Annotated in this window: 47 protein-coding genes (1 of these 47 running past the window's edge); 12 read left to right on the forward strand and 35 right to left on the reverse strand. The window is 38.4% G+C overall.

The features are described from left to right. On the forward strand, positions 1-592 hold a 592-nt coding region (locus BW142_RS09100; RefSeq protein WP_216351712.1), incomplete at its 5' end, for a hypothetical protein. Between the two features lie 85 nt (positions 593-677). On the opposite strand, the gene BW142_RS09105 is transcribed toward BW142_RS09100, so the two are convergent. The 4 genes from BW142_RS09105 to BW142_RS09120 form a co-directional block, all read right to left on the reverse strand. Further along, positions 678-1,706 carry a patatin-like phospholipase family protein gene (locus BW142_RS09105; protein ID WP_076924660.1) on the reverse strand — a complete coding sequence of 343 codons (1,029 nt, stop codon included), beginning with the start codon at positions 1,704-1,706 and terminating at the stop codon, positions 678-680. A gap of 139 nt (positions 1,707-1,845) precedes the next feature. Next, complete coding sequence (locus tag BW142_RS09110) at positions 1,846-3,252, reverse strand: alanine/glycine:cation symporter family protein (RefSeq protein WP_076924661.1); 1,407 nt, start codon at positions 3,250-3,252, stop codon at positions 1,846-1,848. 126 nt (positions 3,253-3,378) lie between these two features. Further along, the gene (gene ctlX / locus BW142_RS09115; protein ID WP_024605142.1) at positions 3,379-4,290 is read right to left on the reverse strand and encodes a citrulline utilization hydrolase CtlX; all 912 of its coding nucleotides are present in this window, start codon (positions 4,288-4,290) and stop codon (positions 3,379-3,381) included. Further along, positions 4,287-5,360 (reverse strand): ornithine cyclodeaminase, encoded by a 1,074-nt coding sequence (locus BW142_RS09120; protein WP_076924662.1) that lies wholly within the window; start codon positions 5,358-5,360, stop codon positions 4,287-4,289. Before BW142_RS09120 ends, ctlX begins: the two co-directional genes overlap by 4 nt. A gap of 171 nt (positions 5,361-5,531) precedes the next feature. Between BW142_RS09120 and BW142_RS09125 the strand changes: the two genes are divergently transcribed. Further along, a complete protein-coding gene (locus BW142_RS09125; protein ID WP_004334897.1) occupies positions 5,532-5,963 on the forward strand; it encodes an Lrp/AsnC family transcriptional regulator in 432 nt (143 codons plus the stop codon). Positions 5,964-6,192: 229 nt separating this feature from the next. On the opposite strand, the gene BW142_RS09130 is transcribed toward BW142_RS09125, so the two are convergent. From BW142_RS09130 to BW142_RS09140, 3 genes are all read right to left on the reverse strand, one after another. Then, positions 6,193-7,206: a patatin family protein gene (locus tag BW142_RS09130; protein ID WP_076924663.1), complete on the reverse strand. Its 1,014-nt coding sequence runs from the start codon at positions 7,204-7,206 to the stop codon at positions 6,193-6,195. A gap of 284 nt (positions 7,207-7,490) precedes the next feature. Further along, the gene (locus BW142_RS09135) at positions 7,491-8,480 is read right to left on the reverse strand and encodes an LLM class flavin-dependent oxidoreductase (RefSeq protein WP_076924664.1); all 990 of its coding nucleotides are present in this window, start codon (positions 8,478-8,480) and stop codon (positions 7,491-7,493) included. A 141-nt stretch (positions 8,481-8,621) separates the two neighbouring features. Then, positions 8,622-9,365, reverse strand: a complete 744-nt coding sequence (locus tag BW142_RS09140) for a siderophore-interacting protein (RefSeq protein ID WP_076924665.1) — start codon at positions 9,363-9,365, stop codon at positions 8,622-8,624. 122 nt (positions 9,366-9,487) lie between these two features. Here BW142_RS09140 and BW142_RS09145 point away from each other — a divergent pair, with 122 nt between their 5' ends. The 3 genes from BW142_RS09145 (at position 9,488) to BW142_RS09155 (ending at position 11,649) form a co-directional block, all read left to right on the forward strand. Further along, positions 9,488-9,907, forward strand: coding sequence for a MarR family winged helix-turn-helix transcriptional regulator (locus tag BW142_RS09145; RefSeq protein WP_076924666.1), 420 nt, complete (start codon positions 9,488-9,490; stop codon positions 9,905-9,907). 81 nt (positions 9,908-9,988) lie between these two features. Further along, on the forward strand, positions 9,989-10,402 hold the full coding sequence (locus BW142_RS09150) for a S24 family peptidase (protein ID WP_076924667.1): 414 nt from the start codon (positions 9,989-9,991) through the stop codon (positions 10,400-10,402). Beyond that, positions 10,390-11,649, forward strand: a complete 1,260-nt coding sequence (locus tag BW142_RS09155) for a Y-family DNA polymerase (protein ID WP_076924668.1) — start codon at positions 10,390-10,392, stop codon at positions 11,647-11,649. Before BW142_RS09150 ends, BW142_RS09155 begins: the two co-directional genes overlap by 13 nt. A 20-nt stretch (positions 11,650-11,669) precedes the next feature. Here BW142_RS09155 and BW142_RS09160 read toward each other — a convergent pair whose 3' ends face one another. The 6 genes from BW142_RS09160 to BW142_RS09185 all read right to left on the reverse strand — a co-directional run bounded on the left by BW142_RS09160 (position 11,670) and on the right by BW142_RS09185 (position 20,068). Continuing rightward, positions 11,670-12,143: a hypothetical protein gene (locus tag BW142_RS09160; RefSeq protein ID WP_076924669.1), complete on the reverse strand. Its 474-nt coding sequence runs from the start codon at positions 12,141-12,143 to the stop codon at positions 11,670-11,672. A gap of 145 nt (positions 12,144-12,288) precedes the next feature. Next, complete coding sequence (locus tag BW142_RS20910; RefSeq protein WP_076924670.1) at positions 12,289-18,591, reverse strand: M4 family metallopeptidase; 6,303 nt, start codon at positions 18,589-18,591, stop codon at positions 12,289-12,291. 190 nt (positions 18,592-18,781) lie between these two features. Further along, positions 18,782-19,300, reverse strand: coding sequence for a DUF4240 domain-containing protein (locus tag BW142_RS09170; RefSeq protein WP_076924671.1), 519 nt, complete (start codon positions 19,298-19,300; stop codon positions 18,782-18,784). Next, positions 19,300-19,491, reverse strand: a complete 192-nt coding sequence (locus tag BW142_RS09175; protein WP_007583223.1) for a YwbE family protein — start codon at positions 19,489-19,491, stop codon at positions 19,300-19,302. Before BW142_RS09175 ends, BW142_RS09170 begins: the two co-directional genes overlap by 1 nt. A gap of 68 nt (positions 19,492-19,559) precedes the next feature. Next, on the reverse strand, positions 19,560-19,841 hold the full coding sequence (locus tag BW142_RS09180; protein ID WP_076924672.1) for a hypothetical protein: 282 nt from the start codon (positions 19,839-19,841) through the stop codon (positions 19,560-19,562). A gap of 14 nt (positions 19,842-19,855) precedes the next feature. Further along, positions 19,856-20,068, reverse strand: coding sequence for a hypothetical protein (locus BW142_RS09185; RefSeq protein ID WP_007583226.1), 213 nt, complete (start codon positions 20,066-20,068; stop codon positions 19,856-19,858). Between the two features lie 100 nt (positions 20,069-20,168). Here BW142_RS09185 and BW142_RS09190 point away from each other — a divergent pair, with 100 nt between their 5' ends. Then, positions 20,169-20,978 carry an ion transporter gene (locus tag BW142_RS09190; protein ID WP_007583228.1) on the forward strand — a complete coding sequence of 270 codons (810 nt, stop codon included), beginning with the start codon at positions 20,169-20,171 and terminating at the stop codon, positions 20,976-20,978. 88 nt (positions 20,979-21,066) lie between these two features. Here the strand turns inward: BW142_RS09190 and BW142_RS09195 are convergent, their stop codons facing one another. Then, entirely contained in the window at positions 21,067-22,191 is a 1,125-nt protein-coding gene (locus BW142_RS09195; RefSeq protein ID WP_076924673.1) for a DUF748 domain-containing protein, read from the reverse strand. Positions 22,192-22,668: 477 nt separating this feature from the next. On the opposite strand from BW142_RS09195, the gene BW142_RS09200 reads away from it, so the two are divergent. Next, positions 22,669-23,829 (forward strand): GGDEF domain-containing protein, encoded by a 1,161-nt coding sequence (locus BW142_RS09200; protein WP_076924674.1) that lies wholly within the window; start codon positions 22,669-22,671, stop codon positions 23,827-23,829. A gap of 152 nt (positions 23,830-23,981) precedes the next feature. Here BW142_RS09200 and BW142_RS09205 read toward each other — a convergent pair whose 3' ends face one another. The 18 genes from BW142_RS09205 to BW142_RS09290 form a co-directional block, all read right to left on the reverse strand. Next, on the reverse strand, positions 23,982-25,871 hold the full coding sequence (locus BW142_RS09205; RefSeq protein ID WP_253188813.1) for a bifunctional diguanylate cyclase/phosphodiesterase: 1,890 nt from the start codon (positions 25,869-25,871) through the stop codon (positions 23,982-23,984). Positions 25,872-26,047: 176 nt separating this feature from the next. Then, on the reverse strand, positions 26,048-27,187 hold the full coding sequence (asd, locus tag BW142_RS09210; RefSeq protein WP_076924676.1) for an aspartate-semialdehyde dehydrogenase: 1,140 nt from the start codon (positions 27,185-27,187) through the stop codon (positions 26,048-26,050). Positions 27,188-27,407: 220 nt separating this feature from the next. Further along, positions 27,408-30,110 (reverse strand): TonB-dependent receptor, encoded by a 2,703-nt coding sequence (locus BW142_RS09215; RefSeq protein ID WP_076924677.1) that lies wholly within the window; start codon positions 30,108-30,110, stop codon positions 27,408-27,410. 64 nt (positions 30,111-30,174) lie between these two features. After that, a complete protein-coding gene (locus tag BW142_RS09220) occupies positions 30,175-34,266 on the reverse strand; it encodes a hypothetical protein (RefSeq protein WP_076924678.1) in 4,092 nt (1,363 codons plus the stop codon). Between the two features lie 284 nt (positions 34,267-34,550). Next, entirely contained in the window at positions 34,551-35,879 is a 1,329-nt protein-coding gene (locus BW142_RS09225) for a tetratricopeptide repeat protein (protein WP_076924679.1), read from the reverse strand. Positions 35,880-35,924: 45 nt separating this feature from the next. Further along, the gene (locus BW142_RS09230; RefSeq protein WP_076924680.1) at positions 35,925-36,530 is read right to left on the reverse strand and encodes an energy transducer TonB; all 606 of its coding nucleotides are present in this window, start codon (positions 36,528-36,530) and stop codon (positions 35,925-35,927) included. 9 nt (positions 36,531-36,539) lie between these two features. Then, positions 36,540-36,950, reverse strand: a complete 411-nt coding sequence (locus BW142_RS09235) for a biopolymer transporter ExbD (RefSeq protein ID WP_024591042.1) — start codon at positions 36,948-36,950, stop codon at positions 36,540-36,542. Between the two features lie 54 nt (positions 36,951-37,004). Next, the gene (locus BW142_RS09240) at positions 37,005-37,532 is read right to left on the reverse strand and encodes a MotA/TolQ/ExbB proton channel family protein (RefSeq protein WP_024591043.1); all 528 of its coding nucleotides are present in this window, start codon (positions 37,530-37,532) and stop codon (positions 37,005-37,007) included. A 3-nt stretch (positions 37,533-37,535) separates the two neighbouring features. Beyond that, a complete protein-coding gene (locus BW142_RS09245) occupies positions 37,536-38,915 on the reverse strand; it encodes a MotA/TolQ/ExbB proton channel family protein (RefSeq protein ID WP_076924681.1) in 1,380 nt (459 codons plus the stop codon). 10 nt (positions 38,916-38,925) lie between these two features. Continuing rightward, positions 38,926-39,678, reverse strand: a complete 753-nt coding sequence (locus tag BW142_RS09250; RefSeq protein ID WP_076924682.1) for a DUF3450 domain-containing protein — start codon at positions 39,676-39,678, stop codon at positions 38,926-38,928. Positions 39,679-39,919: 241 nt separating this feature from the next. After that, on the reverse strand, positions 39,920-40,534 hold the full coding sequence (locus BW142_RS09255) for a DsbA family protein (RefSeq protein WP_076924683.1): 615 nt from the start codon (positions 40,532-40,534) through the stop codon (positions 39,920-39,922). Positions 40,535-40,547: 13 nt separating this feature from the next. Next, a complete protein-coding gene (locus tag BW142_RS09260; protein WP_076924684.1) occupies positions 40,548-41,630 on the reverse strand; it encodes a GGDEF domain-containing protein in 1,083 nt (360 codons plus the stop codon). Positions 41,631-41,635: 5 nt separating this feature from the next. Beyond that, a complete protein-coding gene (locus BW142_RS09265) occupies positions 41,636-43,525 on the reverse strand; it encodes a methyl-accepting chemotaxis protein (protein WP_076924685.1) in 1,890 nt (629 codons plus the stop codon). Positions 43,526-43,782: 257 nt separating this feature from the next. After that, complete coding sequence (locus tag BW142_RS09270) at positions 43,783-45,039, reverse strand: sugar MFS transporter (protein WP_076924686.1); 1,257 nt, start codon at positions 45,037-45,039, stop codon at positions 43,783-43,785. A gap of 85 nt (positions 45,040-45,124) precedes the next feature. Next, entirely contained in the window at positions 45,125-46,018 is an 894-nt protein-coding gene (locus BW142_RS09275; protein ID WP_076924687.1) for a transporter substrate-binding domain-containing protein, read from the reverse strand. 70 nt (positions 46,019-46,088) lie between these two features. After that, on the reverse strand, positions 46,089-46,607 hold the full coding sequence (locus tag BW142_RS09280) for an RNA methyltransferase (RefSeq protein WP_024598161.1): 519 nt from the start codon (positions 46,605-46,607) through the stop codon (positions 46,089-46,091). Further along, a complete protein-coding gene (locus BW142_RS09285; RefSeq protein ID WP_024598160.1) occupies positions 46,607-47,119 on the reverse strand; it encodes a YcgN family cysteine cluster protein in 513 nt (170 codons plus the stop codon). The genes BW142_RS09280 and BW142_RS09285 overlap by 1 nt, the downstream gene beginning before the upstream one ends. A 97-nt stretch (positions 47,120-47,216) precedes the next feature. Next, positions 47,217-49,058 (reverse strand): DUF885 domain-containing protein, encoded by a 1,842-nt coding sequence (locus tag BW142_RS09290; RefSeq protein WP_076924688.1) that lies wholly within the window; start codon positions 49,056-49,058, stop codon positions 47,217-47,219. Positions 49,059-49,212: 154 nt separating this feature from the next. Here BW142_RS09290 and BW142_RS09295 point away from each other — a divergent pair, with 154 nt between their 5' ends. Together BW142_RS09295 and BW142_RS09300 are read left to right on the forward strand one after the other, a co-directional pair. Next, positions 49,213-50,484, forward strand: coding sequence for an amidohydrolase family protein (locus tag BW142_RS09295; protein WP_076924689.1), 1,272 nt, complete (start codon positions 49,213-49,215; stop codon positions 50,482-50,484). Positions 50,485-50,731: 247 nt separating this feature from the next. After that, positions 50,732-53,152 carry a TonB-dependent receptor gene (locus tag BW142_RS09300; protein ID WP_076924690.1) on the forward strand — a complete coding sequence of 807 codons (2,421 nt, stop codon included), beginning with the start codon at positions 50,732-50,734 and terminating at the stop codon, positions 53,150-53,152. 68 nt (positions 53,153-53,220) lie between these two features. Here BW142_RS09300 and adhP read toward each other — a convergent pair whose 3' ends face one another. Then, positions 53,221-54,231 carry an alcohol dehydrogenase AdhP gene (gene adhP, locus BW142_RS09305; RefSeq protein WP_076924691.1) on the reverse strand — a complete coding sequence of 337 codons (1,011 nt, stop codon included), beginning with the start codon at positions 54,229-54,231 and terminating at the stop codon, positions 53,221-53,223. A 202-nt stretch (positions 54,232-54,433) separates the two neighbouring features. Between adhP and BW142_RS09310 the strand changes: the two genes are divergently transcribed. Further along, positions 54,434-54,979 carry a MarR family transcriptional regulator gene (locus BW142_RS09310; RefSeq protein WP_024598155.1) on the forward strand — a complete coding sequence of 182 codons (546 nt, stop codon included), beginning with the start codon at positions 54,434-54,436 and terminating at the stop codon, positions 54,977-54,979. A 40-nt stretch (positions 54,980-55,019) separates the two neighbouring features. Here the strand turns inward: BW142_RS09310 and BW142_RS09315 are convergent, their stop codons facing one another. Both BW142_RS09315 and BW142_RS09320 read right to left on the reverse strand, forming a co-directional pair. After that, complete coding sequence (locus tag BW142_RS09315; protein WP_024598154.1) at positions 55,020-56,036, reverse strand: lytic murein transglycosylase; 1,017 nt, start codon at positions 56,034-56,036, stop codon at positions 55,020-55,022. Next, positions 56,029-56,316, reverse strand: coding sequence for a YcgL domain-containing protein (locus BW142_RS09320; RefSeq protein WP_076924692.1), 288 nt, complete (start codon positions 56,314-56,316; stop codon positions 56,029-56,031). The genes BW142_RS09315 and BW142_RS09320 overlap by 8 nt, the downstream gene beginning before the upstream one ends. A 155-nt stretch (positions 56,317-56,471) precedes the next feature. Between BW142_RS09320 and minC the strand changes: the two genes are divergently transcribed. After that, a complete protein-coding gene (gene minC, locus BW142_RS09325; protein WP_024598152.1) occupies positions 56,472-57,176 on the forward strand; it encodes a septum site-determining protein MinC in 705 nt (234 codons plus the stop codon). Between the two features lie 5 nt (positions 57,177-57,181). Beyond that, positions 57,182-57,671, forward strand: partial view of a septum site-determining protein MinD gene (minD, locus tag BW142_RS09330; RefSeq protein WP_007583272.1) — the 5' portion only. It continues 320 nt past the right edge of the window; the window shows 490 of its 810 coding nt (coding positions 1-490); the start codon lies at positions 57,182-57,184; its stop codon lies beyond the right edge, outside the window.

Consider the following 57,671-nt stretch of genomic DNA (forward strand, 5'->3'; position numbering starts at 1 on the left):
ATATGAGGATTTACATTTCAATTTATCTGTTTCATTTATTTCCAGTTATATATTCTATTTCATTGTTGTTCATTTAAAAGAAAGGAAAGATTTTCAATATACTTTGCCATATATATCGGGTCTAACAAATAAAGTATTGTCTGAACATAAGAGCCTAATGATTTCTTTAGATCAAAGGTTAACTGGTAATAAAAACTATAATACGGCCATTACCCCTCAACTAAGAGAAGAAGACTTATATAAAATACTTTCTAATTTAGCACTAGCTGATGAAGCGCCTTTATTACTCGCTACAGAAAATAGAAATACAAATTGGAGAGAATATATTATTTTTAGATGCGAGGAAACTCGAGCTTCAATTGAAAAAATAATTTCTTTAACACTTTTTTTGCAAAGTGAATATGCACATATCATCTTAAAATTAGAATCCTGTTCGCTATTGAAAACTTCCGATAACCTAAAGAGTCCTGCTTTCGTACAAATGGTCAATAATTCAGGTATGAATTTTCTTCTTAATGATTTTTACAAATACCATATAATTTGCTTAGAGTTAGAAGATTATAAAAATAAAAACATGACTGTTTTTGCTTAAACTTATTATTTATAAGATTCTTAAAAAAGGGTTTATCACCCTTCATATAATTTATAACATAGCATATTTTTTGGTTGTCATGATATTAATCATTTAAGTTATTTAATTTATCGTCAAATGCCTCAGCCAATTTTTCAGTTTCACTAAAAACGGTATTCCAATATTTAATACGTGTATCGGCATCAAGATCGGTAAAGTCATTTCTGTCTGGAATTTTTCCGTAAGGTAAGCTTGCTACAAATTCTTTTGATGGAGTAATCATCACCACGTTGTCGTAATTAAGGGGTGATACTTTACGTTTTAAATTTTTATCGAACCACCCTGCTTTTGGCTCGCTATTAAAATGCGGATATAAAATTAAGCCTGGGTTATTAATTTTTAAATCAAAGTGGTAGTCAATTATTCCGCCATCGCGATATATACCTTGCGGCGAGCCTGCAATATTTTTTATGCCCTGCATAACAAGTGGTATTGAACCCGATGCAAGTAATGCATCTTTTAAATTATTTTGAGTAAGCGCTATGTTTTGTGTTTTAAAATTGTAGGTATCGGTAATTGATAAGTCACTTGTTGCTGGGCCAAATATAAAACGCTCATACTGCGAGCCTAATAATTTTCGGTTAACGCGGTTTAACATATAACTTTTTGATAAACCCATTAACTGTATTAATTTATTTTCGCTGGCAATAAAGCCATTCGATTTTGCTACTATAAAGTGCGCTTTAAATATTGGGTTATTTATAATTTCGGTTACGCCGTTATCGCCAAAAACATCTTCAAGTAATGCGCGCGCTTTTATTGTTATTTCATTTGGTGTTGGTTTATTACTTGAGTACCTAGTTTGCGAATACGATTTTGCTAATCGCTCAATGGCAGCAACGGGATCGTTTTGTGCAAAACACGCAGAGCGAAAAGCGCCGGCAGATGAGCCAATTAAATTAAGTGGTTGGGTACGGTTTTTAAAAAATTCACCAAAAATATATTTATCTAACCCAAATAATGTAAACCATTTAGGACCGCCACTTGCACCTAAAAAAGAGGTGAAAAGTTCAGGTTTAAAGCCCTGTTCGTTAATAATTTTAGCCGCTGTTTTCCCTGCGTGAATCTCGATCATTTAAAAAATTATGCCTTTAATTTTGGTTTTTTTCAGTTATTTTTACAACACTGAAAGTGAATACTTATGCAAAATGAAAAGCGGCTTTATGTTGCCATAAAACCGCTTTTTATAGTTAAGTGTGCTTAAAATACGTGAGTTAGTCCCAAATGCCGTCTTCGCATTTGCCCTGTACCTTTACATCTTTTACTTTAAATTCGGGCTCTAAACCTTTGTCTCTTTGTGCGTGGTAATCGCTCGTAACAGACAAAATAGTCGGCGTTAACAGTATAATAGCGATAACGTTAACCACTGTCATTAACCCTAAGGCAATATCGGCTAAATCCCATACTTCTTTTAATGTGGCCGACGCGCCCCACAACATCATTGATAAATAAAGCAAAGTGTAAATGCCGCGCCCTACTTTGTTGTCGAGCTTAAATAAGTGCAAGTTGCTCTCTGCATAGGCGTAATTTGCCACCACCGATGTAAAAGCAAATAAGGTAATAGCAGCTGCGACAAAATAAACACCACCTTGTGCTAAGTGAGCAGTCATAGCGCTTTGTGTTAAACGAATGCCTTCCATTTCGCCGCTTATGTCTATATCGGCTAATAAAATGATCACCGCGGTACAGCTACACAGTACTATTGTATCGAAAAATACGCCTAGCATTTGTATGTAACCTTGCGTTACAGGGTGATTAGGAATTGGGCTGGCGCTTGCTGAAGCATGCGGAACACTACCTGCACCGGCCTCATTAGAATATAAACCACGTTGTATACCGTTTTTAATGGCTGCGCCCATCGCCCCTGCCCCAGCTTCTTGTAAACCAAACGCCGATAAAAATATATCTTTAAGCATGGCAGGTACTTGCGTGAAATTTATAATAGTAATAATTACGGCAGCAAGTACAAACACAATGCCCATTATTGGCACAACACGCTCTGCAAATCGGGCAATTGCTTTAAAGCCACCGAGTATAATTGAGCCGGCTAGTACGGTAATAACCAGGCCTGAATAAAATGTAGGAACTTCAAACGCGTAATTAAGTGCGTCGGTAATTGTGTTAGTTTGCATTGCACTAAACGTAAAGCCGTAACCTAAAAACAAACACGCGGCAAACACAATTGCGAATGCTCGACTACCCAAACCTTGTTGAATATAATACGCAGGGCCGCCTCTAAACTCGCCGCCACTATCTCGCACTTTATATACTTGCCCAAGTACGCTTTCAGCAAAGCCTGTAGCCATACCCAATATGGCTATTACCCACATCCAAAATATTGCACCGCTGCCGCCAAGTGAAATTGCCACAGCCACACCGGCTAAATTACCAGTGCCTACTCGTGCGCAAAGCCCTGTACACAATGCTTGGAATGATGAAATGTCGTCTTTTTTACATTTGCTACTGCCTTTTAAAAGGCTAAACATATGTTTAAATTTAAGTATTTGAATTGCTTTTAGTCGTACTGAAAACCATATTCCTGTAAACAAGAGTATATAAATAAGTACCTGACCTTCTCCCCACAAAAGGTTGTTTACGCTTTTGACGACGGTATCGAACATTGCTAATTCCTTCTTATATTTTTATATTAGTATCCTGTTGCGGATATAACGGCTTTTGCTTACGACATCGACTTAAATTTTGTACTAATAAGGCAGCCATACTTTTTGCTGCCTTAAAACTATACATTATTTGTTTTGCAAATGAACTCCTGCAATCATGCATCTAACTGATCCACCAGCCGACTCAATGGTAGGAATCGGTAACGGTACAAGCTTAGCCGTTTTTTGTATGGCTGCTATTTGTGCTGTTGTGAGCGCATTAAATGCTGTTTGCGATAACGCTAAAATACGGCCATTGTCACCTTGTAACTCTATGGCGTTACCACAAAATTGATTAATTTGATCGAGTGATAAATCAATTACTTCGTGGTGGCTTTGTAAAAAATGAGTAACTAGCGCTTTACGCTCCTCACTTGGCACCATGTTTAAGCCAACCATTACAAACTCAGTTGCAACGCACATTAATACATTAGTGTGATATACCGCTGTACCTTTTTCATCATATGCATTAAATATAACGGGTTTTAATGCGAGCAAATTACAAACTGTATTAACAACCGATTGAGTTGTTCTTTTAGATTTTGCTGCATAAGCCAGTTTATATTGATGATCGAGAACCAGTGAGCCCGTGCCTTCCAGGAATGAATTTTCTTTCGCCAAATGCGCATAATCAGTCACAACCGTCACTTTATAGTGATCCGTTAAAAAATCAATAATATCTTTTCGATATTCTAACCTTCTGTTTTCTACAAACATTGGGTAGATTATTAATTCCCCACTTTGATGAGTAGAAAACCAATTATTTGGAAACACAGAGTCGGGAGTCTGTGTTTGCTCATCTTCAAAAAGGTGAACTTTTACCCCTTCATTTTTTAATAATTTTACTGCATTTGTGACTTCGTTATATGCTTGTTCACTTTGATTTGGTGCTAAGCATTCACTTTGAAATGCATTGTCGAGCATTGTTTGTGGGTTAGACGTAAAGTGATGCGGACGTACCATAACAACCGCACTCGGAGCTTGATTTACGTGGCTCATGCTACGTGCTCTTGTGCTGATGTTTGCTCTGTATTAAGTACCGAAAACAAGTTGCGCGGATCGGCTTGCTGTGTAATTAAATCGAGCAATGTAAATTCACCGCTTTTAATAAGTTGATCGCGTATAAATACAAGCGCTGTAAAGTCTTCGCTCGCAAAGCCTACACCATCAAAAATAGTTAATTCGTCTTGGCTAGTACGGCCAAGCGATTGCTTATTAACGACTTTATGAAAATCAGTTACAACAAAGCTTTCACTCATTTGTTGTATTTCGCCCTCTATTCGAGTTTGTGGCTCGTACTCTACAAATACATTAGCGCGCTCGAGTAATTTAGCATCTAACTCTGTTTTACCTGGGCAATCGCCACCTATGGCATTAATGTGCACACCTTGTGGGATCATGTCGTTTGTTAAAATTGTAGCATTGGTTTTATCGGCGGTGCAGGTTGTAATAATGTGCGCACCTTGCACAGCTTCCTGTGCGCTATTACAAATAGTTACGTTTAACCCATAAGCACTTAAATTAGTAAATGCTTTTTTAGACGCGTTTGCATCTATATCGTATAAACGAATATGGGTTATGCCCAATACAGCTTTAAATGCCAGTGCCTGAAACTCAGACTGTGCCCCATTACCAATTAATGTAAGTGTTGTTGAGTTTTTTGGTGCTAAATACTTAGCCACCAGCGCCGATGTAGCCGCTGTACGTAGCGCTGTTAGTAGGCACATTTCGCTGATCATTACCGGATAACCACTATCTACATCGGCTAAAATACCAAATGCAGCGACTGTTTGAAGTTCTCGAAAGGTGTTTTTTGGGTGACCGTTTACATATTTACAGCTGAACATCTGGCCATCACTCACAGGCATTAGCTCTATTACACCCTCTGGTGAGTGTGCTGCATAACGAGGTGATTTATCAAACTCTTTCCAACGAGCAAAGTCGGTTTCTAATTTATGTGTTAGCTCTAACAAAACGTTTTCGATACCTAAGCTATTTATAAGCTTAGCCATTGCCTGAACGCTAACGAACGGAACGCCTTGTTTTGGCTGTGCTATAAAATGACTCATATTGAAACCTCTTAAATAAATGTATTAGTTAATTTAAAACAAGTTTAGCGAGGCCGCATGCTATTTAATATGGCAATTAGTTATACAAATTTTATTAATTTTTATCACTTTGCTATGCAGGTATATACAAATTGTGTATTTTAGTAGGCTATGCTCTAAAAGGTTTAATTTATGACTCCTTATATTTACGATTCCCTTGATAACGCTTTAATTGCTGAATTACGAAAAGACGGTCGCGCCTCTATCTCTGCTTTAGCAAGTTCTTTAAATGTGTCACGCGGGACAGTGCAAAATAGATTAGATCGATTAGTGAGTTCAGGCGCTATTTTGGGGTTTACTATAAGAGTGCATGAACACATAGAAACCGAAGCCGTTCGTGCAATTATGATGGTGGAAGTGATTGGTAAATCAACTTCTCAAGTTATTAAAACTATGCGTGGTATACCCGAACTTACAAAATTGCACACTACCAATGGTGCTTGGGATTTGGTAGCAGAGATACAGGCCGCGAATTTAAGTGAGTTTGATGGAGTACTTAGGCAAGTAAGAGAAATAGACGGTATTTTAAATAGTGAAACGAGCATATTACTCTCATCAACTTAGGTTTATTTTTAGGTTTAAAATGACACCCATTTATATTATTTAAGTGTTCACAATAATTTTAGCTAATTTAAAAATTTAGAATGACACCCATTTATAGTTTTAAAGAATTGAAGCGCCAGAATCTAGGGGTTAATAAACATACAAATTTAGGTGGGTGTCATTTAAATGAAGAATAGTACTGCAATTTTAAGTTGCAGTACTATTTGCAATCTAGGTACAAGAATTTGGTTTAATTGTAACTATATTCGCTTTGCGTATAGTTATGCGTGTTGCTGATCTCGAATTGGCTTTGCTGTGCTAAATAAGATCGACCTGCAGCCAAGCCTAATTTATGATCAAAGCGTAAATCGTTATTAGAGCTACCTAATAATTTGCTATGCAGTTTTTCGTTTGCAAAAATTTGGATTATTTCTACATCATCAGGTGGATTTGCAATAAACTCAAGCTCATCTAAATAAGCCTTCTCGTGCTGTATTAAGTAGTCTAATGTTTTTGGACAATAACCCGATGCTATAGCAAATGTTCTTAGCTTTTGTACCCATGCAGATTGCGCTTGAAAGTTAGCGTCAACCGTTCTTATTACCACAATTTTACGTGCACCTCGGTTGTAAGCTTCACGTACAGGCAATGGTGCTGCTAAGCCGCCATCGAGATAAAAATCAGCTTGTGTTTTCTCTTCGACCAAGTGAGCTTCGTTCGCTGCTTTTGCATCTAACCAAGGTGTCAATTTTACGCCTTGTTTGTACAAAAATGGCAGTGCGCTTGACGCCTTTAAAAGATCACGCCATTGATTATCTTCACCTGTTGGTGATAAATAATACGGCTTTCTGTCTCGTGCATTTGTTGCTGTAATAAGCAGTTCGCGCTCACCTAAACTGGTTTTTGCCGTTTTAAAATCTATGGCTCTTTTTACTTCAGTCGTTTTGTCAAAGTACCAATCTAGGTCTACTATGTGCTTACCCATTAACCCACGACCAAGCTGAAAAAAACGCTTGTTACGCGAAAGCCCTCTAATTAGGCGTTTAGCATAGCCTTTTTGACGAGCTAAGTAGCTAGTTAGGTTTTGCGAACCTGCAGAAGTGCCAATAAATAAATCAAATGGGTCGTAGCTTTGCTCTAACCACGCATCCAGTACACCGGCTGTAAATATCCCTCGCTGTCCGCCACCTTCAGCAATCAGTGCAACTTTTGGCTGCGCTGTTTGATTAACTGAATTAGCTGTTGCGGTGTTTAGAGAGCTCACGGTGTACCTACCTTTAATTTAATGACGTTTGGTTTAATACCTACATTATAAAAAATAAAAGTAATATCTTAAAATGGATTATTTAAATCAGTTCGATTGAAAAAACAGAACGCTATGCAAAGCAAAAATAGATATTGAAAATAGCAATCAATTTTACTTTGAATATTTAAATAGCAAATACAGACATCACTTAAAGTTAATAAAATGAGTTAAAAGAGTTTAACTTTCGATGATGTCTGTATGTTAACAAGCCCAGAGTGTACGCTTGCTTAACTAACTATATTTTAGTGCTTTATTTCCATTAAAATTTCGAGTGCACGGTGGCGTTTTTCACTATCAAATACATCATTGGTAAATATAAACTCATCAACTTCTAGCTGCTTCGCTATCATCTCTAACTTGTGTTTAATACTTACATGCCCGCCTACTACGCTTAGACTTAAAAAGTTCTCTACATGAGCGCGTTCTTGTTCACTCCACAACCCGTCCATGCTTTCAACAGGTGGTTTTAGCCACAGCTCGTTACCGCGTATGAGTTCGAGCACACGTTGCTTAGAAGTAGTCGACAGGTATTGCGCTTCATCGTCGGTGTCTGCTGCCACTAAAGGTAGTGCAAGCATTACGTAAGGCTTATCAAGTACACTTGATGCTTTAAATTCGCGCTTATACAATGCTATTGCATCGTACACAAACCGCGGTGCAAAGTGCCCTGCAAATACATACGGTAGTCCTTTTTGCGCCGCTAGCTGCGCGCTAAATAAACTCGAGCCTAATAACCAAATAGGAACGTTTGTGTTTTCACCCGGTATAGCACGTATAGGATGCGTACCGTTGTAAGGACCTAACAATGTTTGCAGCTCAGTTACTTCACCCGGGAAATTTTCAGCACGGCTCATATCGTTATTCAGCGCACGACTCGTTACTTGGTCACTGCCTGGTGCACGCCCTAATCCTAAATCTATTCGCCCAGGATATAAGCTCTCTAATGTACCAAATTGTTCAGCAACAACTAATGGGGAGTGGTTTGGTAACATTATTCCGCCTGAGCCTACACGTATCTTTTTAGTATTACCTGCAATGTGGCCAACCAAAATTGAAGTAGCTGCACAAATAATACCTGGCATATTATGATGCTCAGCAAGCCAAAAGCGATTAAAGCCAAGCTCATCTGCTCGCTGTGCGTATTTAGTACTTTTATGAAGAGTGTTAGCAACGCTGTCCCCTTTGATCATGGGGGCAAGTTCTAATAACGAAAAAGGAATGGAATTTAACAAAATAGCAGCTCCTAAAAATGCATGCTAATAATGGGTTTCATCATTAGCATAAAACACTTAAATGGGTCTGCCATTAGGTCAATTCAAGTTACGCAGAGGTATTAGAGCAAAATAGGTATATGTTATTTTGCTCTAAGGTATTCAGACAAGCTGTGCATCACGTTGGCGCTGCTTTTTATAGCCTTCTGAGTCTACGCCTTTTTTCCAATAACCAGAGGAAATAATATTACCGCGCGGTATATTGAGTTGCTCTGTTAACAATGCTTTTGCTTTGCGAACAAGCCCAGCTTCCAATGCCATAAATATAATGGGCGGCTCTGATGTAATGTGCAAACTTTTAAGTGCGCTTAGCATTGCTGTATCAGCACTATCGGTAATTACCCAGTTTATATCGCGATTTGTTTCTAAATCAATAATATCTTGCTCAGTGGGCGCATGTACAAAAGCATCAATTTTTGAAGTTAAAGGTAATTGCTGCGCATACCCTTTTATTGCATTTACCGATGTTAAATCGCCTAGTAATACATAATGCGAATGCTCATAATTATCTAGCTTTTTAGGGCCAGGGCCTGCAATACCTAGCTCGTCGCCTACTTTTGCAATTTTAACCCAGTCAGTTGCAGGGCCTTGGTGCATATTTATAACAAAATCAAGCGTTAGCGCGCCTGTTTGTGCATCTACATGCCTTATTGTATATGACCGTATACAGGCTGTTTTTAAGTTAAAATCTACTTCACCATTTTTTGGGATCAGTACTTTTACATAGTTACCAATATACTCTGAGGTTAAGTCTTTAAAATCATCAGAGCCTACAACAATCCGCTGTAGGTGGGGTGTAATTTGCTCTGTACTTAATACGTTGGCTTTGCGAACTTGTTTACTCATGTATTACCTCGTTTTACATTAATAATTGGCTGCTATAGAAGCAGGTATTGCACAACGCCCCATTGGTTGATAAAATCAACTATAGCAAACTAATTGACTTTGTCAACCATATTGAGAATCTTATGAATACGCCCTTATCAAATACGTTGTTTGAATTAATGCAAAATTACCGTGTAACAATTCGCGAAGCAATTAACGCAGGCGAACTTGGTATTAATGCTATGCACGTACGCTGCATACATATTATCGCAAACGTAAATAACTGTACGGCTAACGATATTGTTACTAAAACGCAGCGCGACAAAGCGCAAATAGCGAGGCTAATTAAAGATCTTATTGCCTTAAACCTTATTGATAAGCAGGCAAGTGAGCACGATAAGCGCTGTTTTATTTTGTCGCTTACAGAGCAAGGTAAAGTTCTTTTTGATAAGTTATTAGCCTCAGAGCAAAAAATAAATAATCAAATGTGTAAAAACTTAAACCCCCAACAAATCAAAGACTTTTTAGATACCGCGCAACAAATGATCAAAAACATGAATTGATCAGCCATACATTTCTTGGCATAACTTACATAAAACGCATATACTGTACACTTATACAGTATATGCGTTTTAGGTTGTGTTATGTTTGTTATTCCCATTTATATAGAAGCAGGCGTGTGTGGTTTTGAATCCCCCGCAGCGCAGTACACCGAGCTAGGTGTAACCCTTGATGAGCTTTTAATAAAGCATCCAGATGCTACATTTATTGGTATTGCATCGGGTAACTCTATGCAAGAAGTCGGAATTTTTGAAGGTGACTTATTAGTTATCGACCGTGCAGAGCCTGCAGAAAATGGCGATGTTATTGTTGCTAACTTAAATGGTCTTTTTGTATGCAAACTACTTGATAAAACCAATGGACGACTGCTTTCTGCTTCTTCTTTACATAAGCCTGTACAACTAACCTCTGCAGACGAGTTTCAGCTCGAAGGCGTAGTAACGCTATCAATAAGAATGCACAGGCAAAGCCCAGAGTTACTAAAATGTATGCCTTAGTTGATGCTGTGTCATTTTATGCCAGTGCCGAAAAAGTATTCGACCCTGCTATTCGCTCCAAACCTGTGGTTGTACTTACCAATAACGATGGCTGTGTATGCGCTATTTGCCCTATTGCTCGGCGCTTAAATATTCCTAAATTTGGCCCGTACTTTAAAGTTAAGCATTTACTTGAGCAGAACAACGTTGTTATTCGCTCTAGCAATTACGAGCTTTATGCTGATTTAAGCGACAAGATGATGAATACCATTGGCCGCTTTTGCGATACACAACACATATACAGTATTGATGAATCGTTTTTGCACTTTAATGGCTACACATCATTAATTAAAGACTGGCACGAATACGGCCATACAATAAGGCGAACAGTATGGCGCGAAACAAAGCTTCCTGTAGGTGTAGGTTTTGGCCCGACTCCTACTTTAGCAAAAGCCGCTAACCACGCCGCTAAAAAGCTCAGTGGTTTTAATGGTGTAGCTGTAATAAATAACGAGCAAACTCGCCAAGCTATTTTACAAAGAATGAGCTGCGAAGATGTCTGGGGAATAGGTCGGCGGCTAGCTAAAAAGCTTAAAATAATGAATATACACACCGCTTGGGATCTTGCTCAGCAAAACCCTAGAGCAATGCGCCGTGCATTTAGTGTGGTGGTTGAACGTACAGTAAGCGAGCTTAACGGAATAACATGTTTGAACTGGGATGATGTACGACAAGACAAGCGGGAGATTTATTCGACCCGTAGTTTTGGAGAGCGCATATGCGAGCCAACAGCCCTTAAAACGGCGTTAATTAACCATGTAACTACAGTGGCTAATAAACTAAGAGCGCAACGCTCTCTCACTCACCAGCTTTATATTTTTGCAGCCAGTGGCGCGCACGAAAACAGATATTATAAAAAGTCGTTTGTGTATAAGTTCCCCTCACCCACTAACGACACCTGTGTAATGGCTAATGCTGTATCTGAGGTATTTAATGAGATTTATAAACCGGGGATCCGATTTTATAAGTGTGGTGTGGGTGCTGTAGAGCTAATATCAGAACAGTTTCAGCAAAGTGACTTGTTTAATAAAAGCCCTGATAATCCAAAGCTTATGCAATGCCTAGATACAATAAACAATCGATACGGGAAAGGGATGCTCAGCCTTGCAAGCAGTAAATTAAATGACCGATGGCACATGAATCGTGACTTTTTATCGCCGCAGTACACTACACGTTGGCGCGATATTCCTAAAATATACTGCGAATGATTTACTACTTAGTAGATGCTTTATTTGCTCTCGTCTGCTTTTTTAAATGTGCACTCTACACTAGGTTCGCTTAACGTGTATTTTAGTGTGTTATCAGCTAAAAATTTGATACTTTGACTGATTGTTTTTTCGTTTGCAGGGTTTTCACAACGGCTCATTCTTAAACCGTTTTCAAGGCCATCACTTTTGTATTTAAGCGTACTGGTTATAAAACAAAAGTTTGGTTTTTTAACAGTGCGAGTGCCATTGTGGAGCGATCCAAATACAATTTGCGAACCTAATTTAAAACCGGCACCGGGATACACTGGGTTTATTAAACTCAATTGACTATCAACACAAAGCGAAGAGCTTGCTGAAACCACCTTATAATCGCCTAGCTTTGTTTTTAATAAAGGAATAAAACGGCTCTTATTACTTGGCGTAGCAGTTTTAGCAAAAAGTACATTGCTTAGAAATAAACAGCTTAAACATAATAAAACTTTACGATAACTCATTAAAATTCCAACTCATTACTAGTAAAAATAGCATAACACACTCCTACCTATACTCACTTAAAATACATTTAGTTCATAAAACAAAAAGCCCCTTGATCAAATCAAGAGGCTTTTGGTTATATAAAAAATATATTTAATTATAGCGCTACTTAAAAATAAGTGCTCGTCTGTAAGCTACAGCACATGTTAAAAGTAATAATATGAAAGCTAATGAGCCACCACCGCCACTGCTATCTTCACGACTTGAAGAAGCTGTACTTGCTACATTAGTAACGGTAACAGTTACACTTTGCTCAGTCTCACCTTCACCATCTGATACAACAAGTTTAAAGCCTAACTCTGTAGTTTGAGAAACACTCGGCGCTGTAAACTTAAGGGTGTTAGAGTCAACATCATCAATAGCAACTTCAATTCCCATTGTTTGAACCCACTTAAACGTAAGCTCAGATGACTCTTTATCACTTGCAGAGGCCGTAACAGTAACTTGCTTAGCTTCTTCAACCGAAACAGAAGATGTACTTAGCTCTACACTCGGCAATTGATTTACATGTAAAAAAGTAACTGTAAATACTTCAGTAAACTGCTCATACCCATCAGATATTACCAAAGTAACATTTGTATCAACAGTTTGTTCAAATTCACCAACGCTAAGCACGGCTTTACCTTGCGTATCTTCAGCTGCAATAGATAACTGAGGATGATCAACACGCCACTCGTAAGATAACGTATCTCCATCTGGGTCAGTAGAAGCAGACGCATCAAGCTCAATAATAGCAAGCTCTTCTATCGTTTCTGGCATATCCACATTTAATACAGGCGCCTGATTTAGGCTCTCTTGCGCCAGTTTTGCAACTATTTCAATAACCCCGTTAACCTCTCCATCAAGGTCAAATGAACTACCGTCTGTAATTGCAAAACTAAAACAGCGTGAGCATGCTTGCTCATACACATTGCCTGACAAAATAGGGGCAGACTGCCAACCTGAAGCGGTTAATAACCTCACTTGCATGTCAGAGCTTAAAATAGAATTCACGTGTTCAGGCAGCGCAATTTCTGCGGTACTTGATGAATTAGAAAGCGTAACATGAAGGTTAATAACATCACTTTTAGCTTGGAAGTGAGGTTCTATTATATCTAAATCTGAGAAATAAGTGCTAAGCGCTTGTTCAGAAATAGACATATCAGCAATATAACCCGCTGCTAGAGCCTCTTTAATGCTACCTACAGCTAAGTGATTAAACTCATCAATACTGTGAGCACTATCACCTGAAGCTAAGATAGCTGTATTAGTAGTAGAAGTGCTATCTAGGTAATCAGCAATACCATCTTTATCACTATCACCTACCCCTTCCTCAATATCAGGTATACCGTCGCCATCAGTATCTAGCTCAGGGTCATCAAATATAACGCTATCAACAATACGTAAACTAGTTTGCTTAGTTGCTAGTAGTTCATCACCTTGTTTTACACGTAAAGTTAAATCTATATTATTGGTTTGCTCAGAAAGATTTGCGCTAAATGAAACATCCCACTGTGAATCAGCTGTTTTATAAATGTAAAAATCAACACCTGTGGGGCCAATAAGCTCAAGTGATACATCACTACCTGTACTCGGTAAATTTACTAACTTAATGGTGGCATTAAAGTCAGGTAAAGAACGCTGAATAGTTTTATTAACTGCTTTACCATTTTGATAAAAATCAGTAATAAACTGCGCCTGTGCCGCTTCACTTAAGTACACTAGCTGGCTGTTATCATTTTTGTCTATAAACGCATTACCATTAGATAGAACACTAATACTTGCTGCGCTACCTACAAATTCTCGCTCTAACTCAAGCTTAATAGGTCCATACTGATTAGTAGTAAAATACTGGGTGCTATTATTAGCTTGTAAATGAAAGCTAGAGTAACCGTATGGGTTAGCGCCGCTAATAAAAACATCTACAAGCACATTACCATTTTGATACACATACGTAGTAGGCTGAATACTGATTTCAGGGAAAATCATAGCCCTTACGTCGCCTGATACATGATTTCCAGCTTCATCAACAGCAGATACAGGAATAGATACATCGCCCGTTCTAAATACAAAGCTATCATCAATTTCCAGAAGCGTTATAGCTGAAACACTATCGTAAATAACACGACTATCTAAAAGTGCATTTTTTATAGCCGTGATCGTGTTGCCATAAACATTAAAAGTATACGGCTGGATAATCGGGGCAGTTGTATCAACAAGTGTGACTGTTTGTATCGCCGATGTTTCGTTACCAACATTATCTCGTGCAATCCATGTAATCTGGTGCTCGCCAAGGGGCAAGTAAGACCCTGAGCTTGTGTATACTTGAGGCTCTAAATGACCGTTATCTCTAGCCTCTGGAATATATAGACGGGTAATATTAGTAATTTGTGAAGTCGCTTCAAGCGTAATCGGCTCAAGACTCGATATAAACTCAGGCGGACTATTTTCACCGCGGCTTGCATCATCTGGGTGGCTATCTTCACTGTCTTGAACACCATCACCATCTGAATCTGAGCTAAGCGGATTACCCGAAAGTTGATACTCTTGTAAATTAGTCAAACCATCATAGTCGGCGTCATAATTAGCGTCGTAGGGTTCTAAAGCATTTAGCCCATATTCAACTTCCCAAAAATCAGGAATACCGTCCGAATCATAGTCGCTGGTGAGGTCTATATCTGCAGACCAGGTAATGTTATCAACTGATAACGGTTGCTGCTGAAGGTATAAGTCCTCATATTTAACTTTAATAATGTTAAAACCATCATCTACCGGTAACAATAAACGAGACTGGCTACCACGATTTACATCTATAGGGCTACCATTTAAGCTTATTTGCAGCGCTGGAGAGTCATAAACCAAATAGTCTAAATTAATAAAACCGGCTTCAAATAACCCCGCAATGGCAAACCCCCCAACCTTGCTAGTAGGCGTTAATGCTAAGCTAAGGCTTGCATCGCCCAAAGTTGACCAACTTGAATTAGCTTGCCAACCCCAAGAGTTAACAGCAAGCTCGGTAAACTTAGCCGGAAGAAGGCCATCTTCAAAGCTTTCATTTAATTGCGTGAAAGATTGCACTAATGATGTAGTATCGTTAGCTAGACTCTGAGAGTAAAACTCCTGAATATTTGTATAACCATCTTCATCGTAATCTAAATTAGCATCTGCAGCATCTAAAGGTAAAAGATCATTACTTACCTCATAGCCATCACTTAGTTCATCACCATCTGTATCTGCTGAGGTTGGATTTGTTCCTAGGTTAAATTCTTCTAGAGCTGAAAGACCGTCAGTATCAGCATCAGATGCAGCATCACTTGCATCAAGGCGATTTAATCCATTAACTAATTCCCAGTAATCTGGCAGTTGATCGTTATCAGTATCTGTTAAATCAGTTGGAGAAAATAAAGCAAAGTTATCAAGCCATACAGTATCGGCACCGAATGAAACAGAACCGTCTTTATAATATTTAAATTCAATATTATGAAGCCCTTCGCTTAGGTTAAGCACAATAGACGTTGCTTCTGTGGTATTTGAATTACGTCGGTCAGCATGGTCAAAAACGGGTTGTCCATCAATAGTAATACTTAAAAAATCGCAGCAAGACTCTGATTCAATTTTATAATCGAATGCTAATACACTCTCTTCAAATAAACCTGTTACGGTGAAGCTGCTAAACTGTGAGTGACTAATAACGCCTGAGCGAATACTTTGTATACCGTCGGTCGCAAAATCATTCGTAATAAACCAAGGAGCACTAGAACCTTCGGCTTCAACCATCCAACTAGGTAGTGCAGAGCCTTCAAAAGAGGTAGTGAGGTTTAAAGCAACAGGGAAAGAAGTATCTGACTGCGGATCAGTGTTTGCTAAATACTCGGTTAGATTTGAAAACCCATCATTATCTGCATCTTCTGCTGCATCAGACGAACTGGTTAAATCTAAACTATTATTGTACTCCCAGCCATCAGGGATAGTATCGCCATCTGTATCAGGGTTATTTGGTAAACCCGCATTTAAAAACTCTAAAAGGTTAGATAAGCCATCCGCGTCAGCATCAAGTGATGCATCTTCACTATTATTAATATCAAGACCATGCTGTAATTCCCAAGAATCAGACATACCGTCATTATCAGCATCAGGAAAATTAGGCCCTATATATAAATTATCTATATATACAGCATCAGCAGGAGTAGAAACGGACATATCTTTAGAATAAGTAAACTTAACAGTATTTAGCCCAGCAGGAACTTGGAAAGACGCCGCTTTCCACTGGCTTATGCCTGACTCATCTAAAACAACTGAACCATTAATATAAACAGTAAAATAGTCATAACCAACTTCTGTGTCTAATGCGTAGTTAAAGTTTACATAGCCTTGCTCGCTATTTAAAAAGCTAAATTCAACGCTGGTTGATTGATTATCGGTAATATCGTTATTAGTTAAAACAAAACCAGAACCATCATTAAATTGAGTTGTTAACCAAGGCGTCTGTAAATTTGACGAAATAAGTAAATCTGGAACAGCTGCATCATCGAAGTTAAAGGTTGTTTCAGGAAAAACGACCGGCTCAGAGCTTGCGTCTGAAGGGTCACTGTTACCAAAGAACTCGATTACATTACTCCAGGTGTCTGAGTCTAAATCAAGATGAGCATCATCTGCATTTAATGGGTTTAATGAAAACGATACTTCCCAGCCATCAGGCATGCGGTCAGAGTCAGAGTCTGCATTATTAGGCTCAGTAAGATATACATTTATTTCATCGTAGTCTGATAAATCATCTGAGTCGGTATCTGCTGAATTTGGTAAAGTATTAGCTGTGTACTCCTCAAGATTAGTTAAACCATCTTGGTCTAAATCAAGTGCAGCATCAGCGGCATCGCTTGGGTCTAATCCGTAAAGGAGTTCCCAGTTATCATCCATTAAATCAGTATCAGCATCGATAAACTGGATGTTATCGCAGGTAACACCTACTTCATTGAATGCTGAGATTACATCGTTTGCACTGTATCTTAGGTCAATGGCTGAGTTTATAGCGCCACAGGCACCATCAATAAAGTCACTAGAGTTAACCCAATAATTTTGATTAGCAAAAAGCATTATTTCAAACGCTTTTTTAGGATCCCATCCAGTAGTATTCGAAAGTAAAAAGAAAGCGCGATTAAAAACACCGCTACTAAAATGAACATCCATGCCTGAGTAATAATCGCTCGCTCTGTCAATTGAAAGTCCATCTAGTGACGGCGTTTCAAAATAACGAAGTGCAGGATCTATTTTAGAAATATCAGCGCCAGATAGCCAATCAGTCTCTCCACGTAAAAAATATTCAGCTGTTTCACCAGCCATATCAGAGAAAGACTCGTTAATACCACCCGATTGATCTGAATATATTAAATTAGAATTTTGACTGGTAAAACCATGGCTGACTTCATGAGAAACAATATCAAGGGATACCAATGGATAAAAATTATCGGCACCATCACCAAAAGTCATTGCCTGACCATTCCATGTGGCATTTTCCCAATTGTTACCGCTGTGGACACGCATTAATAATTGAAAAGTAAGTGGCGCCGTGTTGTACCACTGTTGATACATATCAAATACAGCCGTACCAAATGCATGCGCATCATTTAAAGGAGAAAATGCCCCATTTACCTCTTTATGTGTATTGCGATCACAGGCAAAAGAGTACGCTTCACTTGGCTCAAAGCCAGACTCCATCGTAACAGTTTTAACTTTATCGTTTTCTAAAAAACACATCCCATCACGCTGTGTTATATCCAGCGCTTCTGCGTCAGTACTGTATTCGTACTGGCCTATTTTTGTATTACCACCAGGGCCCGTGCCATGCGCACTGTGAATATTATCCCACTGCTTAAATACACGGTAATCAGATTCGCTTACCAAGCCTATTGGTTTTTTTTCAACGCCATTTTCAGTGACATCTAACTCAATTAAGCGAACAAAATGTGCTGCTCCGTTATCAATATAAATATAACGTTGGTTATTGATTACTTTGTAAGAGGTTGAATCAACAAGCTTAGCTTTAATTAAAAGTGCATTAACAGCAGAGTATTCGTCAAACTGGCTATTAGCTGTGTTGTTTAAAAATTTGAGGCTAATATTTTTAGCAAAAAAGCCACTAATATGTTGATTGCTAGACTGGACTGTAATTTGCTGGCCCCAAATAGGCACACCGGCAAAATGCTGCTGCATTTTTTTTGATAAACTAGTTTGCTTAGCAGAAACAGAAGGTTCTACTTCTATAAAGTAAGAACCTGCAGATGCTTTGCTAGCTAATGCTACATTATGATTTAAAAGCGAGTTAATTTCTGATGCGGATGATTTATTAACACGCTGCGAAACCGCCGCATGTGAACTGAGCGAGTTTATAAAGCAAAACGCAATCAATCCTGATGAGAGTGTTTTATACATAACATTCCTATGTCGTATATTGTTATTATTCAGTGCTTATTCATTTAAAAACACGGAAATATAACATATTTATTAACATAGAGTCATTCGAAAAAATGAATAAATGGGTACCATTGTGAACAAATGTGAAGCTAAAAGCCAAGGTGGTATACTCAAAATACAACCACCTTGGCACAAGGAAAGGGCTAAATTACTGCCAATATTTTTGAAATAACTGTGGGTAGCTTTGTTTTAAAAACTTAGGTTTGTCTTTAAAACGTTTACCTTTAGGTTCATCACTGCCAGATGGGATAAACGGTAATTCGTCTTCGCTACGCTCTTCAAATAATAAACCGGCTATTAAATCATACTCATCAATGTACGGATAAGGCTGTTCGTTTAAGTAATAAACAGGTGTACACTGCGCTAACGAATCAGCATTTTCTAAAGCGTTTTCGAATACTGTTTTACCACGAGAAATTAACCAACATCTAAATTCGCTAAAACCGTAATCGTCGTTACATCCAGCCATAACAAAAGCGGCACCAAACAAATCCCAGGTAAAACACTTGCGCATATGTATGCCAAAATGCTTATCAAAATCAATAAGGTGTTGATCGCTTAAATCATTAAGTTTAGTTTTTAGGTTATCGCTCACACTTTGCGGGTCGAGTCCTAAATCAGGCGTTGTTACTAATTCCCAAAAAGCCTGTTCTGTTAACGCTACCATTATAAAATCTCTTTTACTCGGCCAACTTGACCATCTTCTAAACGTACTTTAATGCCGTGTGGGTGATTGGGTGATTTTGTTAAAAGACGCTCAACAACACCCTCAGTTAATGTGCCGCTGCGTTGATCTTCTTTTAATACAATATTTACTGTGGTACCTGGTGAAATTTGCGAACGCGTAGGAACAGCCATAATTTAAACCCTAAAAATAATTTATCTAATTATAACGTCCATGTGCTATCAAACCAACAAAAGCTCTGTTAATTGGCGGAAAATGAAATCTGTGCTGGTTTTGCGTTCAACTTAATACTAGTAAGCTCTTTGAGTATTATATTTGTTAATTCGTTAAGTTGCGGTTTTGCACTTTCAAGGGCTATATCATCATTAAAATAGCATTGTACTTTTAACGTATTGGCCTCATTATTTAAATCAATGGTATGCGTTAGATAATCAAAACCAATTACGCTTTCTTTTATTGCTTCGCATGCATTAGTAAGTGCTAGTCTAATGTGCTTATCGCGCTGCTTTTGAGTTTTAGTCATAATATAAAGGTTACTTATTTAGTTTCTGCTTGTTGCTGTTTTTTAAACTCTTCGTAGTTAGAATCTTGTTTATCTAAGCATTCGTAATATTCTTTGTCAGCTTTATAGTTACACTCATCAAGGCGCGCCGATTGAACTTCATGAAAACGCGCATCAGAGCTACAACCTGCTAAAACACATAATCCAACAATAAGTAATGCGCTACTTTTTAGTTTATTGATAAACATTAAATTTCCTTACACTTTCTATATCGAAAAAGCGTTAAATTATTACAATATTATTGTATATTAGCGCCATAAAATCTTAATTTCCAAAGGATCTATTTCTATGATGTCGCAGTTACAAAAGTTGTTTCAGCGTATAGACAAAAGCAAGATATTTCAATCATTTGTTATAGCTGTAATTATTGTTTCTGCCCTGACAGTAGGTGCGCACACTTACTCACTACATCCTACTGTAGAGCTTGCTCTAAATTGGATGGACGTTGGCATTACCGCATTCTTTTTAATTGAACTAGTAATCCGCTTTATTGCAAGTAAAGGCATAAAACATTTTTTTTCTAAAGGATGGAACATATTCGACACCATCATAGTATTGGGCAGTTTATATCCTGCTGCTGGCTCTACTATGTTAATTGCTCGATTACTTCGCATATTTAGAGTACTGCGATTGGTATCGATGATTCCAGAGCTGCGCTTATTAGTTAATTCATTGCTTAAAGCCATTCCACAAATGGGTTATATAGCCCTATTAATGTTTGTTATTTTTTATATATACGCTGCAATGGGCAGCATGATGTTTGCTGAAATAAACCCCGTACTTTGGCAAGATGTTTCAATCTCCATGCTTACTCTGTTTAGGGTGGCAACATTTGAAGATTGGACCGATATAATGTACGAGACAATGGCGGTGTACGAACTAAGCTGGATTTATTACCTTACGTTTATATTTTTAACCGCATTTGTATTTTTAAATATGATGGTAGGTGCCATTTTAGAAGTAATGAGTGAAGAGCACCGCAAAGCGCGAGAAGAGCTCGCAGACGACAGCTCATTACCTGCAACGCAAGGGCAAGTAAACGAACTACAATCCCAAATTGCTGAGCTTAAAGAGCTATTGAGTAACCGCAAAAACTAATCTGAGAAGAGTACTAAAGCACCCACTTAAAGTTTAAAAAGTGGGTGCAGCTTAAGTATTTAACTAAAACGAACATTACCAAAGAGCTTTAATTTTCCTCGTTATCAGGTTTTTCATCCGTATCTTCAAAAGAAATAACGTTATCCACTTTCATTTTAAACGCATCAAAAAATGCGTTTTCTAATACCGAAATCACAGCTTGAAAAGTCGAAACATCCGTATTATCTAATTGCCCCTCTATAGGAATACGTGCAGCAACAAGTTTAGACTCATCGTTTTCGAGTATAGAGCCCAGTAAATCAACACTGCCTTCAAATATGGCCGTAAATATTCCATCGTCATCTTTTTCTATATCTTCGCGCCACGAGAACACACTCAAGTTTTGAACGCCCGCTTTTACATAACCATTTAAGTTATTGTCTTTAGCCACAAGTTCCATAGCGCCATCAATGCCACCCGCTTCAATATCAAAAGGCGTGTATACCTTAAATACAGTATCGAGGTTTTTAACAGAGAAACGCTGTACCTCTGCGTTAAAATCAAAATTGGCTTGTTTGCTAAAGGGATCTAATTTGCCATCAAACTTTAATGCGGCCTCCCCCATTAATGCACCTTCTACGCTTAGAGTAGTCACTAGTGTTTTTGATAGGTTTTGCGCGTTGGTTATATTTTCAATTCGAGCGTTGATATTTGATATAAAAGTGGGTTTTTCACCACTATTCGTTGAGTTAACTAAAGTTAACTTGCCTTGCTCAATTGTTAAGGTATCAATAGAAAACAGTACTAAATTATTGGCGAGACCTACCCAAGTAGTTTCGTCTTTTACTTGTTTATTTTGCTCAGAAGCATTGGGGTCTTTATCGTAAATAACTATTTTAGGACGCGCAAACGCCATATTTGTTACTAAATTCCCTTTTAAAAGGGCTGACCACGCAAGTGAAAAATCGAGAGTTTGAATACTCAGTAAAGGCTTAGGAGCTGAAGTTGCATCAACAGCGTAAATTTCAACGTCGTCAATCGCGTAGGCACCGCGATATAAAAACAAATCTACATCACCAACATGCCCAGTAACACCTTGTGTGTGTTTTAGCTGATAATTTACGTAGTGCTGAACTACATAAGGCGCGGCTAATCGCGTTAGTATAAGTAACACAATCAGCGCTATTACACCTTTAAGGTATTTGTCGTGAAATATTTTGGATGAAAAATGCATTGTAATTTCCTTTACTAAAAATGAGGGCCTTTTGACCTTTCAGGGTTAAATTTTTCTATATAAAGGGCTGCGTATGTTTAATATTTATTTTTATAAAGCACTTATGAAGATAGCCACACAACATAAACTCTGCTTTACCTAAAACCTAAACGTACAGCTACAAATTTAACCTGAAAGAATAAATAAGCCCTAGCTGAATTCTTTAATTGAGCAAATAAATAAACGTGTAAAAATTACTAATAATTGTAATTTAAATACCTGTTAGGAATAAAATTATAAACAAAGCAAAGCCATATAAGCTTAAAGCTCTAAACAACAGTTATTACAGCAAGGGATATACCACTATTCAAATACACAACTTAAGAAATGATTGCATACATATCTATTTACAATTTAGCTAACTAATAACCTGCGTTAGGTCGAATAAACCGCTTTCATCTACTAAAGTAAAATTAACGCAAACAAGAATAAAAATACATGAATCCTATTTTTTATATATTAGTTACCCTCTTTTTCACCAGTATTATTTGGTCTGTCATATTTTTAATGTCGTGGTATACGTTAGGTAAAAAGCAATATGCCATGCTTTGGACAATCGCATTTGCATTCTCTGCATGCCAATGGGCAACAATGTTGGCAGAACCATTATTTAACTCACACACATTATATTGGATGTTAGGAAGTAGCTTCTCTGTAGGTTCAGTACTGCTAGGTACGTGGGGGCATTGCATTAGGGTAAACTCGGGTATAAAAATTCGCTATTTAATTATCTCAGCAATAGTTACTCTTGCTGCTGTCTATTATTTTACAGCTATATATGTGCATGTTGGCTTATTTATGTCCTTGTATGTGTATTATGATGTGATTTTACTTGTACTCAATGCAGTTATTATTTTCAGGCATAAACAAAAATCACTTCCTGCCGAAATAGGCGCTAGTATTACTTATACGCTATGTGGATTACTTTTATTTGTTGCAGCAAGCATAGCGTTACTGCAAGGCAGCCAAGTAAATGAAGAATATATAGCGCTGTATACATTAATTAATTTTATTACTGTCCCTACTGCACATGTAGGCATGGCCGTATTCATAATATTTATGATGGCATCAGATTTAGCTGAAAAAATGAACCATCTTGCAATGAGCGACGAACTTACAGGCTGCTTAAATAGGCGTGGATTCTATAATAAAAGCCAAGAGCAACTAAAAGATAAACTTAATAATTATAACTACGTCAGCTTAATTTATTGGGATATAGATAAATTTAAAAAAATAAACGATGAGTTTGGACATGCAGGTGGTGATTTAGTTTTAGTAGAAGCTGCAAAAATAATGCAAAACTGCATAAACCCATGTGATTTATTTGGCCGCATTGGCGGCGAAGAATTTGCTTTATTAATAGCAAGAAACGACGAATCGACAGCTAAAGATCTTCCCGAAAAACTAAGAAGTGCACTGGCCAGTTACCCAATTCATTTTAACGATAAAGTAATTAATGTAACGGCAAGTTTTGGCGTAATAAATATTAAATGTAATAAAACGACAATTGAGAGTGCAATAAATGAAGCAGATAAAGCACTCTACCATGCCAAGAATGAAGGGCGTAATCAGGTGGCTCATGTGAATACATTAAGTTAATAAAAGTTCATTATTACTAGGGGTATTGACCTTTAGCGACTGATTTTTCAGTAGCAGGATTATGTACAAAGCATGATGAAAACGCTAAGCAAAACGCACGGCACTGTTGGATCATCCCTACATAAACAAACTTTGTGAAAAAAGTCAGCGCTCTAACTAATAAGTTTAAGCGCGTCGGCAAATCTAACTGGTTTACTGAATATGAAACCTTGATACTTATCAATTTGTAAGCTTTGTAATAACGTTAACTGCGCTGGGCTTTCTACGCCCTCCGCTATTACTTGGCAACCTATCATATGCGACATGTTAGTTACCGCAGATACAATACTTTTATCTTTTGAGCATTCACAAATGTTATCAATATAAGATTTATCTATTTTAATGTAATCAACTGACAGCTCTTTTAAAACTGAAATAGAAGAAAACCCGGTACCAAAATCATCAATAGAGATACAAACACCGGTATTTTTTATGGCCGTAATCACTTTTGACAAATACGGTAAATTTTTAATCATGACTGTTTCTGTTATTTCTAAATGCACATTGTATGGTTTAACTGCGTATCTATTTAAAAGCCCAACCAAAAACTCTAAAAATTTATGGTTTTCTAGTTGCAACACAGACACATTAATCGACAATCCAATCTTACTATTCACCGCATTTAACTTACTTAAACTCGCAATGGCTTGCTCTAGTACAAACTCACCTAATATATTAATTTTTCCATATCGCTCTGCAATATCTATAAATTCTGAAGGGGGGATAAATTCATCATTAAATTGCCAACGAAGTAATACTTCAAACGTGGTTATTTCATTTGTGCTTATATCAACAATGGGTTGATAACAAAGATGAAAGTCACCTTTTTCTACGCACTCTTTAATTGAGCTACGAAGTACTTCTTCTCTTTTAAGCGATTCATGCATTCGCTCGTCAAATACCGATATTTCGTTACGGCTTTTCTTACCTTCATACATAGCAACATCAGCGTATTTAATCGCGTCTTCAAGATTAAAATTTTCACGCGTAAAATAAAGCCCAACCTTAAAAGAAGGGTTTACTTGATAGCTATCCATACTCACTGTTTTTGTTAAGGTTTTAACTAATCTAAAAACACAGTCAAAAAGTTCGTCTTCGGTGTTATTACGGGAATAAAAAATAAACTCATCCCCACCCCATCTACACGCAATACAATCGCCTTGAGTTTGTGTTTCAACTAATCGTTTACCTGTTTGGGCCAGCACAAAATCACCAAAATCGTGACCGTATTTATCGTTGATGATTTTAAAATCATCCATATCTAAAAATAAAACGGCTTTAATATCATCATTTTGATTGGCTAAATCAAGTTCAACATTAGAAACAAAACTACCACGGTTAAATAACTTAGTGAGGTTATCTTTTTGCTCTAAAAGGATTATTTGCTCGGTGCGAAGTTGCACTTCATTTTCTAAGTTTTCAATGAATTGATCTAATTTAAGTTCATTATTAATTGATAATTTTACATCTTTTGCAGTACGTACAGCAGTGACAAAGCATAAAATAAACCATAAAACGAGCCCTAAAATACCTAGTACATTCTCATCTTCAATAGGCTGTAAAAGTAATAAAATACTAAAAGGAACCAATAAACAGGTTATATACGACAATGAAGAGCGAATATCAGAGGCTAAAACATTTACACCGCCACCAGCAAGGGAGCTAAAAACAACGAGTGATATAAACTTCTCCTGCATTTGCATTTTTTCATAAAACAAAATAGGAAAAGCAGCCCATGTTAAAGCCGTTAATAATAAACCTATAAAATACAGGTGATATTTAAAAGCATGGGTGTTGTTAACAAATACATGGCTCGCTATTCGAAGTAATGAAATAAATGATAACGTAAAAAGCCAGTAAAGTTTTTCTTGCGAGGCGCTGTGGTTAATACTACTAAAAATAAGAAAACAAGAAACAACCGTGTTTATAGCAATTGCAGAACTAAAATAGGAGCTAACAAATGCTAATCGCTTATTGGCAAAGTTATTTATGTGAGAGGTCATTAATGTTACTTGAATAGGCTGTTGCACAATGTAAACAGTTTACTTAAGTTCAATAATAAACAACAGTGAACATTCATAAAAAAGTATTATTTGAGCCTCTTAAGCGGTTTTATAAGCCATTAAACTAAAAAGGGCTGGCAAATTGCCAACCCCTTTTTGTTAATGTTGATTACTTATCACTCACCATCAACAATTATGCGTAGCATACGACGAAGTGGCTCTGCCGCTCCCCATAAAAGCTGATCGCCTACTGTAAATGCGCTAATGTATTTTGGCCCCATCGCTAATTTACGAATACGGCCAACAGGAATACTTAATGTCCCCGTTACTTTAACTGGGCTTAAGTCAGTAGCGCTAATTTCGCGCTCATTTGGAATAACTTTAACCCATTCATTATGCGAGGCTAAAATTTCTTCAATTTTGTCTACGCTAATATCTTCACGTAATTTAATGGTCATCGCTTGGCTATGACAGCGCATTGCACCAATACGTACACATAAACCATCAATTGGCACTGGTTGCTTAGAAGAGCCTAAAATTTTATTGGCTTCAACCTGCGCTTTCCACTCTTCTTTAGACTGACCGCTTGGCATAGGTACGTCAATCCACGGAATTAAACTGCCAGCTAATGGCACACCAAACTGGTCTTGTGGCAAATCACTTGAAGCCATTTTTTCGCTTACTATCTTATCAATTTCTAAAATAGCAGAGCTTGGGTTATCTAGTTTATCTGCGACACTTGCATGAATAGCGCCCATTTGTGCAATAAGCTCTTTCATATTTCGTGCACCAGCGCCCGACGCCGCTTGGTAAGTCATTGGGCTTACCCACTCAATTAGGTCTTGCTCAAACAAACCACCTAATGCAAGTAGCATAAGCGATACAGTACAGTTACCGCCCACAAAGGTTTTAACGCCTTGCTCTAAGCCTTGTTCAATAACGTCTTTATTTACAGGGTCAAGTACAATAATGCTGTCATCAACCATACGAAGTGCAGATGCCGCATCAATCCAGTAACCATCCCAACCCGACTCTCGAAGTTTTGGATATACCGCATTGGTGTAATCGCCGCCTTGGCAAGTAACAATAATATCCATTTTAGCAAGTTCGCTAATGTCACTTGCATCTAGTAATGGTTTTGCGTCGCCTGCTATATCTGGGCCTAGTTGACCCGCTTGTGAGGTGGTGAAAAAGGTGGTGTCGATCAGTGCAAAATCACTTTGCTGCTGCATACGTTCTAATAACACAGAGCCAACCATGCCACGCCAACCGACTAATCCTACTTTTTTCATTGTTTGTTCCACTGTTTGATTCATAAAAGATGCCTTAATACATTAAAAATTAAATTCATTGCGTGAGATTTAATTTTCATTAACGCTAAACTAACACTCGTAGACGGCTAAAACTAGCGAATAAAACAGAACTTAAATATTTTTCATACTGAGCATAAACACAAAAAAGCTCTGTATTAAAATACAGAGCTAATAGATAGTGAAGTTTATTATTTCATTCCTTGAGTTTTATTTTAAATAAAGCTTAAAACTCATAGCTATAACTTAAACTAAACTCAGTGCCGGTGTCTTGTCCCCAAAGGGTAAGACCTTCTTGTTCAATTTCTTTTTCTTGGCCAAGCATATTCTTAACCTTAAAATTAACTTTAGAGTTAAAGTTAGGGAAGTAAGAATAAACTAAATCAACTGAGTGAAAGGACTTTTCTTCTGCATCTTCATTACCACGTGTACCAGGTACAATTATACGAGGACCAAACACATTATAAATTAATGAAGTAGAATGAAATCCATCATCCGAGTCATAGCCCATTTGTAAGTTTGCAACCCACTCAGAATGACCAACTAAACGACGCTCATTGTTAGTTACAATATTCGATACCGTATCGGCCTCAAGGGCTTCTTTAAGCTGTGTTTCAAACAGTGAGTCAACACCGTCTGAATCATTAATCCCCAAATTAACACTTGAGTCAGATAGTGTAACGTTGCCTGACAAAAATGCTGAAGACCAATCTTTATTTATAAAGCCAAAGTCAGTTAAAAAATCAACTTCAATACCCGACAATTTACCCGACTGAGCATTTGCTGTTAATAACTGTGGAGATGCCCCCCCTACGCCCGCAAGCTCAACCATTTCAATTGGGTTTTCAATGTCTTTATAAAATAATGCAACAGAAAGGTTATTACCTGATGGCATATACCATTCAAACCTAAAATCTACATTTTTTAAATTAGAACTTTGTAAACTAGGTGATCCTCTCACCAGAAACTCAGTTAACGGGTCAACAAAGAAAGAAGAGCTTACATCACGTAGATCAGGGCGAATGGTTGTTTCACTTAAATTTAAGCGAAATTGCATTTCTTCATCCATGATGTACGTAACAGCTAAAGAAGGAAAAAAGTTATCTTCATTAATAGCTACATCTTGGATTTCTTGTAGCGTATTTTCAAAGAAATTCGTATGCGCTTCATAACCGACTGATACTTGCGAAAAATCTTCCCATCGAACGCCACCAGTAAAACGCCAAGTGTTCTGATAGAAGTAATCGGCCATAAAATAATAAGCATCTAATTTATGCGCTGCACTGTACTTATCACCATCAGTGGTGCCGTCATCAAAAATACCTGAGCCAGTTGCACTTGCATAAAAAGCGTCATTCGCCGTGTTTTCATCAGCAAAAATATCGCTTACGTTAGAACCGAACGAGTACTCATCGCTTATACCACGGTGCGTAATGCCAAACTTCACATTACTTGCATCACGTTTTTTCTCTGAAAAATCGCCGCCTATTTTTAACTCAAGCTCATAGCCGTCACCATAAAAAGGCATACCCATATTCCAACCAAATGTTTCAACATCGTCGTGTAATACTTGATACTCACGGGTGATATTTGTTGCAGCTACATCTTGCAGTTGTTCAGATTCAAGCACGCCATCAACTAAGTTTTGCTGATAAACAACATCTAAACCACCAGGTGCATTACGGTTTGCTCGACTTAAACCGCCATACCAATCAAAAAATAAATTATTTAGCTCTGCAAAGTTGTGCGTCCCCTTAAGCTGAGTCGAAAACATTTCGCGCTCTTCGTACGTAATATCTACTCGGCGTAATTCGGTGACACCTTCTTCGGTTTCATTTGCATCAAAGTAATCGCGGTTACGTACGCGGTCACTCATGTCATGAAGTGCAATATTAGTAAGCTCAAACTTATGGTTTGAATTTAACTCATATCCTAAATTTAATGTGCCGCTCCAACGTACATTTTGCTCAGTCGATGTACCATCGTAATACTGGGCAAAACATTTGTCTTCACAGCCTAAGCTACCAAGGCTTGAGCCGCTTTGCTCTTGAACTACTTCCCACTCGTTATCGTAAGATACGGCTGCAAGCACACCAAAAGTACCGACCTCACTTTCAAATCTATCACCTAAGGCAATAGAGAAGTTCATAGCAGGGTCAACATCCTTTTCTGAAATACCTACATCCCAATCAAGCGATTGAATCAGGTTTTTACGCTCAGCTAACGTAGTGTTTATATTGCCCTCAAGACCAGCATCACTGGTAAGCGCAGTAGTAAACACATCCGATAATGCTCGCGAACCATCATCTCGACCCATCCAGTCATCATCACCGCCACTGTAAAAGTAACCGGTATCGCTATTAGAAGTATTGTATGATGTACCCACTTGTACTTTTAATAAAAAGTCAGAAGGAATTGATTTAGTGCGAATATTTACATTACCACCACCAAAATGAGCTGGCATATCCGGTGAAAATGACTTCTGTACACTCAAGCTTTCAATAATTTCAGATGGAAATAAATCCAAAGGAACCACTGAGCGAGTAGGATCAGGACTTGGTACATACATGCTATTTAGCTGAGTACTAGAATAGCGTTCACCTAAACCACGCACATAAATAAATTTGCCATCGACTAACGTTAAACCAGTAACACGGCGAAGTGCAGAGGCAGCATCGCCATCACCAGTACGTGATATTTGGTCTGCACCCATAATATCAGCAACAAACGCTTGGTTTTGACGTTCTTGCAGTACAGCACCCGCACTGCCCTTTAATCGTTGCCCTACAGCAACAACTTCTTCTATTTCTTGCTCTTCTACTTGCTGCTCAGCAGCCGTGGCTGTATTTACTGATAAACCAAGTAACGCAGCCATTACAGCGTAGTTTAACTTTGATAAAGCAAGTGTAGAGGGTTTAAAAGATTTCATTTTTATACTCCGAAACAAAACAAGACATTAGCCGAGCTTTCGCTCGGCTATAATGTGGTTTGGATTAAAGGCCTACTTTTACCCAACCTGCTGTCCAGTCTGTTTGTGCATCCATCGCACCAATGTAATCTACAGAATCAAAGTAACTATCTAAGCTTGATGAATCAAAGCCATTACCAAGTAATAACGACTCAGCAGTTGGCATATAGCCATTATCTGCAAGCCCAAGGTCAGCGGCTACTTGAACTGAATTGCCTGTTTGTCCTAAGAACCAAGATTCAACATTACCTGTACCAATTGCTTGCGTACCAAAGTTGTTAGCGGTTTCACACGCAACAATTGAGTGAGTAACAGTTAATGTACCGTCCTCTGCTCGCGGCGCTGAATCAGAGCCTACTCGTAAACAGTTTGAATAGTCTGCACCACCTGTAACCACTACGTTTTTAAGCATACCCGCAGTACCTGCACGTAAGCGGATACCATTTACACCCACATTACCAATAATTGTTACATTAGAGATAGTTGGCATTGTTAGTGGCGTTGCACTTGAATCAAACTCAGAGTTATCAGCTTCAATTGCATTGTCGCCCTCAGAGTCTGATTGTTTAATCAGTACATATTGCGCTTTACCCGTCCAACCGAATGACCAATCAAGTGAATCATCACCTATGCTTGTTAAAACAAGGTGACTAATATTTGCAGTACCACCAAAAAATTCAACACCATCGTCTAGATTTTCATGAACGTGAATGTAATCTAGTTCAGTCTGACGACCAACACCCGCAAGTGTAATACCGTTAAGCTCATCGCCATTACCGAGCGTTTTACCCGCTTGTTTAACTGCAACATACTTTAGCGTACCTGAATTATCCTCAGGGTCATTACCACCGAACTGGCCTGCGTCACCTTCAGCAGACACGCCACAGTTTGCAAGTTCATCTGCGGTAGCTTCGCCTTCTTGGTCGCCACATGAGTTAGCAGGTGCATTACCCAATAATACTAAACCGCCCCATTGACCAATCGTAGTTTCGCCGCCCGTCATATCTTGGATTGACGTCATAGTAATTGGTTGATTTACACTGCCTACCGCTTCAATTTTAGAACCACGGCGAACAACTAAGAAGTCATCACCCGACTCACCAATTAACGTTGTACCAAACTGAACATAAAGTGTTGTGTTGTCAGCGCGGTCATTACCAACGGCTGTACGTCCTTTTAAAATCCAATGCGCATCGTTAGTCAGTGTTACATCAGATGTAAATACAACATCAGAGGTTAATTGATATACAGGTTTGTCTGTAATTGTAGGAAAGCTAGCAGAAACATCTGTTGCAAGTCCTTGTGCTAATGCATTAGCAATATCGTCAGGAAAGCTTGGTGTAATAGCAACTGTCCAACCATCCATCCAATTATTATCGCCATCGAATGCGCCGATGTAATCTGTTTTGGTAAAGAACGAGTCAAGCTCTGATGAATCCCCACCAGCACCTAATAAAGGTGAACCCGATTTTGGTGTAAAGCCGTCTGTCGCTAAATTAAGTGCTGAAGCCGTAAGCGTTAAGTTGCCCGTTTGACCTTCAAACCAAGACTGCACATTGCCACTACCAATTGCTTGTGAACCAAAGTTATTATCTTCACTACATGCAACTGCTGAGTTTTCGATAGACAACTCACCCGATTCTGCATTAGCAGCAGAGTCTGAGCCTACACGTAAACAGTTTGAGTAACCTTCAGGGCCCGTTATAACAACATTTCGTAGCACACCTGCAGTACCTGCACGTAAACGAACACCGTTAGTACCATCAGCACCAACAATTGTTACGTTAGAAATAAGCGGTTTAGTCAATGGTGTCGCATTTGAATCGAATTCTGAGTTATCAGCTTCTATTGCGTTATCACCCTCAACTGAACTTTGTTGAATATATATATTTTGTGCACGACCCGACCAACCAAATGACCAATCGAATGCATCGTCGCCAATATCAGTTAGTACAATGTTACGAACATTAACTGTGCCACCAAAAAACTCAACACCATCATCTAGGTTTTGGTGAATTTGAATGTATTCAACTTTCGTTTGTGAACCAACACCTGCAAATGAGATACCGTTAAGTTCATCGCCATTACCCAGCGTTTTACCTGCATGTTTAACAACAATATAACGAAGAACACCTGAGTTATCATCGCTAATATCACCACCAAACTGACCAGCGTCACCTTCAGCTGATACACCACAGTTAGCTAATTCTTCAGCTGTCGTTTCACCGGTTTGATCGCCACACGAGTTAGCGGGTGCATTACCTAATAATACTAAGCCGCCCCATTGACCAATCGTTGTTTCAGCGCCTGTTACATCTTGAATAGATGTCATAGTGATTGGCGCAGTTGCATTACCATTGGCATTAATTTGTGAACCACGACGTACAACTAAAAAGTCATCACCTGTTTCACCAATTAGCGTTGTACCCGCTTGAACATATAATATAGTTGCATCTGCACGGTCATTACCAACTGCAGTACGACCATTTAAAATCCAATGTGCATCGTTAGTAAGCGTTACATCTGCTGTGAACGTTGTATCTTCAGTTAAACGGTATACTGGTTTATCTGTAATTGCTGGAAATTCACTAGAAACATCTGATGCTAAGCCTTGTGCAAGCGCGTTATCAATATCAGTAGGGAAGCCGCCATTAATACCGACAGTCCAACCTTCCATCCAGTTAGTTGATCCATCAAAAGCACCAATTTGACCATTTGCGATAAGCGGTGAACCAGCAAGTGGCGTGTAACCGTCATCAGCAAGCATAAGCTCTGCCGGCGTAAGTACTTGGTTACCATCTTGTCCTTCAAACCAAGATTGTACATCGCCACCGTTAATTACTTCACTACCAAAATTATTTGCCGTTGTTTGACACGCCACAATAGAGTTTACAATCGTTAGTGTGCCATCTTCAGCGCGAGGAACTGAATCAGACCCTACACGTAAACAGTTTTCGTAAGTAGCAGGACCCGTTACAAATACATTTTTAAGAGCGCCCGCAGTACCAGCGCGTAGACGAATACCATTATTACCTTCTGCACCGACGATTGTTACGTTAGAAATAGTAGGCAGTGTTAGTGGCGAGGCGCTTGAATCAAACTCAGAGTTATCCGCTTCAATAGCGTTATCGCCTACGTTAGCGGCTTGTTGAATGTAAACATTAGTAGCCGAACCCGTCCAACCAAAAGACCAATCTAGTGAATCATCACCAATGTTAGTCAGCACTACATTACTTACATTAACCGTACCACCAAAAAACTCGATACCGTCATCAAGGTTTTCATGAACCTGGATATAATCAACCGTAGTTGCAGAGCCAACACCGGCAAATGTAATACCATTTAACTCATCACCATTACCAAGCGTTTTACCTGCTTGCTTAACAAGTACATATTTTAGAGTACCTGAATTATCATCACTGATATTTCCACCGAACTGACCTGCATCACCTTCAGCTGACACACCACAGTTAGCAAGTTCGTCTGCTGTTGCTTCACCTTGTTGGTCTCCACATGAATTTGCAGGTGCATTACCAAGTAATACCAAACCACCCCATTGACCTATTGTTGTTTCACCACCTGACACATCTTGAATCGAGGTCATTGTTATTGGTTGACTTACAGTACCTACCGATTCAATTTGTGAACCACGACGCACAACTAAAAAGTCATCACCTGACTCACCAATAATCGTTGTACCTTGCTGAATATAAAGCGTTGTACTATCTGCGCGGTCATTACCCACAGCAGTACGACCACTCACAATCCAATGTGCATCATTAGTTAGTGAAACATCAGCAATCAATGTTGTATCAGCACTTAAGCGGTATACTGGCTTATCTGTTATTGCTGAAAATTCGCTAGACACATCCGTAGCTAAACCTTGAACAAATGCATTATCAATATCCGTTGGAAAGCCAGTTGTTGCATTTTGAGAATCATCACGCGATGACGTTTCGTCATCTGTATCACTATCGCCACTATCAATAATGTTCGTTACTGTATCGCCTTCGTTAATCGTTGTGTCGCCTTCAGATACTACTAAGTCACCACCACAACCCGCTAAAGATACTGCAGTTGCAATCAAACTAACTTTAAATAAGTCAGATAATTTCATTGTTCACTCCGTTAAAGTATTTAATTATTTTGTTAAGTGCTTTAAATAAACTCAAGTCACCTTAAAACATTAAGTAATGCTTTAAGGTCACTTGAGTTATCAGCAGCGCCTACCTTACGGTAGCTATATGACATTACAGTTACACTTTAATAAACATAAGATGACAAAGTTATTTACATAAAATTCAAGTAGTTAATTTATTAAAAACATAAAAAAACCACACTAAAATTAGTGTGGTTTGGATTTGCGATTATGAAATTATATTTAAACGTTATTACTAAAGCTTAAAGCAGTGCCGTTCTTAATGTTTCTGCATGCACTTTCTCGCGCTTTACATATTTAATCCATTGTTGTGCTAAACGCTGTGATTTTTTATGTTTTTCTGCCTGTTCAAACGCTAAAATAGAGGCATCAAAATTTTGTAAGTTGTACTGAGCCATACCCAAGGCAACAAATGCATTTGATTCAAAATCAAGTGAGCCTTTATCAAGTGCTTTACGCGCTGCGTCGGCCGCTTCCTCGTATTGCTCAGTGTTAACATACACTTCAGCTAAGCGTTGGTCATACTTACCACTGGATGATAAATCAGCTGCTTTTACAAAGTATTCTATTGATTTTTCGTCTTCTTTTGCTTGGATCATCGCCTCAGCTATAAAGGCATAGTTTTTAGCGTTTTGCTCTGCGACACCTTCTTTAATCGCTTTACTCATTACAACGCCTGCTTTGTAAGCCAAACCGTTATATAAATACACTTGCGCTAATTGGCGTAGATCAGATTTAGACGTTAAAAAACCTTGCTGGTAAGCCGCCTCAATAATTGCTAGCTGCTTTTTTTCTTGTCCAGTTTCGCCATACATACCCGATAATTGTACCCAGTACTCAGGTTTGTTATAGAGCTTTACCATGCGCTCAAGTACTTCAACAACTTTGTCAGTTTGATTAAGTGAGTAGTACATGGCACGCTGTAGTACTAACCAGTTTTCCTTAGGGGTTTTACCTTCGCTATCACTTAAAGAGATAACTTGGGAGATATACTCAAGCCCTTTTTTATAATCCTTTAACTGATAGTATGTTTGTGCCCTTAGCAAGTAATAGCCTTCTGTTTTAGGCTTAGTGTTAATACTGTCCCAGTCATCTAAAAATGCGATAACTTTAGTGTAATCACTATTAGCCATAGCTAGTTGCGCCAAACTAAAGGTAGTACTTAAACGAAGCGATTCAGGAATAGCCTCCTCTGCTACGACCTTTTCAAACGAAGCTATCGCTTTTGGTAAATCGTTTTCGTTGTAATAAATAAATCCATAAAAATTATGCATCATTGCAACTTCGTACGAATTCATACTCGAGGCTCGTTCTTTAATGCTATCGAGCGCTTCAAGTCCGCCTTTAACATCGCCATCATCAGCAAGTTTTTGGGCACGAGCCAGTTGACTATAAACCTTTTCACGTAGCGCTGGGACACGTTTTGTTTTTTGCTCTTGCTCTGCATATGCCGTAGCTACATTTAACCCTGGTATTAGGCTTAGGGCACTTGGTGCAACAATACTTGTACTGATCGCAGCAGTACAAAATAGTGTTAATTTTAAAAATTTAGCTGTAGGTAGTAATTTCATAATCGCCTCGCATTTCTGTCCGTTTACTCGTGGTTAATTACTAAATTAACCGCTAATTTGGAAAGATATTTTGTTCTGAACACCCGCAACTTCAACGGCTTCACCATTTACTACGCGCGGTTTATATTTAAATTTAAGGGCTGCATCCATCGCCGCTCTATCAAAGAGAGACTCAGGCTCTGCTTTAACCACTTGTGGGTCTCGCACCGTACCTTGCTTAGTTACTGTAAATTCAACAATAACGTAGCCTTCAATGCCACGTGATAATGCGCGACGAGGATAAACAGGCGCCACTTTAACAATAGGTAAATACTCACCATCACTTGTTTCAAGTGCTAAACCACCGGCTAAATTTACATCTGCATCCACATTGGCGCCAAAGTCGAAGTTATTAGCGTTCGCAGTCGCGTCGCTATTTTGCATTTGCGGCGATTCCATTGGCGGAGGTGGCTCTTTAGGCGTTGGTGGTTTTTGTGGTTTGCGTTCTTTTTTTTGCACGCTCTCTTCTTTTTTAAGCCTTACAAAATCAAGAACATTACCCTTGGCGGGTTCACTCATTACACCTTCGCCACCAGTAATAAGTGCCTGCATGCCTAAAAACAACATAAAGGTCACTACACCGGCTATTACTAATGCTACTAAATAACGCATTGCCTGCCCTTATGCTTCTTGAGCCGCAATCGACACATCAAACACACCTGCTGCGCGTGCTGCATCCATTACTTTTATTAAAGTATCGGTTGTTGATTTTTTGTCAGCTTGAATAACAACACTACCTTGCGGGTTTTCAGCTTTTAAACGCTCAATATTGGCTTGCACTGCACGTATATCAATTTGACGTTTGTTAATCCAAATTTCACCCGTGTCAGAAATCGCCACTAATATGTTTGCACGTTCTTTTTTAACAGCTGTTGCTGCTTCAGGGCGGTTTACGTCAATACCCGATTCTTTTACAAACGACGCTGTAACAATAAAGAAAATAAGCATGATAAATACAACATCTAACATAGGTGTCATGTTTATTTCTTCAGCTTCGTCTTCTTGCATTAAATTACCTAAAGGGGCTCTCATTTTTTATTCTCCTAGGATGAACGGCTTTAAATGGGCCGCTTATCAAAATTTTGCTTAATGGTCTAAAACCATGCTGTCTTGTAGTAGCTCTACTTCTCGCTTGGCTTTGCGTTGTAAATACGTTGATGCAAATACACCCGATAACGCACCTACCATACCCGCCATTGTTGGAATAGTTGCTTTAGATACACCCGATGCCATTGAGCGCGCACTGCCTGTGCCTGTAATTGCCATCACATCAAATACTTCAATCATTCCTGTTACTGTGCCCAATAAGCCAAGTAACGGGCATAACGCAACCATTACGTTAATAAGCGGTAAATTAGTATTTAGGCGCATACTTGCACGCGAGATCATCGCTTGACGAATTTGCTCTGCATTCCAGCTGTTACGCTCACAGCGAGAACTCCATGTGCTTTTAGCGTCTTTTTTATAACCACGAAAACCATTAAAAAAATAAATAAATCGCTCGAGTATCAATAACCACATCGCGAAGATTAACACCCCAATGACCAAGAGAACTTGGCCACCAGTGTCGAGAAAATCACGGATAGCATTGATTGAGTCAATCAATAGCACCATGGCTTATTCTCCTTTCTCACTACGCTCTGCAATAATACCGGCGCTTTGCTCTTGTAATATAAGCAGTAAACCTTTTGAGCGAGTATTAAGTAGCGTGTAAATAAATACGGTTGGTATTGCAACAACTAAGCCTAATACGGTTGTTACTAATGCTTGAGAAATACCACCAGCCATTAATTTAGGGTCGCCAGTACCAAATAGTGTAATTGCTTGGAAGGTATTGATCATACCGGTTACCGTACCAAGTAAACCTAATAGCGGTGCAACTACCGATATAATTTTGATAAGTGTTAAGTTACGCGTAATTTTTGGCATTTCGCGTAAAATAGCTTCGCTTAATTTAAGCTCCAACGTGTCGTAGGCAACATTTGGGTAGTCGTCTTTAACTTTCATAACACGACCTAGTGGATTGTCATCTCTCGCTACGCTGTCTTTTAGCTGGCGGCGAATTTTCCCACCAACAAGTAATAGCGATACAAAACGCTCAATTGCAATTAATAATGCAAGTAAACCTACACCTAAGATTACGTAACCAACAGCGCCACCTTGATGTACTTGCTCTGCTGTATCTGGGGCTTGAACGAGTAAACCTAAAATTGAACCACCTGTTGGGTCAAGTGCAAATTGCACAACACCTGTCTTAGCTTCTTGTAAATCGCCCGCTGTTGATGTGTAACGCGATACTGGTTGGCGAGTTAGTTCGCTTAGTGTATTCGTACCTGGGTTGTATTCTAAATACTTACCGCCCGATACAACGTTAAAAGCACCTACGCGAACAACTTCTTGCTGTGCTTTATTACCACCTTCGACTATAACCGTAGTATTAAAGCGACTTACTTTGCCTTGCTCGGTCATTTCGCGTTGCAGCTCGTACCACACTTTTTCAATATCGTCGATTGAAGCAAGCTTTGATGTTGAACCCATTTTTTGAGCGAGATCGTCCATAAAAGCACTTCGCCCCGGAATTTCTGCCGATACAACCGATGTTGCAAATTTATTGCTTGAATCACCAGCAACTTGCTGAAGAACACCATATAATTCTTTAAGTGATCCCATACGCTTTGATAAAGTGTCAGTTAAATTAGCAAGCTTAACTTCGTTTTCTTCAAATTGTGTTTCTAATCGCTCTGATTCACCAAGCATTTGACTGCGTTTTGCTTGTATATCTTTTAGCATTTGCACTTGTTCGTTTTGACGCGAGGTAAATTCTTGCTCTCGTTGCTTGTTTTGTGCGCTTTGAACCGATTTCCCGTCTTCAATTGATTTAAGTAACGAATCAAGATCCATTGACTCTGCCGCGATACTATTACCTGTAAAACCTAGGCTTAGTGTAAAGCTTGCAGCAAAAAGAGCCGTTTTTGTCATTTGAGTAAACAATTTCATTTTTAACCTCTTATTCTGCTGCGTGTACTGGCAGAGTTAACATATCTGGGGCAAGTTGCTTACGCGCTATGCGAAGACCTTTGTTAATTTGGCTTATAGTAGAGTCAGGAAGCGCTACAAACGTTTTTGTGTCTGTATCCCAACTACCTGCTTGCTTGCCATCGCGCGTTAAATAAATAAGCTCTAAACGACCAATGCGTAAAAAGTCTACTTCTCGCTCTTTACCACTGACTTCTAATAGAGCGGTATATGCTTCAATGGTACGCCCGTAATCAACTTCCACTTGATAAGCTTCCAAAACACGGCGAAATTTCTCGCTTGAGGTGATATCAGCGCGATCCATCATGGTTTTTAATGAGGCTAAACGTTTTGCACGCTCGTCTTGTAGAAATGGCACGTCGAGTGATACAAACTGCTCAAGGCCTGTGATCATACGCATCATTAAAGGTGTAATTTGACGTTCAATAATAGAAACCTGATCCATTGACAGGTTTAAAGATTCCATCTCTTCTATTTGATTATTTAACTGTTTAGTTAGCTGAGCGTTGTAAACAGCTAAACCATCAATTTCTTTATTGAGGGTTTTAAACTGCTGTAAACGCCCTTGCATTGAATCTGCAATCTTGTCTATTTTTGTTTGTGATTGCGCAGCTGATTTATTAATTTCACTGCTTTTATCAATAACCTTATCTAAATCGTTTGCGTGTACTGCTGCACTTGCGGCCACAATACCAGCTAAGATTAATGGTTTAACGCCTTTCATCGCATACACCTTTACTCGTTAGTTAGCGGATTTGCTAGTTTGTTTTTTAAGGTCATAAACTTTCTTATATAAATAATTTATGACTTAATAATTTCAATGAGCAGGAGTTTATAGATGTAACATGACAAGGATGTTGCGCAAAAAAGTCGCTTTTATGACAATGGTAACAATTAAGACTTACGAGGAGATTTTTAAGATGATAAGAGCATTTGTTAACCAAATGCCCTATAAACAAGCTGGGTTATTTTAAAATTGAATTAATTTGATTAAGGGAATAGTGCCAATCGGTATAATTAATTTCTATTGGGTGTGCTTTATTGTCTTTTATAAGCACGAGTGAGGGAAACCCTTGAATAGGTAACGTACGAACGAAAGACAACTCTTCTTTAAGTTCATCATTAAGCTCACTTGATGCTAGCTGCGCAGTAAACTCATTTTTATCTAAGCCAATTTGTTCAGCCAAACTAATTAATGTACTTTCATCAGACGGGTTTTGCGCGTTTAAGTAATAAGCATGTTGAATTGCAGCCACCATTTGAGCTTCTTTATCCGCTTTACGCGCTATAAGTGCAGCTCTGCATGCGGGATACGTTGAACGTCTTGGCTGGCAATCGCGCCAAAAGTTATAATTAAATTGCGTACCTAACTGCGCTGAAATTTTATGCCAAGTACCCTCAAGCATCTCTTTCATATTTTGTGGCATTGGGTCTTGGCTATCAGGTGCTAATCCACCTACTTTATATTCAATTGCTACTTTACCAGCAAGCTCTGATTTTAGCTTAAGCCAGGTTGGTGAGTAACCCCAGCACCAACTACACATAGGGTCATGAACATATATTAATTTACTTTGAGACATATTAATCCTTCAACTAGTTTGAGACGACTCTATTACGACCAGCAGCCTTTGCACTATAAAGAGCTTCATCTGCTTGTTTTAATGAATCATCATAATCAGTTACTTTATTTACTTGGGAAATACCAATACTACAGGTGATTGAAATACGCTGCTTGTCATCGGTAAATATAACGTGCCCTGCGACAGCCTCTCGAAATTTGTTTGCAATTACAGTGGCTGTAGGAACAGTAACCTGCGGTAAAATAACAACAAACTCCTCACCGCCATAACGCGCTTTTAACGCAGTTGCCAAAAACTGAGATTCAAGGAGCTTGGTAAATTCAATCAATACCGTATCACCAAAGTCGTGACCATGCGTATCGTTTAAAGATTTGAAGTTATCTAAATCAATTAACAAAATTGAAAAAGGTAAGTACTGATCTGGGCGTGTTTGGGCAAGCTTTAAAAAATGAGAGGTAATAAAGCGTCTGTTTGCCATGCCAGTAAGGGGATCTGTGTACGCATGTTGTTTTTGCTCTAGCGTAATATCGGCAATAGCCATGTGGCTTTTATGTCTAAAATACTCACCAATAAATGAGAATAAAAACACCATAGAAAATGACGCTATAAATCGTGTTTTTTCTACATCGCCATAGCTAACTTGACCAAAGTCAGGGCCGTATAAAATAACAATACAACAAAACAGTAAAGTAAAACCTAACCAAGCACCTAATCTGACCCCTAAAGATGCAAACGTTACTACTGGATAAAACATTAGCCAATATAGCGCGGTATTATCTTTACCACCGGTATAAACAAGTGCAACAAACATCATGCACACAATGCTCATACTTATTAATGCCACAACTTGCAGATTACCCGTTTTTATAAAGTAGATAGAACAGCTTATATTTGTAATGTTAACGATAATTAATGAAGCGGTGAGTATCGGTGAGTAAACCTTATGATTCAAAAACACGAGTACAGCAATCACCACAATTGATATCCCAATCATGGTAAATAAAGAAAACGCTTTGCGTTGCATGTCTGAGCTATAAACACTGTCGATATTTATTAGACTGAGCCAATTTGCTTTATTCACATTTTTTTTAGTCATTAATTTTATACTTTAAACTTTTGAACCATGTTTTCTAAGGCACTAAACTGCTGTTTTAGTTTGGTACATTCGTTAAGTGTGTCATTTAAGTTGGCCTTGCCTTGTATAGAAAGCGCACTAATTGTTTGAATATCAGTATCTAATAACTTAACAACTTGGTTTTGCTCATCTGTTGCACTGGCCACAGAATGATTTGCATCGTTAATTTGCTTAATGGCTTGAATAACATGACTCATTAAATTGCCGACGGCATCTGCTTGTTGTACGCTTTTTTCACTGTCTTGAAGGCTTGTTTTCATAAGTTCTACAGCAAGGTTTGAGCCTTTTTGTAACTGGCTCACCGTGTCTTCAATTTCTTGCGTTGATTGTTGAGTGCGGTGTGCTAATTGGCGTACTTCATCTGCTACAACGGCAAAACCGCGTCCTGCCTCTCCTGCTCTAGCGGCTTCTATTGCTGCATTGAGTGCCAATAGATTAGTTTGCTCGCTTACACCTTTAATAACTTCAAGCACTTGCCCAATACTGGCTGTGTGTGTATTTAAACTGTTTATAGTTTGCTGAGCTTTCTCCATATTAGCTGAAAGCTGGTGGATGGTTGCAACACTGTGGCTTAATGCTTCTTGGTTTTGTGTTGAGTGCTCATCTGCATTTTTAGCAAGCTGCGAAGCACTCTCTGCATTACTTGAAATATCCATTGATGTAGCTGAAAACTGATTAATAGCCGCCGCAACGCTATCGGTTCGTTTACTTTGATCATCATACATAGACAGTGATGAATGTGTTTGTGATACCAAGCTCTCAATAACTGTATCTAATTGCTCAGTGGACTCTTTTACTTGCTCTATTGAATGCTGAATTTTTTCGATGAAAATATTAAATGAATGACTTATGTCGCCAAACTCATCATCATTTTCAACGGTTAGACGCCTTGTTAAATCGCCTTCGCCTTGTGCTATATCTTTAATGGCATCATTTAAACGGTTCATAGGCTGCATTAAATAGCGTAATAAAAGCTGCATCATAATAATGATAGCAATGATCCCTATCACCATAAAAACAGCTGCAGTTTGGCCAAAGTTAGAAACGCTGACATACGCTTTATCTTTATCTATAACAACACCTAGGTACCAATCTACATTTTCAATGCCACTAATTTTTGTAAACGAGATAAGTTTAGACTCTCCGTTTATTTCGTATTGGGTAAACTCACTTTGCAAGGGCGTATTAGTACCAAAAATATCTGATGTATTTTTTAAGTTTAACTTAGCATTAGGATGGCTTAACACTTGACCTTTGTTATCGAGTAAAAAACCATAACCAAGACCTAAAAAATCAATATCGTTGATAATTTTAGTTACAGTTTGCATATCAATATCGGCACCTGCAACGCCGCTAAACTGCCCATTTTGTAAAATGGGTACTACCGCTGAGATTGTAAGCTCGTTAGTTGTTACATCAATATAGGGAGTTGTAAAAGCGGTATTTGATTTGTTTTCGACTAATTTGTACCAAGGCCGAGAGGTCGCATCAAAATCAGCGGGTAAAACGACAGATTGATCGTTTAATATAAACGTGCCGCTGGATTTACCGATATAGGTATTTTTAAAGCTTCCAGCAAGTTTTGCAGTATTTAATTGTGAAAGGGTGAGTGCTTTAGAATCATTAGCTTTGTGGGTTTTAGCAATTGATATAACAATCGCCAACTTTGCATTTAACCAACTCGCTATATTTTGTGAAACAGATTCTGAGTTTTGTTGTAATACTAGGCTTAACTGCTGCTCTGTTTGCTTGCGCATTGCAATGTAATTATTAAAAGTAAATAACCCTAGCACCAAAACCAAAATTAAAGAGGCCGCAATAGTCACTTTGGAAGTAAATTTCAACGAGTTAAGCATATACATCCTTTTTATTATTTATCTTTATTATCCATACAGTTTTAGCAAAAATTTAGCAAAATGTCCTAATAAATAAGGCTTGCGACTAGGTTATTAGATAAAAATAAGGATAAAGGATTAAAAAACAAAAGGCTGTAGGGATTAACTGACTAATATTGAAATAAGTTATGACTCGTATTAATTACTTATGGAACGTTCCTATTAAATATAGCTTTGAAAGTGACTGAATACGTATTCAGTCACTTTTGTATAGTCTGTTATTTCCACTTATTTGCTAAGCGAACAACATTTAATCCGTACCATGCTATAAATACATAACATAGCATCGGTACAAAAAAGCTTTGTTGTATATTAACTGTGTCAGCTATAAACCCTTGCAGTAATGGCACAAGTGCCCCCCCTACAATAGCTAAGCATAACCAACCAGAACCCTTACTAGTCAATGATCCTAGTCGCTCGATAGCAACCGAAAATATAGTCGGGAACATAATTGAGTTAAATAAACCAATTGCCAAAACTGAATATAAAGCGACGTCACCTTGAGTAAAAATTGTGATCAATAATAGCGCAATAATACTAAATGCATTAAATGCGATAGCCTTAGAAGGCGCTATTTTTTGTAATAAAACAGAGCCAATAAAACGCCCTACCATTGCCCCGCCCCAATAATAACTAATAAGTGCGGCCGCGGTATGCTCTTCAAGCCCTGCTATGTGTGCCTCACCAAAGTAATTTACTAAAAAGCTGCCGATGGCAACCTCCCCGCCTACATAACAAAATATAGCAAGTACACCCATAGTTAAGTGCGGTGCTTGAGTTAATGAACGAGATTCTACTGCAGCGTTATTTTCTTCTTTATGGGCTTCAATTTCTGGAAGCTTTATAAAGGCAAATATAATAGCGATAAGTAATAAGGCGCCAGCAAGCATTAAGTAAGGAACTTTTACAGATTCAGCAGTTGCTGCAGAAGCGGCTAGACTACCTGCTGTACCAAAAAATAATAAACCACCTACATAAGGCCCAACAGTAGTACCAAGCGCATTAAGTGCCTGTGCCAAATTTAAACGAGAAGAAGCTGTTTTTTCAGGCCCAAGAGCAGCAACATAAGGGTTAGCAGAAACCTGAAGTACCGTTACACCAGCGGCAAGTACAAATAAAGCGCCTAAAAATAGCCAATACTCATGTACTACAACAGCAGGGTAAAACAACATACAGCCAATTGAAGCCACAATTAAACCGGTTAAAATCCCTTTTTTGTAACCAAACTGCTTAACTAAAATACCCGCAGGGATAGAAACAATAAAATAAGCACCAAAAAAGCAAAACTGTACTAGCATCGCTTCAAAAAAGCTTAAATCAAATACGCCTTTTAATCGTGGTATTAGTACATCGTTTAAAACAGTAATAAAACCCCATAAAAAAAATAGGGTCGTCATTGCAGTCAGTGGAAACAGGTAATTTTTATTTGGCTGTTCGTTGACCGCGAATGATTGATTTGTATTTATTTCACTCACGTCGTTTTCACTCCATTAACAAGTTGAAAACGATTCTACATGTTTATATATAAATTAGTCAGTGCAACAAAGGAACGTTCCAATTTTATGGTTTACATTGAGTATTGGTCGTATTGATAATACGGTCTATCTCGCCACTATTATGGAACTGATAAAGCCCTTCGTTTATGTCATCTAAGACTAAAAGCCATTTAGGTGTAAGTTTACTAATAGCAAAATATAAAGGATTGTATTGCAAAGAAATGCTTTCTTGCTCAATGGAAGAAAGCAAAGATTGTTTTTCAGGTTTAGTTAAAGAAGAGTAAGTCACTGAGAATTTAAGAACTTGAGGGTCGCCTATAATCAAATCAACACGTTTAGCAACCAGAAGCTGAACAAGTTGTAAATCATCAACAGAGGTAATAACTTCAAACTCAGCATTGTCCATCATAGCATCAAACTCAGGCGTATTTTGATACCCTCGAACAACACCAATCTTTTGCCCTTTAAGCGATTTTAAGTTTCCAGTGAAACGGTCTGAATCGCCTTTCCTTTTTAAAAATGCAATTTCGCCACCTTTAAACGAATTTGATAAACCGAGTAATTCTCGACGTGTTTTACCATTAACATAATCGGAGGGGGCTGTATCTTCTATAAAATATTCAGGCATTAATATATCAGCTTTGCCTAGCTCTACATTTCGTACAGCTCTTGCCCAAGGCAAAAATTCTATATATACGCTGTAGCCCTTACTATTTAATAGAGCTATTGAAAATTGATAAACCCAGCCTTTATTACATAAATTATTACCAATATAAGGAGGCCAATCGAGTGTGGCTAAATGGAGTGTTTGTTTGGGGTTTTTCGCTTCATAGAGCATTCCTGATTTGTGGTAATGTCCAGTTAAAACATGTTGAGTACCATTTTGATAATACTCAACTGATGTTTCAGCAAAACAATTACTACTTGTCAGTAATAATATAAAATAAAACCAGCGCATTTTAGAATCTATTTGTGATTAAGAATATTTATGAGTTTAGTTACAACTAAACCTTTTGCACTAATAAATCTTAATTAGATGCTTTTTCCCATTTCATTTTATTATTTGTATCACGTGAGCTTATAATTGTTGTATCGCTGCTCTCAACGCCGCCTAATTTAGCTAAGCGATCGTACAAAACAACATTACAGGTAGCCGCTAAGTTCATGCAGCCAATAGTTGGAATATATACCACTTCATCACACCACTTTAAAACGTCTTTTGGTACAGAGCCATCTTCGGGGCCAAATACATAAAATGCATTTTCAGGATGCTTAAACTCAGGAAGAGGCGTTGCACCCTCAATAAGCTCAATGACAACAACGGTAGCACCCTCTGGTTTTACCGCTTCTAAACTATCAGTTTCGGTTAAAGGGATACGCTCAAGTGCGTTCTTAGTATCGGTATGAAATTTTTTGGCATTTAAGTAACGATTACCGGTAAAAAACACTTGTTTGGCGTCATAACAGCCTGCTGCACGCAATACACCGCCAACATTTGTCGGGCTTTTAGGGTTAATTAAACCAATACTCGCTTTTAACTTATTCATTAATCAGCGTCCTTTGTTGGCCACTCTGCAATGTATAAATCAAAATCATCTAGCTTTACATCACAATCTTTTACTGTTTTGTCTTTTACAGAAATACCTAGCTCATGCATCTTTGTTTTATCGCCACTATTTAATAATGGGTGCCAAGAAGCCAAACCACGACCTTCATGTAAACGACGGTAACTGCAGCTTTGTGGCATAAAAAAGATGTCTTTAAGGTTTTCTTTTGTGAGTTTTACACAAGAAGGAACAAGCGTTTGGCGGTTTTCGTACTCGCTACAACCACAGGTGTTGTTATCAAGATACTGGCATACAATATTAGTAAATATTAATTGTTCACCTTCGCGTAACTGATCGGTAGCTGTAAATTCGTCTTCATCTTCGCTATCAATAAACGTATTTAAACAACATTTTCCGCATCCATCACAAATGGCTTCCCATTCGTTTTGACTCATGTCGCTTAAGCTTTTTTTAAGCCAAAATTGTGTATTTGCTAATTGTTGATCAAACATAGTTTACTCGTGCCCCCTAAAGAGCGCGCATTCTACCGTATTGCTGTAAATGGCGCAAAGCCAATACCCTTTCAAAGTACTGGCTTTACGCTACAAATTAGCTTTGAGATTTAACCCAACGCTTAATTTTTTCCTCTAAGATTGGCATTGGCAATGCGCCATCAATTAATATTTGCGTATGGAATGCTTTAATATCAAATTTATCACCCAGTTGTTTTTTAGAAAAATCACGTAATTCTTGAATTTTAAATTGCCCTAACTTGTAAGAAAGCGCTTGTCCTGGCCATGCAATATAGCGCTCAACCTCTGCAATTACATCGCTCTTTGCCATAGATGAGTTAGCAAGCATGTAGTCTATACCTTGTTGACGCGTCCACCCTTTTGCATGAAAACCAGTATCAAGCACTAAACGCATTGCGCGTAATTGCTCGTCTGATAAACGCCCGTACCACATATAAGGGTCGGTAAATAAGCCTAGCTCTTTGCCTAAGCTTTCTGCGTAAAGCGCCCAACCTTCTGCAAACACAGTGTAACCACCAAATTTACGAAAATCAGGTAAGCCTTCTATTTCTTGTTGAAGTGCTATTTGAAAGTGATGCCCTGGGGCTGCTTCATGAATCGATAAAGTTTCGAGTAAAAATTTAGGCTGCGCTTTTAAGTTATAAGCATTGATATAAAAAATACCAGGGCGAGAACCATCAGGTGCCGGAGATGCGTATGATGCACCTGCTGCCGACTGCGCTCGGTATGCTTCAACTGCTTTTACGACGTAAGGTGCTTTCGGTGCAATGTTAAAAAGCAGAGGCAAACGTGCGTCTATTTTTTTCTTAACGTTTTCATATGCCGCAATTAACTCCTCGGGCGTGTCGTAATAAAATTCATCTGAATCACGTAAATGGTCAAAAAATTCAGAGAGCTCACCTTTAAAGCCTACGGTTTCTTTTACTTTTTTCATTTCGCTTAAAATACGCGACACTTCACTTAATCCAATGTCATGAATTTCATCTGCAGATAAGCTAAGCGTTGTGTTTTTCTTAATTTGGTATTCGTACCATGCTTTACCGTTTGGTAAGTCAGTATAACCAACGCTTTCTCGACTATTAGGAATATACTGATTAGCTAAAAAGTCACTCATGCTTTTATAAGCCGGTACTAAGTGCTGCGTAATCAATTGACGATACTGCGCTGTAATTTTTTGCTTTTGCTGTGCACTAAACGATTCTGGTAATTTTTTAATTGGTCCCCAAAATAGTGAGTCTTCGGCATTTTTAACTACATGAGCCGCAAATTGTGGCTGCAGTTTTTCAGCAAGTGGTTTTGGTAACGTAATACCTAGTTTAATACCTTGTGCCATTGAGCGCTCTACACTGGCAAGCCACTTTACAAAACCTTCGCTGCGCGAGATAAAAGCCGTGTAATCTTCAACTGTATTAAACGGCTGAGCACTTTGACCTGAACCAAAACCTGCAAAGGTGTTATGCGCACCTGCCATCTGGTTAATTGGTAGTAAATAATCAGGAAACTGCATGCCTTCTAATTTAAGTGCAAGGTCGCGCTCTAATATTTCAAAACTTAAAAGCGATTGCCCTGTTAACTGTGCTTTATCTATAAAGTTTAAGCGCTGTTGATATTTTTTATAAAAAGCCGCTTTTTTAGCTCTATTTTCTTTTGAAATCTCAGGCGTAAATTGATCGTTGAACTCGTTACGACCATTATACGTTGCGCTAATGGGGCTGTATGTGAGCGATTCATCGTAATACTGTGCAACAAGTACATCGAGTTGTTGCTCTGCCGAAAGCTCTGAAACAATACCTGCCGATGCGTTAACTGTGTTTAGCTGCGTACTGGTATTAGTGTTTGTACTAAGCCCAGTATTCATACAGCCACTTAAAGCAAACATAACGCCACTGGCAACTAATGCTAATTTAATTGATTTCATGATAATCCTTTTTAATATCGTTTTTTGATTATGCGCATTAAACCGTGCTTAATAAAGTAATTACGATAGATTGCGTTCATCGTATTAAATTTGCACTTTTATCTGAGCTTGTTACATTTCTATTAATTCAAATATGACTTAAAAGAAAAATTAAATGAAAAAACAACTACTCAGCACCTCTATTGCCTTACTTTGCTTAACCACTTTTAATACCCATGCCGTAACATACCTATCGGCTAAAGCCATGGTTGATGTTGAAGATGGCAAACTCATTAAATCGCCCTTGATTACTATTGATGATGGCGTGATCACTAATATTGAACAAAATAAAAAACCAACGCTGGTTAAAGGTGATAAACATATTCAACTACCTGATTTAACCCTTATGCCAGGTTTAATGGACATGCATGTGCATTTAACAAGCGACCCTACGGTTCCACGCAGCGAACGTTTAGGCCAGTCAGTACCGCGTATGGCGATTAAAGCCGCTTATTTTGCTAAAAAAACATTAGAAGCCGGATTTACAACAGTACGTAATGTTGGCGCTGAAGGTTACAGCGTTATAGCTGTACGCGACGGTATAAATGCGGGTGACATAGTTGGCCCTCGTATTTGGGCTGCGGGGCCATCACTTGGAATTACTGGTGGGCACTGTGATAACAACCGACTACCTCCTGAGCTTAAATACACTTCAAGCGGTGTTGCCGACGGTCCGTGGGCTGCCCGTATAAAAGTACGCGAAAACATTAAATACGGGGCAAACGCTATTAAGTTTTGTGCCACAGGTGGCGTATTTTCAAAAGGGACTAAAGTAGGTGCACAGCAGTATTCTTTTGAAGAAATGAAAGCCATTGTTGATGAAGCCCATATGCGAGATTTACCAGTTGCAGCTCATGCACACGGTACAAGCGGGATTAAAACAGCTATTAAAGCAGGTGTTGATAGCGTAGAGCACGCCAGCTTTTTAGATGATGAAGCCATTGCTCTTGCAAAAGAGCATGGAACTTGGCTTTCTATGGATATTTATAACACCGAATACACTCTAACTTATGGCGAGCAAAACGGTGTAGATGAAGAAAACCTCGATAAAGAACGCCAAGTATCTAAAAGGCAACGTGATAGCTTTAGCCGAGCTGTAAAAGCGGGCGTTAAAATGGTATTTGGTACGGATGCAGCAATTTACCCGCACGGAGATAATGCAAAACAGTTTACCCGTATGGTTGAATTTGGCATGACAGAACTGCAAGCTATTCAAGCATCCACAATTAATAGCGCTAAGTTATTAAAAATGGATGCTCAGTTAGGACAAATTAAAACCGGATTTGTAGCTGATATCATTGCTGTAAAAGCAAACCCTCTTAAAAATATTAAAACCTTAGAGTCAGTCCCCTTTGTAATGAAAGCCGGTGTTGTTTATAAAGATTAATTGTAAACGTTAAGGCGTGTTGACCTTTGAAAATTACAATTCTCTCGTTTAGTAAGGCTAAGATTACTTAGTCTTACTAGCCCTTAATTCACATAAAAGGAACAATATAACCTTATAAAACTTCATCATTGATTATTAATCATCCAAACAGTTCTATTTAATCAAAAAAAGTGAACTTTTTATTCACTTTAAAAACAATAACCATTATCATTCGCGCAAATTCAATAACGCGAATAGTTATCACTCTATGAAACCGTTTAAGTACTCTCTTATTACTCTTGCTTGTTTAAATGCAAATATGGCATTTGCCCAAAATACTACAGCTGACTCTGATATTGAACGCATCAGCGTATACGAAAAACAAAACCGCGTGGTGATGAGCTCTGGTCTTGCTACTAAATCAGACATGTCTTTAATGGAAACACCTGCACCGGTTGTTATTATTGACCGTGAACTTATTGAATCTCAAGGTGTAGATAGCCTGCAAGATTTAGTTAGAAACGTAAGTGGTTTAACACAAGCAGGTAATAACTACGGTATTGGTGATAACTTAGTAATTCGTGGTTTAGATGCAAACTATACCTACGATGGTATGTATGGTGGTGCGGGCCTGGGTAATACATTTAACCCGACTCGTTCACTTACAAATGTTGAATCTGTTGAGGTTTTAAAAGGCCCAGCAACAGGTTTATATGGCATCGGTAGTGCGGGTGGCGTAATTAACCTAATTGAAAAAAAGCCAGAGTTTGAAGAAAAACACAAAGTATCGGCTGAGCTTGGCCAGTGGGATAGCTATTCATTAGCGTTTGATAGCACTAACGCTATAACAGATGACTTGGCCTATCGTGTGATGGCTAAAACAGCGTCAAGTGACGGCTTTCGCGATTTAAAAGAAGATCGCGACGAAATTTATACCTCGCTTAAATACGTGCTTAACGACAGACAAAACATAATGCTTTCTGCAGCATATATAAAAGATGAAATAGCGGTTGATTCTATTGGTCACCCTATTCGTATTTACAACGCAGAAACTGCAAATGGTTTAAGCGCGGGTGAAATAACCGGTGCAGATTTAGTAAACGATCCGACAGGAAGCGGCGTACAGTTAAGTGATGCACAACGCGACCAGCTAGCTAATTCATTATCTGCATCAGATGGCTTAACGCCATATAGCTTTGGCACAAACGGTATAATTTCGCCAATGGCTGATGCTAACGAAGGTGAGGAACTGCGCTTTAAATTAACGCATAACTATTACATTACTGACGATTTGTTTTTAAACCAGCAACTACAGTACCGTAACTACACATCAAGTTTTGCTCGCCAAACAGGTGCTTATAACTACGTTTACTCTACTCGTGATGGAATTATTAATAACGACCCTCGTGCTCCATTAGTTGAAGACGGTGTACTTTATCCATATGCAGCACGCCGCCAGGAATACCGCCAAGTAGAAGCAGATGAAAAATCGTGGCAGTACTTTTTAGATTTACGTTATGACTTTATGCTAGGCGACGTAGATAACGAATTACTTGTTAACGCCAACTACGAAGATAGAGATATTCGTTTTAAACAATTCTCAATTTGGGATCAAGATTACGTACTCACAAACGATGCTGGTGATGTAACGTACCAAGGATCATTGCCATATATTTACGATATAAGAGAACCAAATTGGCCATCTGGCAACTTTGATGACTTCGATCCACTTAAAACCAGCGACTACAATAAAAAAGTACAAGCATGGGGTTTAGGCATTCAACATGTTGGTTATCTTACTGAAGAGCTTACAACGCGTATTGGTGTAGCATATAACCGCATTGAGCAAACTTACGAGCACTTTGGTGTAGATGAGCGCTATAGCTCGAGCCGCGCAGAGCCAACACCTGAAGCGAGTACATCAGATTCTGGCTTAACGTATAACCTAGGTGCAACATACCAGCCATCTGAAGATTTATCTGTATTTGTAAATCATTCAAAAGGTCGTACTGCGTACAGTGTATTAGGCTCTGTTGCGGGTAATGAAGCAGACCGAGAAGACTCTGAATCAATGAGTAACGATTTAGGTTTTAGATTTAAAGCGTTTGATGATCAATTACTGGCTTCTGTTGTTATATTTGAAAGCTCTCGTACTAATTTAGAATACGCAAATCCACTTTATGATGCGTTAACATCAGGCTCAAATGTGCCTGAAAGCTATTATGATGGTAAAGAAGAAACAACAGGTATTGAACTTGATTTAAACGCTTACTTAAATGATAAATGGAAAGTAAACGTAAACGGTATTTATCAAGATGCACGTGACAAAAGTAATCCTAATAGCAGCAGTTATGATACACGCCAAAAAGGTGTGCCTTACGTAACAGCAAGCACATGGGTAACTTACTACGCAGATATGTTTAACTTACCTGAAGCTGTGAATATAAGTGGTGGTATTACCTTTGTAGATAACAGAAGTACTAATTCGAGTTCGTTCTCGATTCCTGATGGTTATGTACCAAGTTACACGACTTACGATACAGCGGTATCGTACACCACTGATAAATGGCATATGCAGTTAAACTTAAATAACTTATTTAATAAAAAGTATTACTCAAAAGCTATGTTTTTAGGTGGCATGCCAGGCGAAGAGCGTAATGCAAAACTAAGTTTTAGTTACACGCTTTAATAGTTTAGATGATTAAAAAGCACGGTTTGTATTTTTACAAGCCGTGCTTTTTTGCTATGGCTATTTAATTAAATAGTAACCACTATGCGACCGTTAATTTCACCTTTGAGCATATCGTCAAAAATTTCGTTAATATCCTCTAAGCGTTTTTCTTCTATGATTGCTTTTACTTTACCTTGAGCGGCAAATTCCAAGCATTCTTGCAAATCTTTACGCGTACCAACGATAGATCCCACTACTGACACGCCATTAAGCACAGTATCAAAAATAGGAAGCGGCATATCTTCTGGAGGTAATCCCACTAATACACACTTACCACCACGGCGTACACTTTTATAAGCTTGTTCAAACCCAGCTTTTGACACCGCAGTACACACAACGCCATGTGCGCCACCTACTTGTTCAAAAATAGCTTCGCTAGGAACCACCTCTTTAAAATCGAGGGTTATATCTGCGCCAAGTTCTTTGGCAAGCGCGAGTTTTTCTTTACCTGTATCAACAGCTATTACATTAAAGCCCATTGCTTTAGCGTATTGCACGGCTAAATGCCCAAGACCACCCACACCAACAATCGCTACCCATTGCCCAGGTTTAGCACCGGAAACTTTTAATGCTTTATACGTTGTAACACCTGCGCAAAATAACGGAGCAGCTTCTGAAAATCCAAGACCTTCTGGTATTTTTACAACGTAATCGCCATGCGCTAAACAATACTCTGCATAGCTACCATCTATAGAATAGCCAGTATTGTGCTGCGATAAACACAGTGTTTCTTTACCATCTAAGCAAAACTCACAGTGTCCACAAGCGCTGTAAAGCCAAGGCACACCAACTCTGTCGCCAACTTTTAAGTGCTTAATGTTGCTACCAACTTTATCAATAACACCGACACCTTCATGCCCTGGTACTAATGGCATTTTTGGCTTTACCGGCCAATCACCATGGCATGCATGTAAATCAGTATGACAAACACCACAGGCAGCTATTTTAACTAAAACGTCGTTTATTCCAACCTCAGGAATTGGCAGATCTGTTATTTGTAATTTACCTTTGTATTCATTATTAATTGCAGCTTTCATAGTCATTCCATCGTATTTGAAAAATAAAAAAAAGGATTTATTTACGTATTGTTGTGTACAACATACCCCAATATAGATGTATAAATATTAATCTAAATCATACTTTAGTCGTTAAAAATAATTTATTAGCTGGCTAAGAACTTGCTATCCAAAATGAGCGTGCTAGCATTTACTTTCTGAAATTACTGAAAGTTACTAAGCTATGAGTTTATCCGAAAAGAATTTTGCCTTCGTAATGCATTGTGGTGAGATGGGCAGCCGCTGGGGATTCAATCGTACAATTGGGCAAATGTGTGGTTTGCTGATTATTACTAAAAATCCTATGACAGCCAATGAGATTGCAGATGCGCTTAGTATTTCTCGCGGTAATGTAAGCATGGGTATTAAAGAGTTGCAATCGTGGCAATTAATTAAAGTGCAGCATATTCCTGGCGATCGAAAAGAGTACTACGCCCCTGCTGGTGATATTTGGGATATGGCTAATCGCGTATTTGAAGAACGTAAAAAACGTGAGATTGACCCTACCTTAAGCTTGCTGCGTGATAACCTGTTAGATGAAGCTGTGAACGAGGATGAACTTTATGCCCAAAAACAAATGGGTGAAATTCATAACCTACTTGAAACCGTCACTAAATGGTCATCAGAGCTGCAACGTTTAACGCCAGAGCAACTTAATAAACTGATGAAGCTAGGTTCAGGAATTGGTAAAGTTATTGACTTAAAAGATAAGATATTCAAAAAAGAATAAAGCCGCAATTGCGGCTTTATTTATATGCACGTTTTAAAAATTAGATTTTTGGATAACCAATTCTATCCGACAAATAACCTACGCTAGTAGCGAAGTAATACGAGCGATTCCAGTGCATAAACACTTTGTAGTTATCGTACGCTAAGTACATCCGGCCATTTATATCATCAGGCATAACCAGTGCAGCACGTACGTCTACATTAGGTAAATCAGAACCATCAGCTTTACGGACTCCTAGTGCTTGCCAATCAGCTAATGAGCGCTCTGAGTCATTCCAATATTCTAACCACTGCTTACGTGTTTTAGTACCGCGTACTAAAACGTATTTACTGTCAAAGTTTTCAGGTAATTGGACTTGGCGACCCCACGTAAGAGAGTCGTTCCACCCTTCTTGCTTTAGGTAATTAGCAATTGAGGCAAAAGCATCTTCCTTTGTAGTCCAAATATCTTTGCGACCATCATTATTGTAATCAATCGCATAAGCGTTGAACGATGTAGGCATAAATTGTGTTTGCCCCATAGCACCTGCCCACGACCCTTTAAATTTATCTAAGGTAATGTGGCCCGATTTTAAAATATCCAGTGCAGCCCAAAGCTGGCGTTTATAAAGCGCTTCTCGGCGTCCATCAAAAGCAAGTGTAACAAGTGAAGAAATAACATTGTGACCACCTTGAATAGTGCCAAAGTTACTTTCAAGTCCCCAAAGTGCCACTATAAAACGAGCTTGTACACCAAACTCTTTAGCAACTCGTTCAAGCACATCTTTATTTTCTGCATAAAGTTTGCGAGCGCGGTCAATTTTCCATTGTGGTACACGTTTTGGTAAATAAGTTTCAAGCGTTTCTTTTACTTCTGGCTGGTTTTTATCAGCCGACACCACTTTTTCTTTATACGTTGCTGTTGCAAAGGCATCATCAATAAGCTTAGCTTCATAACCTTTAGCTATAGCTTCTTGCTTTAAATTAGTTAAATATGTTTGAAACTCGGCTTGTGTTTTAGCCATTACAGAGCCGCTCAAGCAGACTCCACATAATAAAACGGTCAGTTTTTTAATCACTATCAACTCCATTTTCTTTTCGTAATTGGCTTAGCAAGTTTTCCTCTGGCGGTGGAATTTGTAAATAGAAGCCTTTATCAGGATTTGATAATGCTGCTTTTACAGTATCTAAATCGGCCCCACCTAAACGTTCACGTTTTGCTAAGTTTATGATCATAACGTAATGAGGTTGACCAAACATGGTCATTAAAGGTTCCGGAACTTTACTAAAATCATCTCTTTTTTCAACAAATAAGAAGGTATCCGCTTTTTTCTTACTTTTATATACAGCAGTGAGCATTATGACCCTATAAATTCTTGCTTAACAATGCCGCACACTATAACATGAGAGTAATAATAAGTTAGAAAATTTAGATTAGAAATTTCAATAAAGGCCTTATTCAGCCTACGTTTATCTAACATTGATTTTTAATCAGACAATTCAATTGAGCGTGTATGTCGGACCAAATTTTTGAGTTAAAAGGGAATCTTTTTACGTTATCAGTTTTGCACCTTTATAGTACTGATATAGCCCTTCTAGCAGAACAGTTGTATATAAAAATAGCCCAAGCACCTAGATTTTTTGAGGGTGCTCCTATTGTTGTTAACTTACTTGAAGTGAAAAACAGCCCACTCGATTTTGTGCACTTAAAATCATTGATTGAGCGTATGAGCTTTAATGCGGTTGGTGTGTGTAATGGTTCTGATGAACAACATGCCCAAGCTAAAGCGGCTGGTTTATCTGTTTTAAACTATTCACAAGACGTTAAGAGCGAACCTGTTAAACAAGAGGCTAATACGTCTATTGTAGAAAAAACAGTGCATTTGCCGGCTCAGATTATTAGCGGCACCGTTCGTTCTGGCCAACAAGTTTATGCAAAAGACCGTGATTTAATAGTACTTGGTGCAGTAAGTCACGGCGCTGAAGTAATTGCCGATGGTAATGTACATATTTATGGCACGTTACGCGGTCGCGCTATTGCTGGCGCAAAAGGTTTTAAAAAAGCACACATTTTTTGCCAAAAACTTGAAGCCGAATTGGTTTCAATAGATGGTAACTACTGGATCAGTGATTCACTACAAGGTGAACATTGGGGAAATGCGGTGCAAATACAACAAAAAGACGAATCATTAGAAATTTCAGCTTTGGTTAAAGGATAAATCTCATGGCAAAAGTAATTGTCGTTACCTCTGGTAAAGGCGGTGTTGGTAAAACAACATCAAGTGCTGCAATTGGCACAGGCTTAGCGTTAAAAGGCTATAAAACAGTTATTATCGACTTTGATATTGGTTTACGTAACTTAGATTTAATTATGGGTTGTGAACGCCGTGTTGTTTATGACTTTGTAAACGTGATAAATGGTGAGGCAAACCTTAACCAAGCGCTTATTAAAGATAAACGTGTAGATAAATTATTTTTACTACCCGCTTCACAAACTCGTGATAAAGACGCATTAACACGTGAAGGTGTTGAACGCGTACTAAACGAATTAAAAGAAGACTTTGATTACATTGTATGTGATTCACCAGCAGGTATAGAAGCTGGCGCTATGATGGCAATGTACTTTGCTGACGAAGCAATTGTGACAACAAATCCAGAAGTGTCGTCAGTTCGAGATTCGGATCGTATTTTAGGTATTTTACACAGCAAATCAA

This window comes from Pseudoalteromonas sp. EB27 (assembly GCF_001974875.1).
Lineage (GTDB): Bacteria > Pseudomonadota > Gammaproteobacteria > Enterobacterales > Alteromonadaceae > Pseudoalteromonas.

What these genes read in the sequence shown, in the direction of transcription:
- BW142_RS09105 (WP_076924660.1), bottom strand. Translation starts at nt 1,706, where the DNA reads ATGATCGAGATTCACGCAGGGAAAACAGCGGCTAAAATTATTAACGAA.
- BW142_RS09110 (WP_076924661.1), bottom strand. Translation starts at nt 3,252, where the DNA reads ATGTTCGATACCGTCGTCAAAAGCGTAAACAACCTTTTGTGGGGAGAA.
- ctlX (WP_024605142.1), bottom strand. Translation starts at nt 4,290, where the DNA reads ATGAGCCACGTAAATCAAGCTCCGAGTGCGGTTGTTATGGTACGTCCG.
- BW142_RS09120 (WP_076924662.1), bottom strand. Translation starts at nt 5,360, where the DNA reads ATGAGTCATTTTATAGCACAGCCAAAACAAGGCGTTCCGTTCGTTAGC.
- BW142_RS09125 (WP_004334897.1), top strand. Translation starts at nt 5,532, where the DNA reads ATGACTCCTTATATTTACGATTCCCTTGATAACGCTTTAATTGCTGAA.
- BW142_RS09140 (WP_076924665.1), bottom strand. Translation starts at nt 9,365, where the DNA reads ATGAGTAAACAAGTTCGCAAAGCCAACGTATTAAGTACAGAGCAAATT.
- BW142_RS09145 (WP_076924666.1), top strand. Translation starts at nt 9,488, where the DNA reads ATGAATACGCCCTTATCAAATACGTTGTTTGAATTAATGCAAAATTAC.
- BW142_RS09150 (WP_076924667.1), top strand. Translation starts at nt 9,989, where the DNA reads ATGTTTGTTATTCCCATTTATATAGAAGCAGGCGTGTGTGGTTTTGAA.
- BW142_RS09155 (WP_076924668.1), top strand. Translation starts at nt 10,390, where the DNA reads ATGTATGCCTTAGTTGATGCTGTGTCATTTTATGCCAGTGCCGAAAAA.
- BW142_RS09160 (WP_076924669.1), bottom strand. Translation starts at nt 12,143, where the DNA reads ATGAGTTATCGTAAAGTTTTATTATGTTTAAGCTGTTTATTTCTAAGC.
- BW142_RS20910 (WP_076924670.1), bottom strand. Translation starts at nt 18,591, where the DNA reads ATGTATAAAACACTCTCATCAGGATTGATTGCGTTTTGCTTTATAAAC.
- BW142_RS09170 (WP_076924671.1), bottom strand. Translation starts at nt 19,300, where the DNA reads ATGGTAGCGTTAACAGAACAGGCTTTTTGGGAATTAGTAACAACGCCT.
- BW142_RS09175 (WP_007583223.1), bottom strand. Translation starts at nt 19,491, where the DNA reads ATGGCTGTTCCTACGCGTTCGCAAATTTCACCAGGTACCACAGTAAAT.
- BW142_RS09180 (WP_076924672.1), bottom strand. Translation starts at nt 19,841, where the DNA reads ATGACTAAAACTCAAAAGCAGCGCGATAAGCACATTAGACTAGCACTT.
- BW142_RS09185 (WP_007583226.1), bottom strand. Translation starts at nt 20,068, where the DNA reads ATGTTTATCAATAAACTAAAAAGTAGCGCATTACTTATTGTTGGATTA.
- BW142_RS09190 (WP_007583228.1), top strand. Translation starts at nt 20,169, where the DNA reads ATGATGTCGCAGTTACAAAAGTTGTTTCAGCGTATAGACAAAAGCAAG.
- BW142_RS09195 (WP_076924673.1), bottom strand. Translation starts at nt 22,191, where the DNA reads ATGCATTTTTCATCCAAAATATTTCACGACAAATACCTTAAAGGTGTA.
- BW142_RS09200 (WP_076924674.1), top strand. Translation starts at nt 22,669, where the DNA reads ATGAATCCTATTTTTTATATATTAGTTACCCTCTTTTTCACCAGTATT.
- BW142_RS09205 (WP_253188813.1), bottom strand. Translation starts at nt 25,871, where the DNA reads ATGACCTCTCACATAAATAACTTTGCCAATAAGCGATTAGCATTTGTT.
- asd (WP_076924676.1), bottom strand. Translation starts at nt 27,187, where the DNA reads ATGAATCAAACAGTGGAACAAACAATGAAAAAAGTAGGATTAGTCGGT.
- BW142_RS09215 (WP_076924677.1), bottom strand. Translation starts at nt 30,110, where the DNA reads ATGAAATCTTTTAAACCCTCTACACTTGCTTTATCAAAGTTAAACTAC.
- BW142_RS09220 (WP_076924678.1), bottom strand. Translation starts at nt 34,266, where the DNA reads ATGAAATTATCTGACTTATTTAAAGTTAGTTTGATTGCAACTGCAGTA.
- BW142_RS09225 (WP_076924679.1), bottom strand. Translation starts at nt 35,879, where the DNA reads ATGAAATTACTACCTACAGCTAAATTTTTAAAATTAACACTATTTTGT.
- BW142_RS09230 (WP_076924680.1), bottom strand. Translation starts at nt 36,530, where the DNA reads ATGCGTTATTTAGTAGCATTAGTAATAGCCGGTGTAGTGACCTTTATG.
- BW142_RS09235 (WP_024591042.1), bottom strand. Translation starts at nt 36,950, where the DNA reads ATGAGAGCCCCTTTAGGTAATTTAATGCAAGAAGACGAAGCTGAAGAA.
- BW142_RS09240 (WP_024591043.1), bottom strand. Translation starts at nt 37,532, where the DNA reads ATGGTGCTATTGATTGACTCAATCAATGCTATCCGTGATTTTCTCGAC.
- BW142_RS09245 (WP_076924681.1), bottom strand. Translation starts at nt 38,915, where the DNA reads ATGAAATTGTTTACTCAAATGACAAAAACGGCTCTTTTTGCTGCAAGC.
- BW142_RS09250 (WP_076924682.1), bottom strand. Translation starts at nt 39,678, where the DNA reads ATGAAAGGCGTTAAACCATTAATCTTAGCTGGTATTGTGGCCGCAAGT.
- BW142_RS09255 (WP_076924683.1), bottom strand. Translation starts at nt 40,534, where the DNA reads ATGTCTCAAAGTAAATTAATATATGTTCATGACCCTATGTGTAGTTGG.
- BW142_RS09260 (WP_076924684.1), bottom strand. Translation starts at nt 41,630, where the DNA reads ATGACTAAAAAAAATGTGAATAAAGCAAATTGGCTCAGTCTAATAAAT.
- BW142_RS09265 (WP_076924685.1), bottom strand. Translation starts at nt 43,525, where the DNA reads ATGCTTAACTCGTTGAAATTTACTTCCAAAGTGACTATTGCGGCCTCT.
- BW142_RS09275 (WP_076924687.1), bottom strand. Translation starts at nt 46,018, where the DNA reads ATGCGCTGGTTTTATTTTATATTATTACTGACAAGTAGTAATTGTTTT.
- BW142_RS09280 (WP_024598161.1), bottom strand. Translation starts at nt 46,607, where the DNA reads ATGAATAAGTTAAAAGCGAGTATTGGTTTAATTAACCCTAAAAGCCCG.
- BW142_RS09285 (WP_024598160.1), bottom strand. Translation starts at nt 47,119, where the DNA reads ATGTTTGATCAACAATTAGCAAATACACAATTTTGGCTTAAAAAAAGC.
- BW142_RS09290 (WP_076924688.1), bottom strand. Translation starts at nt 49,058, where the DNA reads ATGAAATCAATTAAATTAGCATTAGTTGCCAGTGGCGTTATGTTTGCT.
- BW142_RS09295 (WP_076924689.1), top strand. Translation starts at nt 49,213, where the DNA reads ATGAAAAAACAACTACTCAGCACCTCTATTGCCTTACTTTGCTTAACC.
- BW142_RS09300 (WP_076924690.1), top strand. Translation starts at nt 50,732, where the DNA reads ATGAAACCGTTTAAGTACTCTCTTATTACTCTTGCTTGTTTAAATGCA.
- adhP (WP_076924691.1), bottom strand. Translation starts at nt 54,231, where the DNA reads ATGAAAGCTGCAATTAATAATGAATACAAAGGTAAATTACAAATAACA.
- BW142_RS09310 (WP_024598155.1), top strand. Translation starts at nt 54,434, where the DNA reads ATGAGTTTATCCGAAAAGAATTTTGCCTTCGTAATGCATTGTGGTGAG.
- BW142_RS09320 (WP_076924692.1), bottom strand. Translation starts at nt 56,316, where the DNA reads ATGCTCACTGCTGTATATAAAAGTAAGAAAAAAGCGGATACCTTCTTA.
- minC (WP_024598152.1), top strand. Translation starts at nt 56,472, where the DNA reads ATGTCGGACCAAATTTTTGAGTTAAAAGGGAATCTTTTTACGTTATCA.